Origin of the sequence: Roseovarius sp. D22-M7 (genome assembly GCF_037083785.1) — a bacterium.
GTDB lineage: Bacteria > Pseudomonadota > Alphaproteobacteria > Rhodobacterales > Rhodobacteraceae > Roseovarius.
In genome coordinates, this window is sequence record NZ_JBAPKY010000002.1 from 1 (window position 1) to 55,464 (window position 55,464).

The window sequence follows — 55,464 nt, forward strand, 5'->3', positions numbered from 1 at the left end:
ACCGTCATTTGGCGAGGCTTAGCCCGCCTCGCCGACCTCGTCGAAGGAGCATGTCTCGCAAACCCGCCCCCGGACACTTGTGGGTAACTGCAAGCCCAGCCGGATGCTTACGCAGGAACGCCACAGTTCCTGCCCCTTTTGGGTCGAAGACGTGTCGCGCGCAGCGGAGAAGCCCGAGGATGGCCGCGGCGACAGGCACCGAAACGATCCCTCGACTTGCTGACGTCAGTGACCCGGCTCTCGCCCAAGAACGGAGTTGGCCCGGCTCTCCATCATCTCACGCCGCCGATCCAACATGTCGGTGCGTCTGTAAGCACGCTCGACGTCCTTCCGACAGTATGCCGCGCGACAAACAAGGTGAGAATTTGTGTTGCCTCATCCAAGAAATGTTTCAAAAATGATACGCAAGTAGGTCATTTCAAAAATCTGCATCGTTCCAAACGCTCGCCGCTATAGCCATGGCATGACAGTTGATCTGAAATCCTTGCAATCGGCCTACGCCAAGGTCGCAGTCCTCGTGCTGCATGACCCGGTGTACCTGCCGATCTTTGAACGCATCGAGCGGGAGATTGCAGCATTGGAGGTCAAGGGCGACGCGATCAGTCGCGCACGCGCCGGCGCGGCCTGTCACAGGGCGGTCTCCTGAATCAGCGCTTGCAGGTTCAGCAGGCTTGCGCCCTTGCCGTAACGCTCACGGTTCAGCGCGTGGCCCATGAGATCGCGCCTGATCCGTTCGTCAACACCAGCAGCAAGCATCCGATCCTCGAAGCTGTGGCGCAGGCCATAGAGCGTGTGCTGTGGTGTTTCCAGGAGGCCAGACCCGCGGAGATACTTGTTGACCGTCGCGGACGGCTGGCGGTGCTTCTGCGATAGCGGGGGAAGCCGTCCGGAAATTCGCGCATGGCCTCGAGGCTGACACCGCATAGGGGAATGACGCGCCGCGCGTTTGCACTTTTCAGTTGGCGCCCGACCGGCTCGATCGACACATGCGGCACGTTGGCCGTCAGGTTGATCTGATCGGCGGTCAGTGCCGCCAACTCACTCGGACGCGCGCCGGTTTTGACCATGGCCAGAAGGATGCACCGTGCTTCATCGTTGAGGCGGTCAAGCGCGCCCGGTGCCATGATCCTGTCCCGGATCCAGCCATCGGAGAAGGGCGGGCGCTGTTTTGCCTCACCTTCCTTGAATTTCAGATCGCTCAACGGCAGCACCAACCCGAGGCGCTTCAATTTGTTCACGGTCTTCAGCACGTCGCCGATGTGGATCAGGTCCTTGTTGGCGCTGTTCGCGGTCAGATCCTCGATTTCCAGCCGTTCCAACCACCAGGATCGGAAATCGAGCATATCATCGCCGGTAATGTCCGACAGGGCCTTGTCACCGATGACGGCGACAAGGTTCTTGATTGCCTTGCGCCGTGGGTTTTTCCAGCGACGAAGTTGATCATCGCTTTTCCCGATAATCTTGTCGCCGGCCATGTGCCAATAGAGGTCCAGCGCCCGCGTGATCGTGATGGCGGGCTCAGTGGCGCCGCCCAAGAGGGCGGCCGCCTCTTTCAGGTCGGGCTTGTCATCAGGGCCTGACACGGCTTCTATGCGCTGCAACAGGTCCTCGGTCGGCACCTTGGCCACCTGATCGGCACGCATGTATCGAAACCCACGCGCCGCGGCCAGCTCACGCGCGGCAGCGAACCGCTGCTCGGCGTCGGAGGTGTCACCAGCCAGCTTTGCTTCCCAAGGCATCCATCATCTGTGACCAAGCCACGCCCGCCTTCTGGTCTGCGACGGACGGACTGTCAGTGTGCAGCGACAGCCATACGAACTTGCGCGGCTCAACGCTTTCATACCGTTTGGGCACCCTCTTGTAGAGAGACAGACCCTTCCCACGTTTCGTGATTGCCACGGCGACACCCCTCTTGCTGCAAGAGGCAGTGTAACGCGTTTTGTAAGGCAGATTGTATAGCAAAAATGACGTATAAGGCGGTCACAACACACAAATAGATCAAAGTTATCTATAAAATCAAGTGCTTAAGTAAGAGTAGAAAATTTGAAATGGCGGAGAGACAGGGATTCGAACCCTGGGACCCCGTAAAGGGTCAGCGGTTTTCGAGACCGCCCCGTTCGACCACTCCGGCACCTCTCCATCGAACTGCTTACTAAAGGTCTTAGCTGTTCTAGGCAAGGGTGATGAACTCAATTTGTGGCCCACTGCCGCCTACGAAGACGTCTTGCAACTGAGTCCGCTACAAACCTCCCTGGAAGACGCTCGCCGCGAGGCGTTTATTGTTGAAATATCGCTGTACGGTCTGGACACCAGCGTTTCCCCCAAAATCAGCGCCGTCACACGATCCGGCCACCGCCGGCTTCCGGTCCGCGAGGCCCCAACGCTCAAACGTGTGAGAAACTCGTTCGTAGCCTCCATTGTGAAACTCACCTCCTGTTACCCAACAGGGGATCAATCTTGAACCTCAGGTTTCAGATGAAAGTGCGCGCCAGATTCTGCATACTTTCAACACGACGTTGTCCAGCATCATATCGGCAGGAAAGCGTTTGAGTTTGGCGGTTTCACCGTCAAGTTCCTTCAGACCGGAGGCATTTGAGATAGTGTCCTAGGGCGTGGTGTAAGAACGCCGACCTTCGGAAAGGCTCAGGTCTGATCAGGCTGTCACGGCGGACAACCTGACATCTGGATTGTCGTTCACGCGCGCGAGAGTTTCAAGGCTCATGTATCGGTGCGCGACGGTCCACGCGTCGATGGTCTCGAGCATGATCGCGCCGACGAGCCTGATGAAGCGTCATCGTTGGGGAAGATCCCCACAATAACGGTGCGCCGCTTGATCTCGCGGTTCACCCTCTCCAGCGGATCCGTCGAGGCGATCTGGGCCCGGTGCTCGCGTGGGAGTTCGCGCCGGTCCGCGCCACGCGCGGCAAACCGTCCGGGGGACGGTTCGAGGCGAGAACGGGCGGAGCCCCCAATGCCGGCGAGAACGATGAGCCATGTCGCGCCATTGGTCCGAGCGACAATGGCCGATGCGCGAGGCGTTCATGAAGGTGCCGCGCTTGTCCTGCTTTTCGCGGAGGGCATCGGCGACCGTGTCCCATTGGGCTTCCGCGTCGGCCTTGCTTTCCGGGGCGAAGATCGTCTTGAGCATCGCCGCCGCCACGGTGCGCGACCCGGCCAGGGCATGGCCTTCACGAGATCGTTCACGGAGCGCGTCGAGACGCCATGGACGCATGCCTCCTGGAGCACCGCCACGAGAGCCTTCTCGGCCGTCCGCCGGGGCTCGAGCAAACCCGGCAGGTAGCTGCCCTTGCGCAGCTTCGGGATCTCCAGCGGGATGCGACCCGCACGCGTGTCACGGTCCCGGTAACCGTTTCGCTGAACGTCCCGCAGAGGCGAACGCGCACCCTTGGCCGCGCCCGTCTGCGTCTCGACCTCGGCTTCCATGATCCGGCCGGCCGCAAGGGCCAGGATCGCGCGCACGAGATCGCCATCGGTCGGCCGTTCAACCGGCTCGAGCAGTGCCATTCTCTCATCGGTCATCGTCATCTCGATCCTTGGTTTCGAGTGTCGCAACCCGAACCTTTGCCGAAGATCGACGGTGGCCGCCAAAGTCGCCACCGGCCGCGCGCCGCGCTACGCCGAGGGCCCCGCGCGCGGCCTCCTACACCAATCGTTGGGACACTGCCATTTGATGCCTCCATGATGCCAAATTCGGACTTCAGCTTGCAAAACGCCACAGGACAAATGCCGTGCCTACGCCGATCTCCATCCGTCGGCAGTCCAGCCTCGTGTTTCTTGATCATGTAGCAAAACGGACGATCGGCGCTGACGGACAACGCCATCGACGGATTGGCGGATAAGGGAAATGATCCGGGAACGAGGCGCCACCGATGTCATTCCTTCCAAGGCCGACCGCGATCTGCCAAAGGGCTTGGATGCCGAACTCTACAGGCAGCGCAATCGGGTCCAGCGACCCTTCGGTCGTCTCAAGGGGTCCAACCGGCACGTGTTTACCTTAATTCAAAGACGACCCGCAACGCGATGTCACGCCGATGACCGGACGCGCCGCTTTACAGGCCATGGTCCCGCTTTCCGAGTCCACATCCTGCCTCGCCGCCCTGCTCCTCGCCGGCTCAAGCCATCACGACTTCCCATGCCCTAGCGGGCGGCAACCACTGCGCGGCGCGTCATCACGCCGACAAGATGGGCACGGTAGGCGCCGCTGCCGTGCATGTCGTCGATCATGTCGTCGCCCGGCAGGGTCAGCCCCTCAACCGCGTCCTCCGCGAAATTCGACGACAGCGCCGCCTCAGCCTCGGACCAGCGAAAGACGCCGTCCTCGGATGCGCCGGTGACCGCGACGCGCACGCCCTCCGAATATTTCGCGACGAACACGCCGACGAGCGCGAAACGCGACGCGGGCTGCTCGAACTTCTGGTAATGCGCCTTTTGTGGCACCGGGAAGCGGATCTCGGTGACGATCTCGCCCTCTTCGAGGGCGGTCGCGAACATCCCCTCGAAGAAGTCGTCCGCGGCGATCTCTCGGGCCGAGGTAATGATCCGCGCCCCCGAGCCGAGTGCAGCGGCCGGGTAGCAGGCCGACGGGTCGTTATTGGCCAAGCTGCCACCTATGGTGCCGCGGTTGCGCACCGCCGGGTCGCCGATATTTGCGGCGAGTGCTGCGAGCGCGGGATAGGCGCCGGCGCCGGCGGCGACATCGGTATGCGTGGTGCCCGCACCGATGCACAGCGCACCGTCATCCGCGGTGCAGATGCCCTGCATCTCCTTGATGCCCGACAGGCAGATCAGCCGGTCCGGCGCGGCCAGACGCTGTTTCAGCGAGGGAATCAGCGTCTGCCCACCGCCGAGCACCGCGCCTTCGGTGCTGTCGGACAGAAGCTTGACCGCGTCGGCAAGGCGCGTGGGACGTTCGATATCGAATGCGTACATGATCGCTCTCCTTATGCCTGCATCGCCTGCCAGACGCGCGAGGGCGACAGCGGCATGTCGATATGGGTCACCTTGCTGCCGCCCGAGTGCAGCGCGTCGATCACCGCGTTGACGACCGCCGGCGGGCTACCGATGGCGCCGGCCTCGCCGCAGCCCTTCACGCCGAGCGGGTTATGCGTGCAGGGAGTCTGGCAGGAATGATCGACCTGGAAGAACGGCACATCATCGGCGCGCGGCATGGCGTAATCCATGTAAGAGCCGCTTTGCAGCTGGCCGTTCTCGTCATAGACGCAGGCCTCGAGCAGCGCCTGCCCGATGCCCTGCCCGATGCCGCCATGCACCTGGCCGTCGACGATCATCGGGTTGATCACGTTGCCGAAATCGTCGGCGGCGGCGAAGCGTTCGATGGTCACGCGGCCGGTATCGGGATCGACCTCGACCTCGCAGGCATAGGCGCCCGACGGGTAGGTGAAGTTCGCGGGATCGTAGAACGCGGTTTCCTCCAGCCCCGGCTCGATATCCTCGAGCGGGTAATTGTGCGGCACGTAGGCGGCCAGCGTGACATCGCCCCAGGCGACGGATTTGTCGGTGCCGGCGACAGTGAACTGGCCGTCCTTCAGCTCGATATCGGCCTCGGCGGCCTCCATCAGGTGCGCGGCGATCTTGCGCGCCTTGTTGATGATCTTCTCGGTGGCGCGGACCATGGCGCTACCGCCTACGGCGATGGAGCGGCTGCCATAGGTGCCCATGCCCATCGGCGAGTTGGCGGTGTCGCCGTGCACGATCTCGATCTGGTCGGCGTCGATGCCGATCATCTCGGCCACCACCTGCGCGAACGAGGTCTCGTGTCCCTGCCCGTGGCTGTGGCTGCCCGTCATAACGGTCAGCCCGCCGGTGGCGTTGACCCGGACCGTGGCGCTTTCATACAGTCCCGCGCGCGCGCCCAGTTGCCCGACGAGGTTCGAGGGCGCGATGCCGCAGGCCTCGATATAGCAGTTGACGCCAAGGCCGCGCAGAAGACCCTTGGACTCGCTTTCCTGGCGGCGGACGTCGAAGCCCTTGAGATCGGCGATCTCTTCCAGCTTGTCGACCGTCGCGTGGTAGTCGCCGGTGTCGTATTCCACCGCCACCGGGGTGGCATAGGGGAACTCGGTGATGAAGTTCTGGCGCCGCAATGCCAGCGGATCGACGCCCAGCTCGCGCGCCGCCTTGTCGATGACGCGTTCCAGTTGATACGTCGCCTCGGGGCGCCCGGCGCCGCGATAGGCATCGACCGGAACCGTGTTGGTGAAGACCGCCTTTACGTTGACGTAGATCAGCGGCGTCTTGTAATTGCCGGCCATCAACGTGCCGTGCAGCCACGTGGGGATCGAGGGCGCGAAGGTCGACAGATACGCGCCCATATTGGCATGCGTGTCGGTGCGCAGGGCGGTGAAATTGTTGTCGGCATCGAGCGCGAGTTCGATCTTCGTCACGTGATCGCGCCCATGCGCATCCGTCATGAACGCCTCGGAGCGCGAGCAGGTCCATTTCACGGGGCGATTCAGGGCCTTCGCGGCGAAGGTGCAGAACGCCTCCTCGGCATAGTGGAAGATCTTCGAGCCGAACCCGCCGCCCACGTCGGGGGCGACCACGCGCAGCTTGTGCTCGGGGATGCCCAGCACGAAGGCCCCCATCAGCAGCCGGATCACGTGCGGGTTCTGGCTCGTGGTGTAAAGCGTGTGATCCCCCGTCGACCGGTTGAAATCGGCCACCGCGACGCGCGGCTCCATCGGGTTGGCGACAAGGCGGTTGTTGACCAGTTCCAGCGTCGTGACATGCGCGGCTTTCTCGAAGGCTTCGTTGACCGCCGCCTTGTTCTCCTCGACGAAGCCCCAGTCGTAGCAGAGGTTCGAGGTCAGATCGTCATGCACCTTGGGCGCGCCGTCTTTCAGCGCCGCTTTCATGTCGACGACCGCGGGCAGTTCCTCGATATCGAGCTCGATCGCCTCGGCGGCGTCGCGCGCCTGTTCGCGGGTCTCGGCCACCACCGCGGCGATCGGGTCGCCCACGTGGCGCACCTTACCCTGCGCCAGCACGGGGTGGCCCGGCTCCTGCATGACCTCGCCGAAGCGGTCGGTGACCTGCCAGCCGCAGGGCAGCCCGCCGATCCCCTCGAAATCCTTGCCGGTGAAGACCCGCAGCACGCCCGGCATGCCCTCGGCGGCGCTGGTCTCGATCTTGTTCAGCCGTCCATGCGCCACGTCCGAGCGCAGGAAATGCACATAGGCCTGTCCGCGCAGGTTGATGTCATCGGTATAGTTGCCGGTGCCGGTCAGGAACCGCACATCCTCGCGCCGCTTGCTGCTGGCGCCGATGCCTCCATCCTTTGGCATGTCTCGATCCTCCCAAATGTTGCGGGGCTCCGCCCCTTGCGGCCCGCTGCGCCTTCATCTTTCCCGAAATACTCCGGGGGAGCGCCGCAGGCGCGGGGGCAGCGCCCCCGGATAAACGCTCATTCCGCCGCGATGCGGCTCACATCCTGCCCCGAGGCTGCCAGCACCGCCTTGACGATGTTGTGATAGCCGGTGCAGCGGCAGATATTGCCTTCGAGATAATCGCGCACCTCGGCCTCGGTGGGTGTCGGGTTTTCGGCCAGAAGGGCCGCTGCCGACATCACCATGCCAGGCGTGCAAAAACCGCATTGCAGCCCGTGATGCTCCTTGAAGGCGGCCTGCACGGTATGCAGCGTGCCATCCCCCTCGGCCATCCCTTCGACCGTCGTCACTCCGGCGCCTTCGGCTTCGGCGGCGAACATCGTGCAGGCCTTCACGGCCTTTCCGTCGACATGCACCACGCAGGCCCCGCACTGGCTGGTGTCGCAGCCCACATGGGTGCCGGTCAGGCCCATGTTCTCCCTCAGGAATTCGACAAGAAGCGTGCGGCCTTCGATGCGGCCCGACGCCGGCTTGCCATTCACGGTCATGGTGACCTCTGGCATTGGCTCCTCCCCTGTTGCCTCAAACCCTACCAAGGCGGTCCTCCACCGCCGCGATCGGGCCATTGCTGCTGACACCTAAGCACGCCTTCGCCGGCTTGAGAACCCGGTTTCTTTCGCCCTAGCGATGTGTCGCACGGCGCGGCTGCGGCCGGCTGGGGATCTCCTTGAGCAAGCCCCCCACCCCCATGCGCGCGATCTCGTCCGACCCGCAGGCCAGCCCACAGGCCAGCCGAGCCAGCACCCAGTCGGCACCATGCAGCACCGGGCTGCGCGCCGATCCCGGCAGGCCGACCACCGGCACCGCGCCGCGCCGACCGAAAAACAGCAGGTTGCCGGGATCGACCGGCATCCCGAACCGCGTCACCTCGCCGCCCGCCGCGCGCAATGCCGCGGGCGCCGTGTCGAGCGGATCGGAGGTGGCCGAGCCGGTGAGTATCAGCACGATCTCGCCGCGGGCGGCGGCGATGGCGCGCGCGAGCGCCTCCGTCTCGTGCGCGCAGGTCACCGTTTCGGCCATCTCCATCCCCATCCCGGTGACCCGAGCCGCGACCGCGTCGGCACCCTTGTCACCCGGCCCGCCCGGCGTATCGGTGACGATCAGGCTGGCGGTGCGGTACTGTGCCACCGCCAGCCGCAGCGCGCCGCGCGCGGCGTCCGCAGCCCGCGTCACCGCCATACCCGGCACGCCGTAGGCAATGATCTTGACCGTTGCCATCATCCCGCCCACGCGGATCTGGTGATGGTCCGGCACCGTCGCCACGGTGATCATCGGATCCACGGCATTTGCGGCATGAATGGCCTGCGCGTCGAGGCAGACCACGCCGGGCCGGTCGGCGATGAGGTTCACCCGCCCGGTGAAGGCCCGGCTGCGGCTGATCCCATCGGCGCCGTCGCGAAGCGCCTCGGCGAGGGTCCGGGCCGCGTCGTCCTCGTGCAGATCCCCCGCATCGAGGCGCGCGACGGTCACGCTGGCGTAACCCGCCGCGCGCAACGCCGCGATTTCCTCGGGGCCCAGCACAAGGCCCTTGCGCAGACGGCCACCGCTGACATGTTCGGAATGCGCGAGAATGCCGCCCTCGGCCTCATCCAACGGTACCGCTCCGAACCTCATGCGCCACGCCGCAGGACGCGGATCATCTCGGCAAGGATGCTGACCGCGATCTCGGACGGTCCCGCCGCGCCGATGTCAAGCCCGATTGGCGCGTGGATTCGCGCGATCTCGGCCTCGGACAAACCGGCATCCTGCAATCGTTCCACGCGCGCGGCATGCGTCCGGGTCGAGCCGAGCGCGCCGATATAGAACACGCCCGAGCGCAGCGCCTCGATCAGCGCGGGATCGTCCAGCTTGGGGTCATGCGTCAGCAGCACCACCGCCGTGCGCGCGTCGAGCCCGAGCGCCCGCAGCCCCTCGTCGGGCCAGTCATGAAGCACCGTCTCGCCGGGAAACCGCGTCTCGGACGCGAAGCTTTCGCGGGGATCCACGAGCAGCGGGTCGAACCCCGCGATCCGCGCCATCGGCACGAGGGCTTGGGCGATATGCACCGCGCCTACCAGGATCAGCCGCAACGGCGGGTTGTGGATGGCGACGAAGGTGGTGCCGTCGGCCTCGAACCCCGAGCGGTCCATGCGGAAGCGGTCAGCATGGCCCTCGCGCTCCAGCCTGCGGTCCACGTCGAGGCCGGTGACATAGGCCACGGGGATGCGCCCCTCGCGGGCCAGCACCAGATCGGCCAGCAGATCCTCGGGCAGGACCGATCCCACCGGTTCGACCAGCACGCGGATGGTACCGCCACAGGCAAGCCCCACTGCAAAGGCGTCGCCGTCGCTCACGCCGTATTCCAGCATCACGGGGCGGCCGGCCTCGATGGCATCGAGCGCCTCGGCGACCACCGCCCCCTCGACGCAGCCGCCCGAGACCGACCCCGCGATCTCGCCCTCGCCCGAGATCGCCAGTTGGCTGCCCACCCGGCGCGGCGCGCTGCCCCATGTCTCGACCACGGTGGCCAGCGCCGCGCCCTTGCCGGCGCGGTGCCAGCCGAGGGCCGTCTCGGGCGTGTCGTCGAATCGTTCCATCACCATGCTCCTTTCAGCCCTGCATCGCCGCCATCAGCCGCGCCTTTTCGCCGGTATCGCCCTGCCGCGAGATCGCGTCGGCCAGATCGTCGAGCGTGGCGATCGAGTGGCCGGCGCGGAACGCATCCACATGCGGCAGCATCGCGCGGATGCCTTGCGCCTTGGCCGCGAACCCCTCCCACCGCAAGAGCGGGTTGAGCCACAAGAGCCGCCGCGACGACAGGTGCAGGCGTTCCATCTCGCGGGCCAGATCCTCGGGGGCGTCGCGATCCAGCCCGTCGGTGATCAGCAGCACGACCGCCCCCTGCCCCATCACCCGGCGCGACCAGTCGCGGTTGAAGGCGTGCAGACAGGCGCCGATGCGCGTGCCGCCCTCCCAGTCCTGTGCCTGGCGGCCGGCGGCGGCAAGGGCGGCATCGACATCGCGGGTCGCCAGATGCCGGGTGATGTTGGTCAACCGCGTCCCGAAGGTGAAGGCATGCACCTGCGCCCATCCGGCGCCCTTCTGGTTGGCGACGGCATGCAGGAAATGCAGCACCATGCGGCTGTACTGGCTCATCGAGCCGGAAATGTCGCACAGCACCACCAGGTTCGGCCAGCGGTCGCGCGGCGCCTTGCGGTGGATGCGCCGCATCTCGCCGCCATGCCGCAGCGCGCCGCGCATCGACCGGCGCATGTCGATCCGGGCGCCCTGCGGGCTGGCGATGCCGCGGCGCGAGGCGAAGGGTTTCACGGGTAGACGCAGCCGCGCCAGCATGCGCTTGGCCTCGGCGATCTCGGCGGTGCTCATCTGCTCGAAATCCAGCTGGCGCAGGCGTTCCTCGGTCGACATGGTGGCCGAGGCGTCGATGTCGATCTGCATCTCGTCGCTGTCATCGGTCTCGATCCCGGGGGCGTCCTGCGCCACGCCGTCCAGCAGCGCCTCGGCAGCGCGTTTCTCTGCGGCCTGCGCACCGCGATCCTCCTGCACGCCGCGAATGGCCGGCAGCATCATCGCCATCATGTGCTCCATGTACCGCGGATCGCGCCAGTAGAGCCGGAAGATCTGCGCGAAGACCGTCAGATGCTCAGGCCGGGTGACCAGCGAGGCGCGCAGGGCGTAGAAGAAATCCTCGCGGCTGGTAAAGCCGGCGGCGGCCGCGGCGCGCACCGCGTCGATCACCTGCCCGGGCCCCACCGGCAGCCCGGCTGCCCGCAGCGCGCGCGCGAAATGGGTGATGTTGTGACCCAGCTTGGGGTCGTCCGGCAGGTCGATATCCGGGTATCGGGGCATTTTCAGGTCAGCCAGCCATCCGTTGCGCTTGGCCCGGATCTAACACCCGCGCGGAAAGAGGGATACAGCAAACGTGCCTCGCGCCGGAAGCGGCCATTATGACTGCGGCCGGTTTCCGGGGCGACACGGCGTACGGCGTGAACCCTTTGGAGTGATCAGGTTCCCGCAGGCCCGCATAAAAAACCGGGCAATCAGCTTTCTTCTCGCGGCGCGGTCGCCTATCTGTGAGCGGACAGAAACGCCGGAGACACGCATGACAGATCCCGTTCACACCAGATGCCTGATCATCGGGTCCGGCCCGGCCGGATACACTGCCGCGGTCTATGCCGCGCGGGCGATGCTCAATCCCGTGCTCGTGCAGGGGATCGAGCCGGGCGGGCAGTTGACTACCACCACCGAGGTCGAGAACTGGCCAGGCGACACCGAGGTGCAGGGCCCCGACCTGATGGTCCGGATGGAGGCGCATGCGAAGGCCATGGGCTGCGAGGTGATCGGTGACATCGTCAGCGATCTCGATGTCGATGCGCGGCCGTTCCGGGCCACAGGTGACAGCGGCCGCGTCTACACCGCCGATTCCGTGATCCTCGCCACCGGGGCGCGGGCGAAATGGCTGGGCCTGCCCTCGGAAGACGCGTTCAAGGGATTCGGCGTCTCGGCCTGCGCGACCTGCGACGGGTTCTTCTATCGAGGTCAGGAAATCGTGGTGGTCGGCGGCGGCAACACCGCCGTCGAGGAGGCGCTGTTCCTGACGAATTTCGCCTCGAAGGTCACGCTGATCCATCGCCGCGACAGCCTGCGCGCCGAGAAGATCCTGCAGGACCGGCTGTTCCGCCATCCCAAGATCGAGCCGCTATGGTTTCACACGCTCGACGAGGTGGTCGGCACCGACAACCCCAAGGGCGTCGAGGGGGTGCGGGTGAAGCATGTCGAGACCGGCGAGATCACCGAGATCCGGTGCAAGGGCGTGTTCATCGCCATCGGCCACGCGCCTGCGTCGGAGCTGGTGAAGGGCAAGGTCGAGATGCATCACGGCGATTACGTGCGGGTCGAGGCGGGCAGCACGCGGACCTCGATCCCCGGGCTTTTCGCCGCCGGCGATCTGACCGATCACCTCTACCGGCAGGCGGTGACCAGCGCCGGGATGGGCTGCATGGCCGCGCTCGATGCCGAGAAATTCCTCGCCGATCAGGACGGCTGAGCCGGGTCTGTTCCAGCGGAGTGGCTGCGCCACACGGTGTTCTTGGCAGACGCGCCGTGCGGCGCGTGCCGGGGGCCATTGGATGCACTCTGCCTCGCGCGAAAACCGAGATGCGCGAACATTACGCGCCGTCACGCGGCTCCGGCGTCGTCCTCTTGCTCTTGCAGGGTGATCTCCTCGGCCGCCTCGAGCCGTCGGATGGCGTTGATCACTTCGCGCATCGCCGTATCGGCGTCGCGTGCCCGCACGGTGCCGGTTTCGGTGATTTCCTCGCGCAACGCGTCGGCCATCCGCTCTCCCATGTTTTCGAGGATGTACTCCGCCGCAGAGGCGAGATCGCCCGCAAGCGCACCGGACAGCGCCTTGACCAGCACCGGCTGCTCGACCTCGCGCACGATGCGGGGAATGTCGGCGGGCCTGATCCGCGCGGGGATATGCTCGAACGTGAAGATCGCGCGGCGCACGAGGGCCGCGAAATCCTGATCCGTCTCTTCGAGCCCTTCCATCATCTCGTCTCGGGTGATGCTGGTGGAGGAGTTGAGGATCGCGCCCACGCGTTCCACGGCACCGGTGGTGAACGCGCTTTCGGGCACGTCGTGAAGCTGCGCGGCCAATGCCAGCCCGATGCGATCCACCGCGGTGGGGCTGACCGAACCGGTCTGCGAGATCGCGTAGGTGATGCGCCGTGCCACGGGCCCCGGCAGGCGCCCCAGCAGATCGGCGGCGCGCGCCACTTCAAGCTTCGACAGGACCACCGCGGAAACTTCGGGGCTTTCCCCCTCGAGAATCGGCAGGAGCGCGCCCGGCTCGGCGGTCTTCACCAGGGTCCACGGATCGCCATATTGGCGCACACCCGCCTCCTTGCGCAGGCGCATCGCGGTTTGCGGGCTGATCCGGCCGTCAAGAGCGGTGAGCGCCCCGGCCACGCCGCGCGGAAAGGTCAGGCCCATGCCTTCGAGTTCATGGGCGAATTCCGCGACGACATCGGCGAGCGTTCCACGATCGACATAGCGCATCGAGCCCATCTGCGTGGTCAGTCGGGCCTGCAGATCCTCGGGCAGATCGGTGAGGGGGACGTCCGTGCCCTCGTTCAGAAGGAAGCGGACGATGATCGCGGCCTTCTGGGCGCGGTTGAGATGCGCGGACGCCGAGCGTCGCGCGGGGGCGTCGATCCGTGCCGGTGGTGCACCCATGGGCAAGCCTTTTCGGTTCCGTGACAATCCACGCGATCATAGCGGGAAAGGCGTGAACAAAGGCTGAATGGGGACGCGTCGTGCATGCCGAATCCCCGCAGGCGCGGCAGTACTACAAGCGGTGACCGTGGCGGGACCGAATACAAGATGATGTGGGCCGAGGGGCAAATGGTGGTCCCAGCAGGATTCGAACCTGCGACCTTTCGCTTCGGAGGCGAACACTCTATCCAGCTGAGCTATGGGACCCTGTCATCTGCCTTTTCCGGCCGTTCCCGCCATGGCTGGGCAGGGTCGGCCCGATCTCGTCTGTCCGTCACGCGCCGCATCGGATGCGTACCGGATGTACGCCGTGTACGCGAAATCGGTACGCATGTGAAGCCGGGAATGCCGCGCCGCGGGGGCGCGGCCGGATATTTTTTCGCCGGCCCGCGCCATCACGATGCCCCGCGCCTTGCGATCAGCCGAAAAGGTCGTGCGCAAGCTCGAGCGCGTCGATCAGGGCGTCGACCTCGGCGCGGGTGTTGTACATCCCGAAGGACGCGCGGCAGGTGGCGGCGGTGCCCATATGCTCCATCAGCGGGCCGCAGCAATGCTGGCCGGCGCGCACCGCGACCCCCTTCTTGTCGAGGATCGTCGAGACGTCATGCGCATGCGCCGACCCGTCCATGGTGAACGAGAAGATCGCGGCCTTGTCGGGCACCGTGCCCTGCACGGTCAGCCAGTTCAGCCCGGCGAGGCGGTCCTGCGTGTAGCGGCTGAGATCGTCCTCATGCGCGGCGATCTCGGGCATGCCGATGCCCATCATGTAGTCGAGTGCCACGCCCAGCCCGATGATCTGCACGATGCCGGGGGTGCCGGCCTCGAACTTCATCGGCGCGTCGTTGTAGATCACCTCGTCCTTGGTGACCTCGCGGATCATGTCGCCGCCGCCGATGAAGGGCCGCATCTCGGCCAGCCGGTCGCGGTGCACGAAGATCGCGCCCGATCCCGAGGGCCCGTAAAGCTTGTGCCCGGTGACGGCGTAGAAATCGCAGCCGATATCGTCGATATCGACGGGCAGGTGCACCGCCGCCTGGCTGCCATCCACGAGCACCGGCACGCCGCGCGCGCGGGCGCCCTCGCAGATCGCCTTGACGTCGACCTTGGTGCCCAGAACGTTGGACAGGTGGGTGATCGCGATCAGTTTCGTGCGCGGGGTGATCGCGTCGAGGATCTTCTGCGGATCGAGATACCCGCGCGAATCGACATCCACCCATTTCAGCACGACGCCCTGCCGCTCGCGCAGGAAATGCCACGGCACGATATTCGCGTGATGCTCCATCACCGACAGCAGGATCTCGTCGCCGGCCTCCATCCGCGGCATGGCCCAGCCATGGGCGACCATATTGATGCCCTCGGTGGTGCCGGAATTGAGGATGATCTGGCGCTCGTCCGCGACCCCGAGGAAACGCGCCACGGTGCCGCGCACGCTCTCGTATTTCTCGGTCGCGATATTGCTGAGGTAATGCAGCCCGCGATGCACGTTGGCATATTCATGCGTATACGTGTGGGTGACCGCGTCGATCACCACCTGCGGTTTCTGCGCCGAGGCCCCGTTGTCGAGATAGACGAGAGGCTTGCCGTTCACCTCGCGCGACAGGATCGGGAAATCGGCACGTATCTTTTCGACGTCGAGCATTTCAGCCCCCTCTCATTGCGACCATTCCGACAAGACTGAGCAGCGTGCTGAGCCCGATCGCCATGGCCACGAAGGACAGCACGACCACCCCCGCCGCCTTGAACCGGCTCTCGAACCGGTGCGCGGCGTCGATGAAGCTGACCAGGATCCAGACCCCCCAGACCGCCGCGACGATCACCGCGATCGCCGCCAGCGCCGGCACCCCGAGCGCCAGCACCAGCACCGCGGCCTGTACCAGCAGGCGCAACACCTGCAGCCATGTCAGCAGGACGAGGATGTCGGCGAACGCCGCTTCACCCCCCAGCCCCTGCCCCACGTAATAAAGCGCGATCACCGTCAGCGCCAAGGCGCCGAACAGCAATATCGCAAACAGGATCGGCGCCTGGAAGGCCGCCGGCATCAGCGCCCCAGACGCGTCGCCCGACGGGCCGAGCTGGGCCGACATCGTGTAGACGATGGCGTTGAGGATCGCCAGCAGCGCCAGCCCCGTCCACAGGATGTCGGTCTGCAGGCGCATGCCGATCAGCACACGCGCCGCGTCGTGCGGCTGAAAGAGGGTCTGCCGCAGCAGCCCGATTACGTCGTCACGCGTCATTCTCGGCTCCATTCCGCCTCGTAAAGCCCCGATAGCCAGAACCAGCCGAAAACACCACACCAGATGAGGCCCACCAGTTGCAGGCCCGGACCCGGCCCGACGAACCCCGCCACCAGCCCGTGCAGCAGGATCAGCGGGCTGGCCGCGAGAAACGCCCAGAACAGCGCCAGCCGCGCGCCGTAGGCGCTGCCGCGCCCGCCGGTCAGCCGGGCGATCCCGTGGCTGAGAAGCGCCAGCGCATAGAGCAGCAGGGGTGCGATGAAAAGCCACGCCAGCAGCGCCGCGCCCAGAAGCGGGTTGAGCGCGTCGCCCGACAGATGCGCCTCGCGCGCGAGGCGCGGCCATTGCGCGACGAAGACCAGGATGCACGCGCCGATCAGGATCACCAGCGCGCGATCCTCGCGCACGCCCATCGACAACAGGCGCCGCACCACCCGGCGCGGCCCGCGATAGGTGGCGACGATATCGCGCGTGACCGGCATCAGCCGCGCTCGTGCTCCAGCCAGAGCGCGAGCCGCCCGGTGATCTCGTCGCGCAGGCCCTCGTCCTCGATCTCCTCGACCGCCTGGGCGAGGAACGACAGCGTCAGCAGGTTCTCCGCCAGCGGCCTCGGGATGCCGCGCGCGCGCATGTAGTAAAGCGCGTCCTCGTCGATCGCCCCCGAGGTGGAGCCGTGCGAACAGGCGACGTCGTCGGCGTAGATCTCGAGTTCCGGCTTGGCGAGGAACTGGCTGTCCTCGTCGAGCAGCAGCGACTGGCTGATCTGGTAGCCGTCGGTCTTCTGCGCGTCCGCCTTGACCAGGATCTTGCCCTGGAAGACGCCGGTCGCGCCGTTGTGCAGCACCTTCTTGAAGACCTGCCGACTTTCGCAGCGTTCGGCATCATGGGTGATGAACACCGTGTCGTCGTGATGCACGTCGCCATCGCCGAGGGCCGCCCCCGCGACATGCGCGGTGGCGTCGTCGCCGGTGAACTCGATCACGCATTCGTTGCGCGTCATCACGCCGTTGGCGGTCAGGGTGAAGGACTTGAACACGCTTTCGGACCCGAGCCGCGCGAAGACATGCGTCGCCGCGCGGCGCTCGTGGTCGCGGCCCTGCGCGCGGACGTGGTGGAAGGTGGCGCCGTCGGCGACGTCGACCTCCATCACCGTGTTGTAGCGCGCGCCGCCGGGGCCGTTTTCCAGCACGGTCAGGGACGCACCCGCATCGAGTTTCACGACATGGTGGAGCATCGCGTCCGACGTCTCGGAGCCCTGCAAGTTGACGATGTGGACGGGTTTGGCGGCCTTGCCGGTGACATGGATCAGCACGCCCTCCTCGGCCAGCGCGGTGTTGAGCGTGGCCAGCGGGCGCGGCACCGGCGTCTGCGCGCGTTCCTCGAGCGTGCCGTAGAGGTCGCGCGCCCAGTGGATGTCGGCGCGCCCGGCCTCGGACAGACGCTCGATCGTCACCGCGTCGAGCGCCGCGGCATCGCTTTGGCCCGCGTCGAACACGCCGTCCACGAAGACCAGCGTCAGCCGGTCCATGTCGCCGAAAAGCGTGGGCTCGGCCCCGGAATCGTGGATCGCGGCGCGGGTGGGCTCCGGCGTGGTCAGGCTCTCGGGACGGGTGAATTTCCAGTACTCGTCACGCCGGCCCGGCAGGCCCGCCGCGCGCACCCGCGCCAGCGCGGCCTCGCGCAGCGATGTGATCCACGCGGCGCCCGTCGGCAGCGTCACGCCGTCGAGCCGCGCCTCGGTCACGGTCGGTTTTGCTTGCGGGGCCGCCATCACGCCACCTCCGATTTCAGGTTCTCGTAGCCGTCACGCTCGACCTCCTGCGCCAGTTCCGGGCCGCCGGTCTTGATGATGCGGCCGTCGGACATGATGTGCACGACGTCCGGCACGATGTGGTCGAGCAGGCGCTGATAATGGGTGATCACCAGAAAGCCGCGGCCCTCTTCGCGCAGCGCGTTCACGCCTTTCGCCACCAGTTTCATCGCGTCCACGTCGAGGCCCGAATCGGTCTCGTCGAGGATGCACATCTTTGGCGCCAGCATCGCCATCTGCAGGATCTCGTTGCGCTTCTTCTCGCCGCCCGAAAAGCCGACATTGACCGGGCGTTTCAGCATATCGGCGTCGATGTTGAGGGTCTTGGCCTTCTCGCGCACGGCCTTGAGGAAGTCCGCGGCGCTCATCTCTTCCTGCCCGCGGGCCTTGCGCTGCGCGTTCACCGCGGTGCGCATGAAGGTCATGTTGCCGACGCCGGGGATTTCCACGGGATATTGAAACGCCAGGAACAACCCCGCCGCGGCGCGCTCCTCGGGCTCGAGCTCCAGCAGATCGACATCGCCGAGCGTCGCCGAGCCTTGCGTCACCTTGTAGCCCTCGCGCCCCGACAGCACGTAGCTGAGCGTCGACTTGCCCGAGCCGTTGGGCCCCATGATCGCGTGCACCTTGCCAGCCTCGACATTGAGGTCCACGCCCTTGAGGATCGCCAGCTCCTCGTCTTCAAGTTCGACGTGCAGGTTCTTGATATCCAACATGTTTCTTGTCCTTCCGTTAAACTTCGCACGGCCTCAGGGCCGCGTCATCATCTCTATGATCGTGAGCAGGGCCTCGGGCCGCAGGGTCACGGGCGTCACCCCGAATTCGGCCATCCGCCCGATCGTCTTGCGCGGCGGGCCGAGAAAGTCCTCGACCCGGTGATAGTGCCGGCGCGGCACGTAATCGTCGAACAGCAGCGTCACCGGCCGTGTCGTGCGCAGCGCGGTGGCCATCGCGCATCCTGTGCGGAACCGGCCATCGACCAGCACCACGTCGGGCTGCACGAAATCCGCGCGGCCCCAGACGGCCAACGGATAGCGCGCGTAGCGCTGCGCGCCGTGCTTGCCGCGCGGGAAGCCCCACTCTTTCACCGGCCCGATATCGGACCAGATCACCTCTGCCTGCGTGCCGGCGGCCGGCGGGTTCTGCGCGAACCAGTCGCGCATCATCGCCGCCCAGTCCGGATCGCTCTCGACCGAGAGGATCCGTTTGTCCGGCATCTCGGCGGCCAACACGGTCGACCCGCCGGCCCCGTATTCGAGGATCACGTCCGCCGCGCCGTACGCTTGGGCCAGATGCGCGGCCTCGGCGGCGGGCAGGGTCAGCTCCGGCCGCGTCAGGAGATCGCCTTCGGTCATGTCAGCCTGCGCGGGCCCGGGGCGGATGCGCCGGCATCACGCCGCACCGGCGCCGGAGCGGGCCGCGTCGACCATGCGCACGATGGCGACGGTCAGCGCGGTCCAGACGAGAAACAGCCCGAAAGCCACCACCATTTCAGCGGTCTCGGCATGGCGGGCCGCGATCAACTCTTCGGCGACGCATTCCGCCACGATCTCGTCATGGCCGATGGCCAGCGCGAACACCATGAAATGCCCGAGGATCAGCAGCCCCAGCCGCCGCCCCTCGCGCCAGAGGCGCGGGGGGAACCGCGTGAGCCACGCGATCGCCATGCGGGGCGAGCCGTTCGCGATCCCCTGCCCGCTCATCAGCCGACGCTGCCTTCCAGCGAGATCGCGACGAGCTGCTGTGCCTCCATCGCGAATTCCATCGGCAGCGCCTGCAGCACGTCCTTGCAGAAGCCATTGACCACCAGCGCCACGGCCTCTTCCTCGGACATGCCGCGCGAGCGGCAGTAGAACATCTGGTCGTCATCGACCTTGGACGTGGTCGCCTCGTGCTCGGCCTGCGAGGAATTGTTCTTGACCTCGATATAAGGAACGGTGTGCGCGCCGCAGGTCCCGCCGATCAGCAGGCTGTCGCATTGCGTGAAGTTGCGGCTGTTCTTGGCCTTCGGGTGCATCGACACCAGACCGCGATAGGTGTTCTGGGCGTGCCCCGCGCTGATCCCCTTCGAGACGATCCGCGAGCGGGTGTTCTTGCCCAGATGCGTCATCTTGGTGCCGGTATCGGCCTGCTGCCAGTTGTTGGCGATGGCGATCGAGTAGAACTCGCCCTGGCTGTCATCGCCGCGCAGGATGCAGCTGGGATATTTCCACGTCACCGCCGAGCCCGTCTCGACCTGCGTCCACATCACCTTCGAGCGGTCGCCGCGGCAATCCGCGCGCTTGGTCACGAAGTTGTAGATGCCGCCCTTGCCGTTCTCGTCGCCGGGATACCAGTTCTGCACGGTCGAATACTTGATCTCGGCATCGTCGAGCGCGATCAGCTCGACACAGGCCGCGTGCAGCTGGTGCGTGTCGCGCTGCGGCGCGGTGCAGCCTTCGAGGTAGCTGACGTAAGAGCCCTTGTCGGCGATGATCAGCGTCCGCTCGAACTGGCCCGTATTCTCGGCATTGATCCGGAAATAGGTGCTCAGCTCCATCGGGCAGCGCACGCCGGGCGGGATGTAGACGAACGACCCGTCGGTGAAGACCGCCGCGTTCAGCGTGGCGAAGATGTTGTCGGCATTGGGGATGACCGAGCCGAGGTATTTCTTCACCAGTTCGGGATGCTCCTGCACCGCCTCGGAGATCGAGCAGAAGATCACGCCCGCCTTGGCAAGCTCGTACTTGAAGGTGGTGCCCACGCTGACGCTGTCGAAGACCGCGTCCACGGCGACCTTGCGCTTCTCGGGCTCGGCATCGGCGGGCGCCGCATCGGCGCCCTCGACACCGGCCAGTACCATCTGCTCTTTCAGCGGAATGCCGAGCTTCGCGTAGGTTTCCAGCAGCTTGGGGTCGACATCGTCCAGCGACTTGGGCTTTTCGGACATCGACTTGGGCTTGGCGTAATAATACTGCTCCTGGTAGTCGATGGGCGGGTAGTTGACCATCGCCCAGTCGGGTTCGGTCATCTGCGTCCAGCGCCGATAGGCGGCCAGCCGCCATTCGGTCAGCCACTCGGGCTCGTTGTTCTTGGCCGAGATCAGGCGGACGATATCCTCGTTCAGCCCCTTCGGCGCGTAGTCCATCTCGATGTCGGTTTCCCAGCCGTGCTTGTAGGTGCCGCCCATCTTGCGCACCGCATCGACCGTTTCGGTATCGACACCTTCCTTGACCTGACCTTCGTCCAGAGCCGTCATGATCGTTCTCCCTTCCTTTCAGGCCGTGCGGGCCCGATATTTGCACCTGCGCGCGAGCCAGCCTTCGGCAAAGCGCATGATCTCGTCCTCGGTCACCTGCGGCCCCAGCGACACGCGCAGTGCCGCACCCGCCTGTGCCGGGTCATATCCCATCGCGCGCAGGACCCGGCTTTGCCGGATCTTGCCGCTGGAACAGGCGCTGCCGGCCGAGACGGCGAAGCCTGCGAGGTCCATCGCCATCACTTGCGTCTCGCCCTTCCAGCCTTCCGCGATGAAGCAGGAGGTGTTGGGCAGGCGCCGTGTTCCTTGCCCGACAAAATTAATCTCTTTTGCCCCCCCTGCAATGATATTTTCTAGAATGTTTCTAAGTTTTTCCACCCGGTCCCAGACGCCACCCGCCAGATCGCGCGACGCGGCCTCGGCCGCAGCACCGAATCCGGCGATGCCGATGACGTTCTCGGTGCCCGCGCGGCGGCCCATTTCCTGCCCGCCGCCGCGGATCTGCGCGGCGAGATCGGTGCCGCGCCGCACCACCAGCGCGCCGATGCCCTTCGGCCCGCCCAGCTTGTGCGCCGACACGAGCGCCATCTGTGCGCCCGACCAGTTGAAGGCGACGGGCAGCTTGCCGAACGCTTGCGTCATGTCGCTGACCGCCAGCCCGTCGGGCAGGTCCTGCACCACGCCGGTTTCCGAGTTCGCCAGTTGCAGCGCCGACCGGGCGGGATCGTCGATGCGCACGCGGCCATCCGCATCGACGGGCAGGTCCTCGTGGATCCACGACCGCACCGCGTCATGCTCGACGCCCGAACCCAGCAGGTCGCGCCCCGCACAGGCAAGTGCCGCGCTTTCGGTGGCCCCCGAGGTGAAGATCACGTCCGCCCCTTCGGCCCCGAGGGCGGCGGCGACCTGCGCGCGGGCCCGCTCGATCACGCCCTTGGCGGCGCGTCCCTCGGCATGCACGCTCGACGGGTTGCCGACGAGGTCCATCGCCGCGATCATCGCGTCCCGCGCCTGGGGGCGCAGCGGCGTCGTCGCGTTGTGATCAAGATAAATCCGTGTCATGCCTGCCGTGTCTTCCGGTCTGGACTATCCCTGCGGTGTGGGGTGCGGCCCCCGCTCAATCCTCGTCCACCACCGAGAAGAGATGCGGCACTGCCGGGCACGGGGCCAGCGAATTGCCCACCACGTCGCTCAGCCGGGTCTGGTGCAGGAACACGTAGACCTGCGCGCTGAGGCCTTCCCACAGCCGGTTGGTCATCGATTGCGCGCGCGAGCCGCTCGCCCCGCCCGAGGCGCCGGCGCCCTTGTGCAACGCGTCCACCGTCTCGTCGACCGCCGACAGCACGTCGGCGGCGCGGATCTCGGTGGCGGGGCGCGCCAGGCGGTAGCCGCCCCCCGGCCCGCGCACCGATGTCACCAGCCCGGCGCGGCGCAGCTTGACGAAAAGCTGCTCGAGATAGGGCAGCGAGATGTCCTGCCGCCGCGACACCTCGCCTAAGGTGACGACCTCGCCCTCGGGCTGCAGCGCGATATCCACCAGCGCCACCATTGCGTACCGGCCCTTGGTGCTGAGTTTCATCGCCTTCTCCCCGCGCGCACAGATTGACCTTGCCGGCACCAGCGCTTATCTCGCGTGGATCCGAACCGACACCGATCACGATTTAGAAGAGTTCTAAGGTGTTCGGGCAGCCCCGTCAACAACGATGCGCCTGCCCGGGACCATGCACAAAGGGAACACATGCCCGAGGTAATCTTTCCCGGCCCCGAGGGCCGTCTCGAAGGCCGCTACCATCCGCAGAAGGAAAAGGACGCGCCGATCGCCGTCGTGCTGCACCCGCATCCGCAATTCGGCGGCACGATGAACAACAAGGTCGTCTACAACCTGCATTACGCCTTCTACAACATGGGCTTTACGGTTCTGCGCTTCAATTTCCGCGGCGTCGGGCGCAGCCAGGGGGAATACGACCAGGGCGTCGGCGAGCTGAGCGATGCGGCCGCGGCGCTGGACTACCTGCAATCGATGAACAACAATTCAAAGCATTGCTGGGTCGCGGGGTTTTCCTTCGGCGCGTGGATCGGCATGCAGCTTCTGATGCGCCGGCCCGAGATCACCGGCTTCATCTCGGTCTCGCCGCCCGCGAACCTGTACGATTTCAGCTTTCTCGCGCCCTGCCCGGCCTCGGGGCTGGTGATCAACGGCACGCATGACCGCGTCGCCCCGCCCGCCGACACCGCCTCGCTGGTCGGCAAGCTGCACGAACAGCACGGCATCACCATCACACATGAAGAGGTGTCGGGCGCCGATCACTTCTTCCAGCCGCCCTACATGGACGGGCTGATCGAGACGGTGTCGTCCTATGTCAAGCGCCGCCTGACCGAGACCACGCGCTGAGCGGGCGGGCGTCCTGACGCCGCGTTCCGGGGTGACATCCGCCCCCGGACGCGGCATCAGTGCCTTTGACAGAGCCCGTCGAGGAAAGGTCCGCCCGCCATGTCCGCCTATCCGCATATGCTTTCCCCTATCGACCTGGGGCATGTCACGCTGAAGAACCGGGTGATCATGGGCTCCATGCATACCGGGCTGGAGGAAACCCGCGACTGGGACCGGGTGGCGGAATTCTACGCCGCGCGGGCCCGCGCCGATGTCGGGCTGATGATCACCGGCGGCATGGCTCCCAACCCCGAGGGCGGCGTGTTTCCCGGCGCGGCGGGGCTTTATACCCCCGAGGATATCGACAATCACCGGCATGTCACCGACCGTGTCCACGACGCGGGCGGACGCATCGCGATGCAGATCCTGCATGCCGGGCGCTACGCCTACGGCAAGGAATGCGTCGCGCCCTCGCCAATCAAGTCGCCGATCTCGCCCTTCACGCCCAAGGAACTCGACGAGGCCGGGATCGAGAAACAGATCGCCGATATCGTCACCGCCGCCACCCGCGCGCGCGAGGCGGGCTATGACGGGGTCGAGATCATGGGGTCCGAGGGATACCTGCTCAACCAGTTCCTGGTGACCCATACCAACAAGCGCAGCGACCGCTGGGGCGGGTCTTACGAGAACCGGATGCGCCTGCCCGTCGAGGTCGTGCGCCGGGTGCGCGACGCGGTGGGCCCCGATTTCATCCTGGTCTACCGCATCTCGATGATCGACCTGATCCCCGAGGGCAGCACCCATGACGAGGTGGTGCAACTGGCAAAGGCGGTCGAGGCCGCGGGTGCCACGATCCTCAATACCGGTATCGGCTGGCACGAGGCGCGGGTGCCCACCATCGTCACCAGCGTGCCGCGCGCGGGTTTCGCCTGGGTGACGGAAAAGCTGATGGGCAAGGTGGGCATCCCCGTGATCACCTCGAACCGGATCAACACGCCCGAGATGGCCGAGGATCTGCTGGCGCGCGGGGTGGCCGACATGGTGTCGATGGCGCGACCGTTCCTAGCCGATGCGGACTTCGTCAAGAAGGCCGCCGAGGGGCGCAGCGACACCATCGCGCCCTGCATCGCCTGCAACCAGGCCTGTCTCGATCACACCTTCTCGGGCAAGCTCAGCTCCTGCCTCGTCAACCCGCAGGCCTGCCACGAGACCGAGCTGGTGATCGCACCGGCCGCGCGGCCGCGCCGCATCGCGGTGGTGGGCGCCGGGCCGGCGGGGCTGTCGGCGGCGATCACCGCGGCCGGGCGCGGCCACCGCGTGACGCTTTACGACCGCGCCGACAGGATCGGCGGGCAGCTCAACATGGCGCGGGTGATCCCCGGCAAGGAGGAATTTCACGGGCTGGTCGACTGGTACGAGGTGATGCTGCGCGAGACCGGCGTCGCCGTCCGGCTGGGCCGCGAGGTGCGCGCAGGGGATCTGTCGGACCATGACGAGGTGATCGTCGCCACCGGCGTGATCCCGCGCGATCCCGGCATCCCGGGGCAGGACGGGCCCAATGTCCTCAGCTATATCGACGTGCTGCGCGGACATGCCCCGGTCGGGCGGCGGGTCGCTGTGGTGGGCGCCGGCGGGATCGGTTTCGACGTGTCGGAATTCCTCGTGCACGCGGGCGAAAGCCCGACCGAGGATATCGATCTGTGGCGCCGGGAATGGGGCGTCGGCGATCCCGCGCGCACTCGCGGCGGGCTGGCGACGGACGGCCCGCAGCCCAGCCCCCCCGCGCGGGCCGTCACGATGCTGCAGCGCAAGGCCGAGCGTCCGGGCAAGCGGCTGGGCAAGACTACCGGCTGGGTGCATCGCGCGGCGCTGCGGATGAAGGGCGTCGAGATGGTCAGCGGCGTCAATTACGAGCGCATTGATGCGGAGGGGCTGCACGTGACCTTCGGCGAGGCGCGCGACAACCCGACGCTGATCGCCGCCGACACGGTTGTCCTCTGCGCCGGGCAACTCAGCGAACGCAGCCTCGCCGACGCGCTGGAGGCGCGCGGCGTCTCGGTACACGTGATCGGCGGCGCGGATGTCGCCGCCGAGCTGGACGCGAAACGCGCCATCGATCAGGGTACGCGGCTGGCCGCGACGCTCTGAGCGGTCACTTCACCGCGATGCTGATCCGGTCCGACGTGACCGGCGGATCGTGCGGCACGTGATTGTGATCCGCAAGAACCAGTTGCAGCGTGTGCGGGCCCGGCTCCAGCTCGAGCGTGGTCTGCGTCTGACCACCGCCGAAATGGCGGTGGTGTTCGTCCGCCGGCAGGCTGGTGTTCAGTTCCTCTTCGCCGTTCGGCCCCTCGCCAAGCGGCGGCCGGTCGACAAGCAGGTGGTGATGGCCGGTCGCATTGACATCCGTGCCGGCGGGGGCGACGCCCATGCCCTTCAGCCCGAAGATCACGGTGACCGGGCTTTCGACGGTGTCGCCTTCCGACAGGTTGACGAAATGCACCTCGGCCCCCTCGGGCGCGGGCGTGTCGCCGGCCAGCACCGGCGCGGCGAGCGCCAGCAGGCCGGCGGCAAGGATTGCAGTGACTCGTTTCATGATGTGGTCCTCCCGGATTTGTTCAGCGTTTTTGCACCTATAGTTTGTACCATTCAACAAACGACAATCAAAAGTTTAACTCGGCAATCAGGGGTTTAACTACGCTCCTCTTATGGTTGCTAAATTACTGACAATCCACAAAAAATCGTGACATTGTCCCATCCTGACCCTAGTTTCGACACAATCACAAAGCAATCATAGATGCTGTTGAGTATACGGGGAAAGAGTTATGGATCGCCTGACGGAAATGGAAGCATTCGCGACGGTGGTGGACCAGGGTGGATTCACCGATGCGGCCCGCAAGATGGGGATCTCGAAATCCGCTGTATCCAAACACATTTCGGCGCTCGAGGCCCGGCTGGGCACGCGGCTGCTCAACCGCACGACACGACGCGTCAACCCGACCGAGATCGGCCTCGCCTATTACGACCGGGCGCTGAGGGTGCTCAACGACGCGGGCGAGGCGGATGCGCTGGTGAGTTCGCTGCGGTCGGATCCCGCGGGGCTGCTGCGCGTCTCGGTCGCCACGGATTTCGGCGTGCATCATCTCAGTTCGGTCATCGGGCCGTTCCTCGACGAGTTTCCCGACATCACGCTGAGCATCGTCCTGAACAACCGCTTCGTCGAGCTGGCCTCGGAAGGCTTCGACATGGCGATCCGCATCGGCGATGTCGATGATGCCACGCTCAACGCGCGCAAGCTGGCCGAGACCACCAAGCGGATGGTCGCCAGCCCCGCCTATTTCCAGAAATATGGTCGGCCCATGCGGATCGACGATCTCAACGAGCACCGCCTGCTGCATTATTCCAGCCAAGCCGGCAACGCCGTGTGGCGGCTGACCGCACCGTCGGGCGAAAAACGGCAGGTGCGCACCGCCGGCGGGCTCAGCGTGAATGACGGGCAATCGCTGCTCAACGCCGCGATCTCGGGACTGGGCATCGCCTACCTGCCATCGTTCCTTTACACGAATGCCATGGCCGAGGGGCTGGTCGAGGATGCGATCCCCGATCTGCCGATGGAGGTTCATGGGATCTACGCGGTCCATCCGCAGGGCCGGTTCACCCAGCCCAAGGTCCGCGCCTTCATGGATTTCCTGACCCAGCGCTTCGCCGGCAAGGGCCCCACGAACTGGTGACACCGAACGCGCGGCCCGACCGGGGCCGCGCGGCACAGTCCGGCAAGGCGCCCGTCAGCTCAGCGTGATCCCGTAATGGTCCGCGATGGCCTGCTCGATCGTGGCGCGAGTCGCGGATTGATCCGAGTTGTAGGCGATCAGCTCGGCAAAGCGGCCTCTGTATTTGCGGTCCGCGTTATTGGAATCCTTGAACAGCTGATACTCGGTCAGGAAGTTGCCGGTCCGCGGCGTGTAGCTTCCCGTCTCGGGCGTCGCGGCATTCACCCGCAGCGACCCCGACCCGTTCTGCGCCAGGGCGGTCAACAGGAACAGGGCGCCGTTTTCGGGAAAGGTGAACCCGATCGCGTTCGCGGTGGAACTGTTCTCGGGCATCTTGAAAATGACCGCACTGGCCCCGCCCCTCGAGACGCCCAGACCGTAACCGCGCCCGTTGGACTGGTAGACATCCTCTGTCCGCCCCGCGAGGATCGACCGATGGATGGATCCGCCGCTGGTCTGCGTCGCGTTTTCGGTGGCGGTGAAGATCGACGTGGTCTCTTCCAGCGACAGCCCCGACACGGTCAGCGCATTGCCGGCCGCGACATCCGTCGCAGGGCGCCCGTTCTTCGTGACCAGCGCACCGGAAATCACCACCCGCGGCTGTTCCGAGGCCGTGGCCTGCGTCGCGTGTCTTGCATTGCCGCTCTGATCGAAGAGGGTCACCACGAAGCCGTCATTGCCTGCCCCGACCCAAGCCGCGAGGGTGCCGCCGGCCACCTCTTCGGCGGTGAAATTCGCCTCGGCCCCGTCGCTGCCGCGGCGCACGCGCACCACGTCCGTCGTGGCGCCGGCCAGCTTGCGCAGCGACCACGCCCCGGCCGCCCCGGGATAGCTGTCGAGCAGCCCGGTCGCGGCGGCGACCACGCTGACGCTGACGCTCTGCTGCGCCTCGGGGGCGAAGCCATTGGAGGCGGTCTCGTCATAGGCCAGCACGGCGCCGGGCGCGGCGTCGTCGGGAAGGACGTAATCCAGACCCGACAGATCCGCCGTCACGTCCTCGCCGTCCAGCCTCAGCGTGCCGGTCAGCACTGGCGCGGGCGAGCCGGAATAGGAGCCCCGCGTCAAGGTCACGGTGCTGCCCGGCGCCGGGCTGCCGGCGATCGACGGGGCTCTCAGCGCGGCGGGGGCGAGGCCCTGCACGGTCCGCGTGCCCGCGCCGAAGATGCGGGCATTGCCCGCCACATCCGCCACCGTCACCGCGACCGAGACGACATCCGAAAAGACCACGCCGTCGGTCACCGCGCCGGCCGCACCGTTGATCGTGACATCGGCGTCAACCGTGGCGATCGCACCCGCCACCGACGCGTAATTGTCCGGATCGAGCGCGCCTTGTGACAGCGCGTCCTGCACGCTGTCGCCGTCGCGCAACGCGCCCAGCGCGGGCGGCACCGCGGCGGTGATCACCACCGGCGTGACCGGGCCGCGCGGGCCGAGAAACCGCGACGTCGTCGAGATATCCGCGACGATCTTCATGCCAGGACCAATGCGTGGATGCCGCTGGCGCTGGTCCCGGTCGCGTTCACGCGGCGCACGCCGATGGGCATCACCGAGAAATCGGCGACCGCGATGCTGCGCGTCGCCCCGGTCACGGTCTGGATGCTGACCGTGCCGCCGGTCTCGACGTAGAGGCCGATGGCGACATGCGGCAGATCGGCAGCGTCGTCGGGGATGACCGGCAGGGCATCGGAGGCCGGACCGGACAGCGCCTGGATACGGTTTTCGAAAGGATTCATGACAGCTCCTGTTTCTGAACGCCCCCGGCCGGGTCCGGCGAGGATCACGGGCCAGAGCATCGCGTCAGAAGGGTTGTCATGGCATGAACGCACCGTGCGGTGCCAAGGGATCCGCAATCGATGCTGTCAGCCGCGCTTGCCTTCCGCCAGCGCGCGATCCCACAGACGCTCGCGCATCAGGCGGCGGAAGGCGCGGGTCATCTCGCCGCCCGCATCGATGCCGTAGCACCGGCCATGCGTCAGGATCAGCCGCTCGGGGCCCCAGTCGAGAATCTGCTCGACCACGTCGCCCACAGCCTTGCGCCCGCCAAGCCGCGGCGAAAGCCCGATCGGCGGCTTGCCGTCGCTGTCGTCGAGCCCCGCGAGCCAGATCAGCGGCCGCGCCCAGGCCGGCAGCGGGCCGGTGTCGATCGCCATCATGAGCCGCGACAGAATGACCGAGCGGCTGGCCTGGTGCAAGAACACGGCCTCGGTCTGCACGCCTTCCAGGATCAGCGGCTTGATCTGGCGCGCCCATGACGCGCTGCGCATCTCGGCGCCGTGCCAGATCCGCGCGGCGGGGTACGCGGCGCGCCAGTCCTCCATCCATGCGAGATCGGGCGCGTGCGGCCGCACGATATGCGCGACCGTCCCATGCCCGTCCAGCCATGCGCGCAGGTCGGGCGTCAGCGGCCCCGGCGCATGCACCCATACCTGCCCCGAGGGCAGCACCGCCACCACCGTGCGCAGCGGCACCGGCACGCCCATGCGCCACGGCACGGTCGCGCCCGTCACCTCCCACAGCCCCTCGGCAAGCGGTGCGGGCACAAGATCCCCGGGATCGGCCACCGACACGATCAGTCGATCACCGCGACCTTTTCCATCACATCGGGCCGCCCCACGACCGCGCCGTTCTGGCCCTGCCCGCGCTTGATGGCGTCGACCACGTCCATGCCGTCCGTGACCTCGCCCACGACCGTGTACTGGCCGTTGAGGAAATCGCCGGGCGCGAACATGATGAAGAACTGCGAATTAGCTGAATCGGGATCCTGCGAGCGCGCCATCCCGACCGTGCCGCGCCGGAACGGCCTGTCGGAAAATTCCGCCTCGAGATCGGGGCGGTCGCTGCCGCCCATCCCGGCGCGACGCATGTCGCCCTCGTCGATCTTGCCGAACTGCACGTCGCCGGTCTGCGCCATGAAGCCGTCGATCACCCGGTGAAAGACCACGCCGTCATAGGCGCCTGTCTCGGCCAGCGTCGTGATCCGCTCCACGTGATCCGGCGCGATCTCCTCGAAGAGGTCGATGGTCACGGTGCCGTCGGCCTTGCCGGCCACCTCGATCTCGATCCCGGTGGCGTGGACGGGAACCGCGCCGAGGGCTGCAACCGTCGTCAGGGCAAGGACAAATTCACGCATCTGCTGCCACCTTCACGCTGATCATCCGGTCGGGGCTCGCCGGCGGCTCGCCGCGGGTGAGGGCATCGACATGCTCCATGCCTGCGATCACCCTTCCGTAGACGGTGTATTGCCCGTTGAGGAAATGGTTGTCCTTGAAGCTGATGAAGAACTGCGAATTGGCGCTGTTGGGGTTCTGGCTGCGGGCCGCGCCCAGCGTGCCGCGATCATGCGGGATCTTCGAGAACTCCGCCTTCAGATCGGGCAGGTCGCTGCTGCCGGTGCCGGCCATGCGCGGGTTGTAGCCGTCTTCCATGTTGGCGTGCTGCACGTCGCCGGTCTGCGCCATGAACCCCTCGATCACCCGGTGGAAGGCAACATTGTCGTACTGCCCGGCGCGGGCCAGCTCCTTCATCCGGGCGCAATGGTCGGGCGCGATGTCGGGCAGAAGCTCTATCGCGACGGTGCCGCCTTTCAGCTCCATCAGGATGGTGTTTTCGGGGTCCTTGATCTCGGCCATCTCCGGCTCCTTCGCGGTGGGATATATCCGTTAACTAAGCCGAACGCGCCCGCTTGCCAAGCGCAGCTTGACCGGCCGCGCCCCGCGCGCCACAACCCCCGCGACCGCAGATATCGAAAGGACCGCCCGGCATGAGTTGGAAAACCCTCGACGACATGGATCTCGCAGGCAAGCGCGTGCTGGTGCGCGTCGACATCAACGTGCCGGTCAGCGGCGGCCAGGTGACCGACGCCACCCGGATCGACCGCATCGTGCCGACCGTCGAGGATATCCTCGCCAAAGGCGGCAAGCCGATCCTGATCGCGCATTTCGACCGGCCGAAGGGCCGCGTGGTCCCCGAGATGTCGCTGCGCGTGACCGTGCCCGCGCTGGAACAGGCCCTCGGGCGCAAGGTGCAGTTCATCGAGACGCTGGAGGGCGCCGAACACCCCACCGAAGAGGCGCGCGCGGCCGAGGTGCTGCTGCTGGAGAACATCCGCTTCCACCCCGGCGAAGAGGCCGGCGACGAAGACTTCGCGCGGCGGCTGGCCAGCCTCGGCGACGTCTATTGCAACGACGCGTTTTCGGCGGCGCATCGCGCGCATGCCTCGACCACGGTGCTGGCGCATCTGCTGCCGGCCTGCGCGGGACGGTTGATGCAGGCCGAGTTGCAGGCGCTCGAGGCGGCCTTGGGCGACCCCGCGCGCCCGGTGATGGCCGTGGTGGGCGGCGCCAAGGTGTCGACCAAGCTCGACCTGCTGGGCAACCTCGTGACCCGCGTCGACAGCCTCGTGATCGGCGGCGGCATGGCCAACACGTTCATCGCCGCACTGGGTCTCGATGTCGGCAAGTCGCTCTGCGAGCACGAGATGACCCCCACCGCGCGCGAGATCATGATCAAGGCGGGTGCGGCGGGTTGCAAGATCCTGCTGCCCGCCGATGTGGTCGTCGCGCGCGAACTTGCCGAGGGTGCGGCGCACGAGACCGTGGGTGCGCATGCCTGTCCCGGCGATGCGATGATCCTCGATGCCGGCCCCCAAGCCATCGCGCGCATCAAGGCCCATATCGACGGCGCGAAGACGCTGCTCTGGAACGGCCCGCTGGGGGCGTTCGAGGTTGCGCCTTTTGATGCGGCCACCAACGCCGCCGCCCTTCATGCCGCGGCGCGCAGCCGCGCCGGACGGCTGGTATCGGTCGCCGGCGGCGGCGATACCGCCTCGGCGCTCAACAGGGCGGGGGCCGCCGAGGATTTCACCTATGTTTCCTCGGCCGGCGGCGCGTTCCTCGAATGGCTGGAAGGCAAGGATCTGCCGGGTGTCGCGGCACTGAAGGGATAGCGGCCCGCTGTTAGCGGTACCATGATTGCACGGCCTGCAACGCTCGCCTAAGAGATCGTGGAAACACATCACGCGGCGAAGGGGCACCCGATGACGACGGCTGAGCAGAGACGACACATCCGCGACGGTCAGGGCTTCATCGCAGCCCTCGACCAGTCCGGCGGCTCGACCCCCAAGGCGCTGCGCCTCTACGGGATCGACGGCGATCGGTATTCCAATGATGCCGAGATGTTCGACCTCGTCCACGCCATGCGCGCACGTATCGCGCGGGCCCCGGCCTTCAACGGCGACAAGGTGCTGGGCGCGATCCTCTTCGAGAAGACCATGGACCGCGAGATCGGCGGCCGCCCGTCGGCCGACTACCTGTGGGCCGAGCGCGGCGTGGTGCCCTTCCTGAAGGTCGATCGCGGGCTGGCCGAGGAACGCGACGGCGCCCGGTTGATGAAACCGATGCCCGATCTCGACGCGCTGCTGGAACGCGGCGCGAAGGCGGGCATGTTCGGCACCAAGATGCGCTCTGTCATCGACGCCGCCGACCGCACCGGCATCTCGGCCAATGTCGCCCAGCAATTCGAGATCGGCCGCCAGATCCTCGACCACGGCCTCGTGCCGATACTCGAGCCCGAGGTCACCATCTCGATCCCCGACAAGGCCGAGGCCGAGGAGATCCTGCGCGACACCATCGCCGCACATCTCGACGACCTTCCCGAGGGCTCGGAAGTGATGCTGAAACTGACCCTGCCCGAGACCGACGATCTTTACACGGCGCTGGTGGATCACCCGCGCGTGCTGCGCGTCGTGGCGCTGTCGGGGGGCTACAGCCGAGACGAGGCGACCGCCCGTCTGGCCCGCAACCGCGGCGTGATCGCCAGCTTCTCGCGCGCCCTGACCGAAGGGCTGACCGCGCAGCAATCCGAGGCCGAGTTCAACGCCACGCTCGCGAAGGCGATCGACGACATCTACACGGCCTCGACCGCGCGCTGAACCGGGTCACAGCGGCGCGATATCGCCCTCGGCGCGGCGGGCGAGAAACGCGGCCTCCCACGCGGCGAAGCGGCCGTCTGTGATGGCCGCGCGCATGCCCGCCATGATGTCCTGGAAATATTGCAGATTGTGCCAGGTCAGCAGCATCCCCGAGATCATCTCGTTCGAGCGGAAGACGTGGTGCAGGTAGGCACGCGAATAGCCCCGGCAGGCCGGACAGGTGCACGCCTCGTCCAGCGGGCGCGGATCGGCGGCGTGGCGGGCGTTCTTGATGTTGACCATGCCGCGCGCCGTCCAGGCCTGCCCGGTGCGCCCGGACCGCGTGGGCAGCACGCAATCCATCATGTCGATGCCGCGCTTCACCGCGCCGACAATATCGTCGGGCTTGCCCACCCCCATCAGGTAACGTGGGCGATCCTCGGGCAGGAAGCCGGCCGCGTAATCCAGAACGCCGAACATCGCCGCCTGCCCCTCGCCCACCGCGAGACCGCCCACCGCGTAGCCGTCGAACCCGATTTCGGTCAGCGCCTTCGCGCTTTCCTCGCGCAGTTCCGGCGTGACCCCGCCCTGCATGATCCCGAAGAGCGCATGCCCGGGGCGGTCGCCGAAAGCCTCGCGCGACCGCGCCGCCCAACGCATGCTCAGCCGCATGCTGTCGGCGACCGCCGCGTCGCTCGCCGGCAGCGCCGGACATTCGTCGAAACACATCACGATATCGCTACCCAGAAGCCTCTGGATCTCCATCGACCGCTCGGGCGTCAGGTGATGCGTGGACCCGTCGATATGGCTACGGAAGGTGACGCCCTGCTCGTCCAGCTTGCGCAGGCCGGCGAGGCTCATCACCTGGAAGCCGCCGGAATCGGTCAGGATGGGCCGGTGCCAGTTCATGAACCGGTGCAGACCGCCCAGTTGCGCCACCCGCTCGGCGCCGGGGCGCAGCATCAGGTGATAGGTGTTGCCCAGCACGATCTGCGCGCCGGTGGCGGCGACATTCTCGGGCAGCATCGCCTTGACGGTGCCGGCGGTGCCGACCGGCATGAAGGCCGGCGTTTCAACCGGCCCGCGGGGCGTGTCGATCACCCCCGCCCGCGCATCGCCATCCCGCGCCACCTGCCTGAATGCGAACCGCATGCCCGCGCCCCCGTTTTTCACCTTTTGCCGCCGTTTAAAGCCGTCTAAACGAAGTTGTAAGAGATTGCACAGCGACCCCATCGCAATACAGTCAATTTCAGGATCTCGACATGACCGAAGACCAGTTGCTTTCCCTTCTCGCCAACAACATCCTGTGGATCCTGCTCGCGGTCTTCGCGGTGCTGGTGATCTTTCGCGGCCTCAAGATCGTGCCGCAATCCGAACAATATGTCATCGAACGCTTTGGCCGGCTGCACAAGGTGCTCGGCCCCGGCATCAACCTGATCGTGCCGTTCCTCGACGTGGTGGCGCACCGGGTGTCGATCCTCGAACGGCAACTGCCCAGCGCCAACCAGGACGCGATCACCCGCGACAACGTGCTGGTCAAGGTCGAGACCTCGGTCTTCTACCGCATCCTGCAACCCGAAAAGACCGTCTACCGCATCCGCGACGTCGACGAGGCGATCGCCACCACAGTCGCCGGTATCGTCCGCGCCGAGATCGGCCGCATGGATCTCGACGAGGTGCAATCGAACCGGGACGAGCTGATCGGCACCATCAAGAAATGGGTCAAGGACGCGGTCGACGACTGGGGCATCGACGTCACCCGCGCCGAGATCCTCGATGTCGATCTCGATCAGGCCACCCGCGACGCGATGCTGCAACAGCTCAACGCCGAACGCGCCCGCCGCGCCTCGGTGACCGAGGCCGAGGGCCAGAAACGCGCCATCGAACTGCAGGCCGATGGCGAGCTTTACGCGGCCGAGCAGGCCGCCAAGGCCCGCCGGGTCGAGGCCGACGCCGAAGCCTACGCCACCGGCGTCGTGGCCCGCGCGATCGCCGATAACGGGCTCGAGGCGGCACAGTACCAGGTCGCGCTGAAACAGGTCGAGGCGCTTAACGCCCTCGGACAGGGCACCGGCAGCCAGACCGTGATCGTGCCCGCCCACGCCGTCGAGGCCTTCGGCAACGCCTTCAACATGCTCAAGGGCAGAAGCTGACGGGGGGATGATGGAAACCGCACTCTGGCAATTGTGGTGGATCTGGGCGGCCGCGGCGCTGGTGCTCGCCATGCTCGAGATCCTCGTGCCGGGCTTCATCTTCCTCGGCTTTGCCTGCGGCGCGGCCGCCGTGGCGATCGCGGTGCTGCTGCCGGTTGATCCGGGGCTGCCACTGCTGCTGGCGCTCTTCGCGGGGCTCTCGCTGCTGGCGTGGATCGCGATGCGCCGGCTTTTCCTCAAGAAGGACGACCAGACCCGGGTGATCGACGAGGACATCAACAAGTGATCGCGGCGCATGCTGGTCCGGCCCCGGCTTGCACCGGCAGGCCGATCCGTGCACATGTCCGGCCACGGCTGGCGGCATGCCCGCGACACGCCATCCGACGAAACGGCAGAAAGACACCCATGACCGATGACACCCAACCCAAGGCGCTGCAATTCGGCTGGGAGGAATGGATCGCCCTGCCCGATCTCGGCGTGCCCGCGCTGAAGGCCAAGGTCGATACCGGCGCGCGCACCTCTGCGCTGCACGCCTTCGACATAGAGACCTTCGGGCCCGCGTCGAAGCCCAAGGTCCGCTTCACCGTGCACCCGATCCCGGGACGGGACGACCTGGTGATCCCGTGCTCGGCGGTCATCATGGACCGCCGCGATGTCGCCTCGTCGAACGGCGACCGTGAATTGCGCTACGTGATCCAGAGCACGCTGGCCGTCGACGGCGACAGCTGGCCGATCGAGATCACGCTGACCAACCGCTCGACCATGGCCTCGCGCATGCTGCTGGGGCGGCAGGCGCTCAAGGATCACATCTCGATCGTCGCCACCGACCGCTTCCTGCAGCCCGAACTCAGCTACGACGTCTACCATTCGTCGCAGATGCGCGCGGCCCAGCCCAAGCGCGCCCTGCGGATCTGCGTGCTCAGCCGCGAGAACAACTTCTCCACCCGGCGGCTGGTCGAGGAAGGCGAGGCACGCGGCCACACCGTCGAGGTCGTCGACACCACGCGCTGCTACATGGCGATCAACGCGCTGGCCCCCGAAGTGCATTACGACGGCAAGCGCCTGCCGCGCTACGACGCGGTGATCCCGCGCGTCGGCGCCTCTGTCACCGCCTACGGCGCCGCCGTCATCCGCCAGTTCGAGACCATCGGCACCTTCTGCGCCAATTCCTCCGCCGGTATCATCGCCAGTCGCGACAAGCTTTACGCGCATCAGCTCATGGCGCGCGCGCAGGTCGGCATGCCCAACACCGCCTTCGCCAACTCGCCCAAGGACACCGGCAACCTGATCGGCCTCGTGGGCACCGCCCCGCTGATCGTCAAGCTGCTCGAGTCGACGCAAGGCAAGGGTGTAGTGCTGGCCGAAACCAAGAAGGCCGCCGAATCGGTGATCGACGCCTTTCGCGGGCTGAAAGCGAACTTTCTCGTGCAGGATTTCGTCAAGGAGGCGGCGGGCGAGGATATCCGCTGCCTGGTGATCGGCGGGCGGGTCGTGGCCTCGATGAAGCGCACCGGCGCCGACGGCGATTTCCGGTCGAACCTGCACCGCGGCGGCTCGGCCAAGGCGGTGCGTATCACCAAGGCCGAACGCGACACCGCGATCCGCGCGGCGCGGGTCTTCGATCTCAACATGGCCGGCGTCGATCTGCTGCGCTCGGAAACCGGCCCCAAGGTGCTCGAGGTCAACTCCTCGCCCGGCTTCGAGGGCATCGAGAAATCCACCGGCAAGAACATCACCGGCGCGCTTTACGACATGATCGAGACGCGGGTGCGCCCCGCCCCGGTCCGCCGCCGCAAGAGCGCCGAGGCGAAAACCGGCAAGGCGCGCGGCTGAGCGTCGGCGCCGGCCCGCGTTTGTGAAAAAACTCACGCAGTTTTGTACCACTTCGCCGGTCGCGCCGCGCCCTCTGGACGCGGGCGATGTTAAGTCTTATGTTTCAACTCGGGAATGACGCAGGATACCACCATGATGAACAGTTCCGAACCGCTCGAGGGGACGCCGCTGATCGCGCCGTCCAGTACGGATCACCCGCTTTACGACCAGATCGTCGAGGCGTGCCGCAGCGTCTACGACCCCGAGATCCCGGTCAACATCTACGATCTCGGCCTGATCTACACCATCGATATCGATCAGGAAAACGCGGTGGCGGTCAACATGACCCTGACCGCGCCCGGCTGCCCGGTAGCCGGCGAGATGCCCGGCTGGGTCGCCGACGCGATAGAGCCTGTGCCCGGCGTCAAGCAGGTCGATGTGCAACTCGTCTGGGAGCCGCCCTGGGGCATGGACATGATGACTGACGAGGCCCGGCTTGAACTGGGCTTCATGTAATGAAATCAAAGTATTGAAAGGGTAACCTGATGTTCGGTATCCCCGGAAAGCAGGCCGTCACGCTTACCCCGGCCGCGGCCAGCCGCATCGCGGGCCTGATGGATCGCGACCACCATGAGGGGCTGCGCATTGGCGTCAAGAAAGGCGGATGCGCGGGCATGGAATACACGATGGAGTATGTGACAGAGGTCGACCCCCACGATGAGGTGGTCGAACAGGACGGGGCGCGGATCATGATCGCGCCGATGGCGCAGATGTTCCTCTTCGGCACGCAGATCGATTACCAGACATCGCTGCTGGAATCGGGCTTCGTCTTCAACAATCCCAACGTTACCGAATCCTGCGGCTGCGGCGAGTCGATCAAGTTCGCCGAGACGTAATCCGTTTCGGATCAATTGGATAGACCACTCTTTTGAACCATTGGGCGGGCATTTGTGGCATAATTGGCCTCTGGGCGCCTCAGCCAAGACATTTTCAGGGTTATCAACGGCATGAGACGCAGACTTTGCGCGGGCAACTGGAAGATGAACGGTACCGCGGCCAGCCTCGCCGAGATCGAGACGCTGACCCGCACGCATCCCACCCCACAAGTTGATCTGCTGCTCTGCCCGCCCGCCACGCTGCTTGCGCAGGCTTCTGCCCTCGCCGTCGGTTACCCTTTGACGATTGGCGCACAGGATTGCCATCAGGCCGCGTCCGGCGCCCATACCGGCGACATTTCGGCCCCGATGATCGCGGATACCGGCGCCTCTGCGGTGCTTCTGGGGCATTCCGAGCGGCGCGAAAACCACCACGAAACCAGTGACTTGATCGCCGAAAAGGTCACGTCGGCGTGGGTTGCAGGCCTCACCGCCGTGGTCTGCCTCGGCGAGACGCTGGCACAGCGCGAGGCCGCGCAGGCGCTCGAGGTGATCGCCGATCAGCTCGACACATCGCTGCCCGACGGCGCGACCGGTGCCAATACCGTGATCGCCTACGAGCCGGTCTGGGCCATCGGCACCGGCCACACGCCCACCGACGCGCAGATCGCCGAAGTGCACGATTTCCTGCGCCGCCGCCTGACCGATCGCCTCGGCGGCGATACCGCCGACGCCATCCGCCTGCTCTATGGCGGCTCGGTCAAACCCGCCAACGCGGCCGAGATCTTCGCCATCTCCAATGTTGACGGCGCGCTTGTCGGCGGCGCCAGCCTCAAGGCGACAGAGTTTGCGGCGATCATGGAAGCGCTTGAAAACGCAAGCTGATTCGTGGCTGCCGGTACCAACCCGGCTGGGGCAGCGCTTGCACGACACGCACTCATAACGGCAGCATCGTCGTCGACTTGATCTCTTCCATCGACAGCAGCGCGGTGACGTTATGCACCCTCACCTCTGAAATCAGCGCCTGGTAGAACATGTCATAGGCGCGGGCATTGGCGACGCGCACCTTCAGGATATAGTCGATATCACCGGCCAGCCGGTGCGCCTCCATGACCTCGGGACGGTCCTGCAGCGCCTTCAAAAACCGCGCCTGCCAGTCGGTGTCATGCTCGGACGTGCGGATCAGCACGAAGAAGCACGCCTCGAAGCCGAGCGCCTCGGGGTCCAGCAGATAGGTCTGCTGGCGGATCACCCCGCCCTCGCGCATCTTGCGAATCCGATTCCACACCGGCGTCTTCGAACTGCTCACCGCCCCCGCGATCTCGTCGAGCGACTGGCCGCCGTCCGCCTGCAACTGCACGAGAATTTTCCGATCGAGATCGTCGAGACGGACAGCCATTCCAATTCCTTTACGTAGACGGGACGATCCGGTGATATTCGGCGCTTGACGGAACGTACGTTCTTATTGGCATGGATATCTAGCCATTTCAAAGGAATTTTTCCTATATTGCGAAGATCGAAGCACCACTCGCGAAAGGGGCGGCCATGCCCAGAATTCATCGAACGCACCCCGCTGCCGGGCATGTCGCCTTCGTCGGCGCGGGCCCGGGCGACCCCGAGCTTCTGACGCTAAAAGCGTGGCGCGCGCTGCAGACCGCCGACGTCGTGATCCATGACCGGCTGGTGTCGCGCGCGATCCTCGATCTCGCACATCCCGCGGCACGGCTCGTGAACGCCGGCAAGCAGGGCTTTGGCCCCGCCATGCCGCAGGCCGAGATCGACGCGCTGATCGTTCGCCATGCACGCGCCGGCGCGCAGGTGGTGCGGCTGAAGGGCGGCGATCCCACGGTCTTCGGCCGCCTCGACGAGGAGATCGACGCGGTCGCAGAGGCCGGGCTTGCATGGGAGGTGGTGCCGGGCATCACCGCCGCCTCGGCCTCGGTCGCGGCGATCGGGCAAAGCCTGACGAAGCGCGGGCGCAACACTGCGGTGCGGTTTCTGACCGGTCACGACATGCAGGGCTTTGCCGATCACGACTGGCGCGCGCTGGCGCGTCCCGGCGAGGTGGCGGCGATCTACATGGGCAAGAAATCCGCGCGGTTCATTCAAGGCAGGCTGATCATGCATGGCGCGGATCGCACGACGCCGGTGACGGTGATCGAGAACGCCTCGCTGCCCTCGCAGCGGGTGCTGTCGACCACGCTCGACCGTCTGCCGGCCGATCTCGACGCCGCGGCCCCGGCCGGCCCGGCGCTGACCTTTCTTGGCCTCGCGCCGCGCGCCGCCGAGGCCGCCCTCGTTCAATCCCGAGAGGAGCTTGCCTGACATGCCCCGAGAGTTCACCCCCAAGGTCGTCACAGCCAACGCCCTTCTCGAAGGTGACGTGGTCTATCTCACCGCGGATGACCTCTGGTCGCGGCACCTGACCGAGGCCGAGATCCTCACCGACGAGGCCGATGCCCAGTACCGTCTGCTGCAGGCGCAGGCCCGCTCGGCCGAGGTCGTGGGCGCCTATCTCGCGGATGTGCGGCAAGGCCCCGACAGGCCGATTCCTGCGCATTTCCGCGAGGAATTCCGCCGTACCGGACCCTCGAACCGCTTTCACGGCAAACAGGCCGACGGCCTGAAAAACGCCTGACCCACGCGATCCGCGCAGGAGCATATCATGTACCACTACAACGAATTCGACACCGCGTTTCTGGCAGAGCGCAACCGCCAGTTCCGCGCCCAGGTCGAGCGGCGCATCGACGGCAGCCTGACCGAGGACGAGTTCAAGCCGCTGCGCCTGATGAACGGGCTTTACCTGCAACTGCACGCCTACATGCTGCGGGTGGCGGTGCCTTACGGCTCGCTCGACCCGGCCAAGATGCGGCAACTGGCCTACCTGGCAGAGCGGTGGGACAAGGGGTATGGCCATTTCACCACCCGCACCAACATCCAGTACAACTGGCCGAAATTGCGCGACATTCCGGATATGCTGGATGCGTTGGCCGAGGTCGGCATGCACGCCATCCAGACCAGCGGCAACACCATCCGCAACGTCACCGCGGATCATTTCGCGGGGGCCGCACCCGACGAGATCGAGGATCCGCGCCCCGTGGCCGAGCTGATCCGGCAATGGTCGACCGACAACCCGGAATTCCAGTTCCTTCCCAGAAAGTTCAAGATCGCCGTGATCGCCAGCGAGTCCGACCGCGCGGTCATGAAAAGCCACGATATCGGCGTCAAGATCGTCGAGCGCAACGGCGAGCGGGGCTACGAGATCTGGATCGGCGGCGGCATGGGCCGCACACCGATGGTCGCCAAGCAGATCAGGGATTTCGTGCCGCGCGCCGATCTGCTGCCCTACCTGGAAGCCATCCTCGCGACGTATAACCGCCTCGGGCGGCGCGACAACAAGTACAAGGCGCGCGTCAAGATCACCGTGCACGAAACCGGGCTCGGCGAGATCCGCGAGATGGTCGAGGCCGAGTTTCCCAACCGCCGCGCGGCCTTCACCGGCGTCGATCAGGACTGGCTGGCGCGCATCGAGGCGGCCTTCGTCACCCCCGACCTGCCAGTGCGCGACCCTTCGCCCTACCATGCCGCCCGCGCCGCGGATCCGGTCCTTGCCGCCTGGGCCGACACCAACGTGACGCCGCACCGGCAGGCCGACCACGGCATAGTCACCATCAGCCTCAAGGCACATGGCGCGACACCGGGCGACGCGTCGGCGGAACAGATGCGCCTCGTCGCCGATCTGGCCGAACGCTACGGGCATGACGATATCCGCGTGACACACGCCCAGAACCTCGTTCTGCCGCATGTGGCGCTGGCCGACATCCCGGCGGTCCATGCCGCGCTGCGCGAGGCGGGTCTGGCGACGGGCAATATCGGCCTCGCCTCGGACATCATCGCCTGCCCCGGCATGGATTACTGCGCGCTGGCGACCGCGCGGTCGATCCCCGTCGCCCAAGGCATCGCCACCCGGCTGGCCGAGCTGAAGATCGAGCATGACGTGGGTCATCTGCAGATCAAGATCTCGGGCTGCATCAATGCCTGCGGGCATCACCATGTGGGCCATATCGGTATCCTCGGGCTCGACCGCGCGGGGGTCGAGAATTACCAGATCACGCTGGGCGGCGATCCGTCGGAAAGCACGGCGATCGGCGCCCGGACCGGCCCCGGCTTTGCCTATGACGAGATTGTGCCGGCGGTGGAACGCCTGATCCTTGCCTATCTCGACCTGCGCGAGGGCCCGGACGAGACCTTCCTGCAGGCCTATACCCGCCTCGGCATGGCACCGTTCAAATCGGCACTTTACGACGCAGAGGCGCGTGCCCATGCCGCGGAGTGATCTTCAGGCGCGCGTGCAGGCCCTGAACGACCGCTATCGCCACCATTCGGGGATCTCGGTACTGGAGCATGCGCTGCGCGACACGCAGGCCGGCCACCTCGCGCTGGTATCGAGTTTCGGCGCCGAGTCGGTGGTGTTGTTGCATATGGTTTCCGTCACTCGGCCGACGACACCGGTGATCTTCATCGACACCGAGATGCTCTTCGCCGAAACGCTGGTCTACCAGCAGGAACTGGCCGAAAGGCTGGCGTTGCGCGACCTGCGGATCATCCGCGCCGCGCAGGAGGATCTGACACAACACGATCCAGATGGCAGCCTGCACCGGCACGACACCGACGCCTGCTGCGCCTTGCGCAAGACGGTGCCGCTGCAACGCGCGCTGCAGGGCTTCGACGGCTGGATCACCGGGCGCAAGCGCTACCAGACCGGTCAGCGCACCACGCTCGACTTCTTCGAGATCGAGGACGGCACCGACCGGATCAAGGTCAATCCGCTCGCCCACTGGACGCGCGAGGACCTGCAGACCTATATGGAGGAGAACCGGCTGCCCCGGCACCCGCTGGTCGCCAGGGGCTACCCGTCGATCGGCTGCATCCCCTGCACCACGCCGGTCGCGCCGGGCGAAGATCCCAGGTCCGGCCGCTGGCGCGGTCAGGACAAGACAGAATGCGGCATCCATTTTGTGAACGGCAAGATGGTGCGAAAAGGAGTTTCCGCATGACCATCCTCGTCACCGATCAGGGCTTTGCGCCCGATGACTGGACCACCCCCGTCACGCCGCTCGAGGCGGCGGGCGACGGCGCCATCGCGCTCGACCTGCCCAACGACAGCGATCCCGCCACGCTGGCCGGGCGGCTGGACGGGATCGAGATGATCCGCGTCCACTTCCCGGGCCCTGCTGACGGGCGAGGGTTTTCCATCGCCCGGCGGTTGCGGCTGATGGGCTATGCCGGGCGGCTGCGCGCGCATGGCCATGTCATCGCCGATCACTACGCGATGGCGCGGCGCAGCGGCTTCGACGAGGTCGAGATCTCCGACGATCTGGCGGCGCGCCAGCCGGAGGATCAGTGGCTTTTCCGGGCCAACTGGCAAGCGCATGACTACCAGGCGCGGCTGCGCGGCTGAATACCGCCTTCACCTGACTTCGATCAAGGATTATGAAAGGGTGTCGGTCAAGGATGATCGGCAACAGACAGTATGGACGAGATGACACAACAGACCCAAGCAACCGCGAAAACGCCCCGGACCCCGACGCTGCCCGACGCGCAGACGGTGACGCAGGTGAACCATTACACCGACCGTCTGTTTTCATTTCGCGTGACGCGCCCGGCCTCTTTGCGGTTCCGCTCGGGCGAGTTCGTGATGATCGGCCTGATGTCCGAGGATGCCAAGACCGGCAAGGAAAAGCCGCTTCTGCGCGCCTATTCCATCGCCTCGCCGTCCTGGGACGACGAGCTGGAATTCTACTCGATCAAGGTGCAGGACGGCGCGTTGACCTCGCGGCTGCAACATATCGAGCCGGGCGACCAGATCATTCTGCGCCCCAAGCCGGTGGGCACGCTGGTGCATGACGCGCTTCTTCCCGGCAAGCGGCTGTGGCTGTTCGCCACCGGCACCGGCATCGCGCCCTTCGCCTCGCTGCTGCGCGATCCGCAGACCTTCGAGGATTACGACGAGGTCATCCTGACGCATACCTGCCGCGAGATCGGCGAACTTGACTATGGTCGCGACCTGATCGACAGCATCCGCGCCGACCCGCTACTGGCCGACTTGATGGGCGAAGGCTTTCACGACAAGCTGCGCTATTATCCGACGACCACGCGGGAAGAAAGCCCCAAGATGGGCCGCATCACCGACCTGATGCGCTCGGGCGAGGTCTATGCCGATCTCGACGTGGCACCGCTGGCCCCCGAGACCGATCGCGCGATGGTGTGCGGCAACCTTGCCTTCAACCTTGAGATCAAGGAGTTGCTCGAAGGCTACGGGCTGCGCGAAGGCGCCAACTCCGAACCGAAGGAATACGTCGTGGAAAAGGCATTCCTCGACTGATCCTGTCACAACCGACAAACGAAAACCGCGCAAGGCCAAGGCTTTGCGCGGTTTTCTTTGGTTGTGCCGATGTCCTGCGGATCAGTATCCGAGCGCGCGCTGAACCGATCCGAGGGAGTTTTCGAGCATTTCGGGATTGTCCTGTCCACGCTCCAGACTGTCGATCAGCAACTCCTGCGTCGTCGTGCCGAGGCTCGACTCTTCAAGCAGGGTCCGCGCTTCCTCCATATCGAAGCCGTCCACGGTCAAGACGTCGGGCACCTCGTTCCCGGTGCTGCTCGAAGCCTCGGGGATGCCTTCGACGGGCCCCGACCCCTCGGTGGTCTGCGCCGTCTCGTCAGCGCCGTTACCGGTTTCAGCGGTGCTTTCTCCGGTTGCGGCGTCGAACGCTTCGCGCGCTTGCTGGGCGGCTTCTTCCTCGGTGCCGCCAGCGGCTTGTTGGGCGCGCTCTATCGCGGCCTGCGCAGCCTCTTCGGCTTCCGCGGCAGCCTCTTCACCCATTTCCCGGACGCGGTTCACGGTTTCTTCGGCGGTTTCGGCCGCCGCGCCTTCGGTGTCACGCGCCGAATCCACCGCATCCTCGGCCGTTTGCTGCATGTCGTTCGTCGCCTCGTCGGCGGCACCATCACCCGCCTCGGCCTCATCCCCGCTTCCGTCAGAGGTACCCTGCTCGGGCGCGGCCTCATCCGCGGTATCGCCTGTCGTGGCGTCGTTCGTGGTGCCGTCGGTCATCGCCTCATCCGCCGTACCGTCGCCCGCGGATCCGTCCGTTGTATCTTCGGTCGCAGCTTCATCCGCGCTCTCCTCGGTCGCGGCGTCCTCCGACCCGCCCGTCACCTCGTCGGCGGCATCGCCCATGGCATCGGTCGCCTCTTCAGCGGCCTCGCGGGCGGCATCGGCGGTATCGCTGGCCGTATCCTCGACCATGTTCGCGGCGTCCCCCACGGCCTCATCGAGGGTGTCGAGCGTCTCGCTCGCGGTCTCCTCGGTCTCGGTGGTCTCTTCGGGCGCCGCCTCCGCGTCGGGCGCGGTTTCCTCGGCCGTGTCGGCCGGCTCGACCTCCTGCGTCGTGCCGGTCACATCCTCGACCAGTTCGTCGACCGATTTTCCGGTAAAGAGCATGTAGCCGCCGCCGAGCACGAGCACTGCCAGCACGATCCAAATCAGGTTTTTCATGACCGTCTCCAAAATTGGGGTGGGCCCCGCGATCATCGCGCCGACCCTGCATCTCACATGTGCCAAATGGTTCGGAGAAAGGAAACCCGCAAGGGCCAAATAGCACCTCTTTCGGCCCGTCCCAGCCGATTTTGCGGCTTGAAAGCCGTCCCGCCCGCGTCTAGATTGGCGCCTCGACAAAGACGACACCAGTCAACCATCAAAGGATCGATACCATAGCTCGCAGACCTCACAACGCGCCACCGTCGCGTGACACCGGCCCGCGGGTCAACGACAAGATCCGTGCCAACGAAATCCGCCTCATCGGGGCAGATGGTGAAAATGCCGGGGTGGTGACCCCGCGCGCGGCCCTCGAAATGGCGGAACAGGTCGGGCTCGATCTCGTCGAAATCTCTCCCAACGCCAATCCGCCGGTCTGCAAGATCATGGATTACGGCAAATACAAGTACGAACAGCAGAAACGCGAATCCGAGGCGCGCAAGAAGCAGAAGGTCATCGAGGTCAAGGAGGTGAAGTTTCGCCCCGGCACCGACACGCATGACTACGACGTCAAGATGCGGAACGTGCTGAAATTCCTCGAAGGCGGCGACAAGGTGAAGGTCACGCTGCGCTTCCGCGGCCGCGAGATGGCGCACCAGGATCTCGGGCGCGACCTGCTGGAACGGATCGCCGAGGACGTCAAGGATGTCGGTCGCGTCGAAAACATGCCCAAGATGGAGGGGCGGCAGATGGTCATGATCATCGGCCCCGCTCCGAAATAGGACAAGGGCCGCGGGGGCCGCGGGCGCGGGCACACATCCACAACCGGAGGCGCGCATGTCCCAGGCCGAGGACCGAGATCTCGAGTACAAGGTGATGCCGGCGCCGACACGCGGCCGCAAGGCCCCGGGCGCCAAGACGCCCGAGGCGCGATTCGCCCTTGGCCTCGAGGACGTGCTCAACGAGATGGCGCGCGATGGCTGGCAGTATCTGCGCAGCGACATCCTGCCCAGCGTCGAACGTCAGGGCCTGACATCGCACCAGACGGTCTATCGCTCGGTGCTGGTCTTCTGCCGCGCCCGGAGGCCCCGGGACCCCGTCGTGACGGATGCGCACCGCACCGATCCGGTCGCGGCGCCGCGCGTCGAGGGGCCGCGGCCGCCCGCGCCGCCCGAGTGATCGGGGCCTCTCCGTTTTAATGTCGAAAATCAACCGGTTGACGCATCGCAATCGGTGAGGATCCTTCGCGAATCGCAGCCTGACGGGGGAAGTTTTTTCCGATCCCCCCTTCAATTCATGGCGTTTTGCGATACACTCTGCGACCTGACTTGAAAAGGTATGTTCCATGTCCAAAACAGACCCCTTCGGTTTCGACATGTCGGTCTCGTCGGCCAAGAAGAAGAACCCGCGCGGCCGCAAGGGCATGTCCGGCGCCTCGGAAACCTCGACCCGGATCTGCGATCATCCCGGATGCGAGGAGGCCGGCAAGTACCGCGCCCCGAAGGCGCCCGACGTGCTGGATGATTACTACTGGTTCTGTCAGGCGCATGTGCGCGAATACAACCTGAAGTGGAACTTCTTCGACGGCACCACAGAGGCCGAGATGAACGCGCAGGCCTCAAAGGACAAGGTCTGGAACCGCGAGACGCGCCGCTTCAACGACCCCGAGGCGCGGGCTTGGGCGCGCCTTGGGATCGAGGACCCGCACCAGGTGCTGGGCGTGAACGCCACGCAGAACCCCGGCAAGGCGCGCACCGGCCGGCGCAAGCTGCCGCCCACCGAACGCCGCGCGGTCGAGATCCTCGAGGCCGAGGATCACTGGTCGAAGGCAGACGTGCGCAAGGCCTACAAGTCGCTGATCAAGGTGCTGCATCCCGACATCAACGGCGGTGACCGCAGCCAGGAAGAGCAGCTGCAACAGGTCGTCTGGGCGTGGGACCAGATCAAGGACAGTCGCAACTTCAAGTGATCGGCGCGGTCAACGTGGCGCGCGCCCGGAAGGGCCAGACAATAAATGGATGGCCCCTGCACGGAGTGACCCGCAGCCCGTCTATCCGTATAGCGTGCAAAACCATACTGGATTGATCGTGAAAAATGCGATGTGCTCCCGATCCGCGACGCGGACGCGGTTTTGGAGCCGTTGATCCTACTCCGCCGCGACGCGCCTGTTGGCCGACAGCATGTCTTTCAGATAGCGCCCCGTGTGACTGCGAGTTTCCTCGGCCACCTGCTCTGGCGTGCCTTGCGCAACAAGTTCCCCGCCGCCATCGCCGCCCTCCGGCCCGATATCGATGATGTGATCCGCGGTCTTGATGACGTCGAGATTGTGCTCGATCACGATCACCGTGTTGCCCGCGTCGACCAGTTCGTGCAGCACTTCGAGCAGCTTCTTGACGTCCTCGAAATGCAGCCCCGTCGTCGGTTCGTCGAGAATGTAGAGCGTCCGCCCGGTCGACCGTTTGGCCAGTTCGCGTGACAGTTTCACGCGCTGCGCCTCGCCGCCCGAGAGCGTCGTCGCCTGCTGGCCCACCCGGACATAGCCCAGACCCACGCGCATCAGCGCGTCCATCTTCTCGCGGATCGACGGCACTGCCTGGAAGAACGTCTGCGCCTCTTCAACCGTCATATCAAGAACGTCCGCTATGCTCTTGCCCTTGAACCGGATTTCCAAGGTTTCGCGGTTGTAGCGCGCGCCCTTGCAGGTCTCGCATTCCACGTAGACATCCGGCAGGAAATGCATCTCGATCTTGATGACGCCGTCGCCCTGGCAGGCCTCGCAGCGCCCGCCCTTGACGTTGAACGAGAACCGCCCCGGCTTGTAGCCGCGCGCCTTGGATTCGGGCAGCCCCGCGAACCAGTCGCGGATCGGGGTGAACGCGCCGGTATAGGTGGCGGGGTTCGAGCGTGGCGTGCGCCCGATCGGGCGCTGGTCGATGTCGATCACCTTGTCGAGATGCTCCAGCCCCTTGATCGTCTCGCAGGGCGCGGGCGCGTGGCGCGCCCCGTTCAATCGCATCGACGCGGTCTTGAACAGCGTCTCGATGGTCAGGGTGGACTTGCCGCCGCCCGAAACGCCGGTCACGCAGATGAACTTGCCGAGCGGGAACTCGGTCGTCAGCTCCTTGAGGTTGTTGCCGGTCGCCTTGACCACGGTCAGCTTCTTGCGATTGCCCTTGCGGCGCTTGGCCGGAACCGCGATCTCGCGCGCACCGGACAGGTATTGCCCGGTGACCGAGGCGGGATCGGCGGCGACCGCGTCCGGCGTGCCGTGGCTGACCACGCGGCCCCCGTGCACGCCCGCCCCGGGTCCGATATCGAAGACGTAATCGGCGGTGCGGATCGCCTCTTCGTCATGCTCGACGACGATCACCGTGTTGCCCTGATCGCGCAGGTTGCGCAACGTCTGCAACAGTCGCCCGTTATCGCGCTGGTGCAACCCGATGGACGGCTCGTCGAGCACGTAAAGCACCCCGGTCAGGCCCGACCCGATCTGGCTGGCCAGCCGGATGCGCTGGCTTTCGCCGCCCGAAAGCGTGCCCGCGTTGCGCGACAGCGTCAGGTATTCCAGCCCGACATTGTTGAGAAATCCCAGCCGTTCGCGGATCTCCTTGAGGATGGCGCGGGCGATCTCGTTCTTCTGCTGCGAGAGGCTCTCGGGCACGGTCCCGCACCAGTCATAGGCTTCGCGGATGCTCATCTGCACCACGTGCCCCACATGCAGCCCGGCAATACGGACCGCAAGCGCCTCTTCGCGCAAGCGGAAGCCGCCGCAGGTGCCGCAGGGGCGGTTGTTCTGGTAACGCTCGAATTCCTCGCGGATCCAGGCGCTGTCGGTCTCGTTATACCGGCGTTCCATGTTGGGGATGACCCCCTCGAAGACGCGGCTGACATTATAGACGCGCCCGCCCTCGTCATAGCGGAACGCGATCTCGTCGTCGCCTGACCCGTAGAGGAACACCTGTTTCACATGCGCCGGCAGATCCTTCCACGGGGCCTTCTTGTCGAACTCGTAATGCTTGGCGATGGCCTCGATGGTCTGGGTGAAATACGGGCTCTTGCCCTTGCGCCACGGCGCGATGGCGCCGTCGGTGACCTTCAGCGCGCCATCCGGCACGATCAGCTGTTCGTCGAAGAACCGCTCGACCCCCAGACCGTCGCAATCCGGACACGCCCCGAACGGCGCGTTGAACGAGAAAAGCCGCGGCTCGATCTCGGGGATGGTGAAGCCGCTGACCGGGCAGGCGAAGCGTTCGGAGAACGTCACGCGCTCCGGCTCGCCCTCGCGCGGGGCGGTTTCCAGCACGGCGATCCCGTCCGCCAGATCCAGCGCGGTGCGGAAACTGTCGGCAAGCCGCGTCTCCAGCCCCTCCTTCACCACGATCCGGTCGACCACCACGTCGACATCGTGGCGGAACTTCTTGTCGAGGGTCGGCGGATCGTCCAGTTCGTGGAATTCGCCGTCGACCTTGACCCGCTGGAACCCGGATTTGCGCAGCTCCAGGAATTCCTTGCGGTATTCGCCCTTGCGGTCGCGCACGATGGGCGCCAGCAGGTAGCCGCGCGTGCCCTCCTCCATGGCCATGACGCGATCGACCATGTCCTGCACCTGCTGCGCCTCGATGGGCAGGCCGGTGGCGGGGCTGTAGGGTGTGCCGGCGCGGGCGAAGAGAAGGCGCATGTAGTCGTAGATCTCGGTCACCGTGCCGACCGTGGAGCGCGGGTTCTTCGAGGTGGTCTTCTGCTCGATGGAGATTGCCGGGGACAGCCCGCTGATGTGATCGACATCCGGCTTCTGCATCATGTCGAGGAATTGGCGCGCATAGGCCGACAGCGATTCGACATAGCGGCGCTGACCCTCGGCATAGATCGTATCGAACGCGAGCGACGACTTGCCCGACCCCGACAGCCCGGTGATCACCACCACCTGGTCGCGCGGGATGTCGACATCGATGCTCTTGAGGTTGTGCTCGCGCGCGCCGCGGACTTCGATATGCTTCAGCTCAGCCATTCTGCCCCCCACGGGTGTGTTCCTGCATCAAATAGGCGAGACGCGCCCGCGGTCCAAGTCAATTTCCGGGACCGGGCCTCGGCCATGCCGGGCGGCGCAGCGTCCTGGTCACTTCTGCGCCAGCGCCCAGGCACAGATCGGGAACTTCGGATCGTTGCGCAGGTCGTCGGTTTCGGGATCGTGCACCGGCGGCCAGTCCGGTTCGAGATTGCGCAACGCCGCCGCGCGATTGCCCCATTGCCGCGCGGTAATCCGGCCGGCATCGAACCCGGCTTCGACCAGAAGGTTGCAAAGACCGCGCGCGGTCCAGCGCGAACAATCCACCGGATCGCCGTGCCAGGGGATGAAGAACGGCACCGCGAGCCAGAACCAGCCCTCGCGGCGCAGCATTTCGCGGACGTGGCGGGCCGCGGCATGGGGGCGGTCGAGATGCTCCCACACCTGGTTGGCGAGGATCAGGTCGAAGGTCCGCATATCACCTTCCGCATCCCGGAACGGCCCCGCGCAGATGTCGTGCGCGGGATAGCGAAAGCGCGCATAGCTGCGGAACGCGAAGCGACGGCCGAACTTGCCCGAGATCTCGGCGGCATCCAGTGTCTCGGGCGACAGCGCGTCCAGCCACCGGCGAGTGGATTTCTGCATCACCACGCGGTTGAGGCTGGTCACGTCACACCCACCCGCACCACTACGATGCTCACGGGCAGAAGATGTCGTTGAAGACCGCAAAAAGCATCAGCGACAGGATCAGCGTCAGCCCCAGCGTCATCAGGAAGCGCATCGCGCGGTCGCTCGGCGGGCGGCCGGTGACGCCCTCGTAGGCGTAGAACATCAGGTGTCCGCCATCCAGCACCGGCACCGGGAAGAGGTTGAGCAGGCCGACGGCAGTCGACAGCACCGCGATGAACCAGATGAAGCTTTGCGCGCCCTGGCTCGCCATCTCGCCCGAGACCTCGGCGATGCCGATCGGGCCGGACATGTTGCAGCTGCTGATCGCGCCGGTGATCATCGCGTAAAGCCCCGAAAGCGAGCTCACGATGATCTGCCAAGTCTGGGCAACGGCCCCGCCCACCGCCTCTATCGGGCCGCGCGCCTCTGTCGCGGGCTCGAAGGCCATGCCGGCCGCGATGCCGATGCGCCACTGCGTACGGAACCCACCGCCGGGCTGCGGCTCGTCCACGCGGCGCGGGGTCAGGGTGGTCGTGTAGGCACCGCTTTCCGGGCGCCACATCTCGAATTCCAGCGGCGCGCCGTTCGACCCCTCGACGATCTCGCGCAGTTCCGAAAACGCATGCACCGGCGTGCCGTTGACCGCGGTGATCACGTCACCCTGCTGCAGCCCGGCGTCGAGCGCGGCGGATTGCGGCGACAGCCCGCCGACAATTGGGGGCATCGGGTGCGGGCCTTGGGCTTCGGTGCGCCGGTCGTCGCGCCGCACCTCGTAGTCCAGAAGCGGCTGCGCCGGCAGTTCCTGCAGGAAGGCGTCGTCGATCCCGCCGGCGCCCATCTCGGGCACCGGCTGGCCCGCGATCTGCAGCACCTCGTCGCCGGGCTGCAGCGTCACGCCCTCGACCGGCAGCGGTTTCAGCGCACCCACGGTCAGCGGATCGGCGGTCTTGCCGCCGGCCATCAGAACGGCGGCGAAAATCAGGATCGACAGGATGAAGTTGAAGATCGGCCCCGCTGCCACCGTCGCCGTGCGCGCCCAGAGCGGCGCGCCGTGCATCGTCTCGCGCAGCCGCTCGGGCGGGGTCTGCGCCATCGCGGCGCTGTCCTTTCCGCTGGCCGCGTCCGAGTCGCCAAGGAACTTGACATAACCGCCGAAGGGCAGCGCCGCGACCTGCCAGCGCGTGCCGTGCCGGTCCATGCGCGAGAACAGGACCGGACCGAACCCGATCGAGAACACCTCGGCCTTGATGCCCGACCAGCGCCCGACGATGTAATGGCCGTATTCGTGGATTGCCACGATCACCGAAAGCGCGACGATGAAGGCCAGAATGGTCATCACGCCGCTTCCGAATTGCGGCAACAGGGTTTGCAGATCCACGAGGTTTCCTTAAAGCTTGCGCGTTTCGGTCGCCATGTCGGCGCGATGCCTTGCCAGATGGTCCATATGGGCCACCAGATCAAGGGTCGGCGCGTCGTTGCGCGCGTCGCTCGTCGCGGCGAGGTCCGACAGCACCTCGTCGACGACCGCGCTCATGTCGGTAAAGCGAAGGTGCCCGGCGATGAAATGATCCAGCGCGCGTTCCTTGGCCGCGTTGAAGATCGCGCCGGCCAGTCCGCCCTCGCCCATCACCTCGCGCGCCAGCCGCAGCGCGGGGTAGCGTGTCTCGTCAGGGGCGCGAAACTCCAGCACACCCGCCGCTGCGAGGTCGAGCGCGGGCACCGGCAGCGGACGCCGATGCGGCCAGTTGAGCGCGTAGCCGATGGCGTGGCGCATGTCCGGCGGGCCGACATGCGCCATCAGCGCGCCATCGCAGAACCCCACCAGCGCATGCACCAGCGATTGCGGATGGAGCAGAACCTCGATCTGGTCGGGGGCGAAGCCGAAGAACTCGTGCGCCTCGATCACCTCCAGCGCCTTGTTGAACATCGAGGCCGAATCGATGGTGATCCGCTGGCCCATGTCCCAGTTGGGATGCGACGATGCCTCGGCCACCGTGGCCTGCGCCAGACGCGCCAGCGGCCAGTCGCGGAACGCCCCGCCGGAGGCAGTGATGACCACCCGGGTCACCGCCGACGCGTCCTCGCCCACCAGCGCCTGGAAGATCGCCGAATGCTCGCTGTCCACCGGCAGGATGCGCGCGCCATGTGCGCGCGCCGTGCGCAGTAGCAACTGCCCGGCCGCAACCAGCGATTCCTTGTTGGCCAGCGCCAGCGTCGCGCCCTGCTGCAGCGCGGCGAGGCCGGGGGCCAGCCCCGCCACCCCGACGATTGCCGACATGACCCAGTCGGCGGGCCGGTGTGCGGCCTCGACCAGCGCCGCGGGGCCCGCCGCCGCCTCGGTCGCCGATCCGGCCAGCGCCCCGCGCAACTCGGGCAACAGATCCTCGTGCGCGGTCACGGCGATATCGGCACGCAACCTTCGCGCGTCACTTGCCAGTTGCGCGATGTTGCGCCCGCCGGTCAGCGCCACGAGGTCGTAAGCGGCCGGATCGCGCCCGATCAGGTCGATCGTGCTTTGCCCGATAGAGCCGGTGGCGCCAAGGATCGAGACGCGTTTCATGCCGCCCCCGGCAACAGGCCGAGCGCCCACAGGATCAGCGACAGAAGCGCCGCGCCCAGCATCGCGTCGAACCGGTCCAGCACCCCGCCATGACCGGGAATGAGGGTCGAGCTGTCCTTGACGTCGCAAAACCGCTTGGCCGCGCTTTCGGCGATATCGCCCATCTGCCCGGCAAAGCCGACGAGAATCGACAGGGGCACCAGCGCCAGCCCCGCACCGGTCGGCCCCGCGAAGATCACGCCGATCACGCCGGCCCCGAGCCAGCCCGCGACGGTGCCCGACCATGTCTTCTTGGGGCTGATGCTGGGCCAGAATTTCGGCCCGCCAAGGCTGCGCCCGGCGAAATAGCCCGCGAGGTCCGAGACGATCACGACAGAAACCAGCCAGAGGATCCAGACCGCTCCCGCCTCGGCGCGCAAAAGGCCCATGGCGTAGCAGCCCAGCAAGGCCCAGATCGCCAGCGCCAGAAACGGCGCGCGATCCCGCGCCGCCGGGCCGACCGCGACGAGTGCGGCGGCAAGCAGCAAGGGCAGCACGACCACCCCCGGCAACCACAGCGCCAGCCCGAGGACCACCGCCGCGACGATGCCGGACCGCACGGCGCTATCGGGGGTCGCGAACATCCGCGCCGCTTCCCAGACCATCAGCCCGGCCAATGCGCTGACCAGCGCGGCAAAAATCACGCCTCCTGCCCAGATGGCCCCGGCCCCGACCGCCGCCATGATCGCCCCCGACACCGCGCGCGGCGCAAGGTCGGACCACTGCGCGCCCCCGCTCATGCGGAGACTGCACCGAAGCGGCGATCACGCGCCCCGTATTGCTTCAGCACGTCGGCAAAGATCTCGCGGGTGAAATCCGGCCAGAGCGTGTCGATGAACTCGTATTCCGCGTAGGCCGACTGCCAGAGCAGGAAATTCGAGATCCGCGCCTCGCCCGAGGTGCGGATCACCAGGTCCGGATCGGGCACCACGCAGGTGTCGAGGTATCGCGGCAGCGTTTCCTCGTCGACATCCTCGGGGCGCAATTTCCCCGCGGCGACATCCCGCGCCAGCCGCTGCGTGGCGCGCGAGACCTCGTCGCGGCCGCCGTAATTGAGCGCGATGGTCAGGTTCATGCCCGTGCAATGCGCGGTCATCGCCTCGGCCTCGTCCATCAGCCCGTGCAGCTTGGCGTCGAGCCGCGGCCGGTCGCCGATGAAGCGCACGCGCACGTTCTCGCGCACGAAGGCCTGCATTTCCTTCATGATGTAGCGCCGGAACAGGGTCATCAGCCCGGCGACCTCGGTCTGCGTGCGCTTCCAGTTCTCGGTCGAGAAGGCGAAGATCGTCAGGTATTCGACACCCAGATCGGGACAGGCCTCGACGATCTCGCGCACCCGGCGCGCGCCGGCGTGATGCCCGAACAGCCGCGGCCGCCCGCGGGCCTGCGCCCAACGGCCGTTGCCGTCCATGATGATCGCGACATGGCGCGGGCCGGCCGGGTCGGGCTTTGTCTTCGCCATCTGCGCGCCCTTCGTCATCAGACCTGCATGATCTCGGCTTGCTTGTGCTCGAGCGCCTCGTCCACATTCTTGATGTAGGTGTCGGTCAGTTCCTGCACCTGGTCTTCCCAGAACTTCTGGTCGTCCTCGGACATGCCGTCGGCCTTGGCCTTCTTGATCTTGTCCATGCCGTCGCGGCGCACGTTGCGGATCGCCACTCGGGCATGTTCGGCGTATTGGGACGCGACCTTGGTCAGATCCTTGCGGCGCTCCTCGTTGAGTTCGGGGATGGGCAGCATGATGATGGTGCCGTTCATCTGCGGATTGATCCCG

The 55,464-nt window shown here is 66.3% G+C and carries 56 protein-coding genes, 2 tRNA genes and 2 pseudogenes (1 of these 60 only partly in view); 22 read left to right on the forward strand and 38 right to left on the reverse strand.

Going from position 1 to position 55,464, the window contains the following annotated elements; genetic code table 11:
* The first annotated feature begins 463 nt into the window (after positions 1-463).
* Entirely contained in the window at positions 464-646 is a 183-nt protein-coding gene (locus tag V8324_RS01005; protein WP_336418047.1) for a hypothetical protein, read from the forward strand.
* Between the two features lie 52 nt (positions 647-698).
* Here the strand turns inward: V8324_RS01005 and V8324_RS01010 are convergent, their stop codons facing one another.
* From V8324_RS01010 to V8324_RS01055, 10 genes and pseudogenes are all read right to left on the reverse strand, one after another.
* Complete coding sequence (locus V8324_RS01010; protein ID WP_336418048.1) at positions 699-1,739, reverse strand: integrase; 1,041 nt, start codon at positions 1,737-1,739, stop codon at positions 699-701.
* A gap of 310 nt (positions 1,740-2,049) precedes the next feature.
* Positions 2,050-2,139: transfer RNA gene (locus tag V8324_RS01015), tRNA-Ser, on the reverse strand.
* Between the two features lie 514 nt (positions 2,140-2,653).
* Positions 2,654-2,898 (reverse strand): annotated as a pseudogene (locus tag V8324_RS01020) (transposase); the annotation flags it as partial.
* A 282-nt stretch (positions 2,899-3,180) separates the two neighbouring features.
* A pseudogene (locus V8324_RS01025) lies at positions 3,181-3,540 on the reverse strand (transposase); the annotation flags it as partial.
* A gap of 618 nt (positions 3,541-4,158) precedes the next feature.
* A complete protein-coding gene (locus tag V8324_RS01030; protein WP_336418049.1) occupies positions 4,159-4,950 on the reverse strand; it encodes an FAD binding domain-containing protein in 792 nt (263 codons plus the stop codon).
* 11 nt (positions 4,951-4,961) lie between these two features.
* Positions 4,962-7,325: a xanthine dehydrogenase family protein molybdopterin-binding subunit gene (locus V8324_RS01035; RefSeq protein WP_336418050.1), complete on the reverse strand. Its 2,364-nt coding sequence runs from the start codon at positions 7,323-7,325 to the stop codon at positions 4,962-4,964.
* A gap of 119 nt (positions 7,326-7,444) precedes the next feature.
* The gene (locus V8324_RS01040; protein ID WP_336418051.1) at positions 7,445-7,930 is read right to left on the reverse strand and encodes a (2Fe-2S)-binding protein; all 486 of its coding nucleotides are present in this window, start codon (positions 7,928-7,930) and stop codon (positions 7,445-7,447) included.
* A 118-nt stretch (positions 7,931-8,048) separates the two neighbouring features.
* Complete coding sequence (locus V8324_RS01045) at positions 8,049-9,041, reverse strand: molybdopterin-binding protein (RefSeq protein WP_336418052.1); 993 nt, start codon at positions 9,039-9,041, stop codon at positions 8,049-8,051.
* Positions 9,038-10,003, reverse strand: coding sequence for an XdhC family protein (locus V8324_RS01050; protein WP_336418053.1), 966 nt, complete (start codon positions 10,001-10,003; stop codon positions 9,038-9,040). The genes V8324_RS01045 and V8324_RS01050 overlap by 4 nt, the downstream gene beginning before the upstream one ends.
* A 13-nt stretch (positions 10,004-10,016) precedes the next feature.
* Entirely contained in the window at positions 10,017-11,276 is a 1,260-nt protein-coding gene (locus V8324_RS01055) for a vWA domain-containing protein (protein WP_336418054.1), read from the reverse strand.
* Positions 11,277-11,529: 253 nt separating this feature from the next.
* Here V8324_RS01055 and trxB point away from each other — a divergent pair, with 253 nt between their 5' ends.
* On the forward strand, positions 11,530-12,474 hold the full coding sequence (gene trxB / locus V8324_RS01060) for a thioredoxin-disulfide reductase (protein ID WP_336418055.1): 945 nt from the start codon (positions 11,530-11,532) through the stop codon (positions 12,472-12,474).
* 131 nt (positions 12,475-12,605) lie between these two features.
* On the opposite strand, the gene V8324_RS01065 is transcribed toward trxB, so the two are convergent.
* The 12 genes from V8324_RS01065 to V8324_RS01120 all read right to left on the reverse strand — a co-directional run bounded on the left by V8324_RS01065 (position 12,606) and on the right by V8324_RS01120 (position 22,567).
* Positions 12,606-13,667, reverse strand: a complete 1,062-nt coding sequence (locus V8324_RS01065; RefSeq protein ID WP_336418056.1) for a flagellar motor switch protein FliG — start codon at positions 13,665-13,667, stop codon at positions 12,606-12,608.
* A gap of 169 nt (positions 13,668-13,836) precedes the next feature.
* A tRNA-Arg gene (locus tag V8324_RS01070) sits at positions 13,837-13,913 on the reverse strand.
* A gap of 211 nt (positions 13,914-14,124) precedes the next feature.
* A complete protein-coding gene (locus V8324_RS01075; protein WP_336418057.1) occupies positions 14,125-15,345 on the reverse strand; it encodes a cysteine desulfurase in 1,221 nt (406 codons plus the stop codon).
* A 1-nt stretch (position 15,346) separates the two neighbouring features.
* Positions 15,347-15,940, reverse strand: a complete 594-nt coding sequence (locus tag V8324_RS01080; protein WP_336418058.1) for a YIP1 family protein — start codon at positions 15,938-15,940, stop codon at positions 15,347-15,349.
* Positions 15,937-16,422: a YIP1 family protein gene (locus tag V8324_RS01085; RefSeq protein ID WP_336418059.1), complete on the reverse strand. Its 486-nt coding sequence runs from the start codon at positions 16,420-16,422 to the stop codon at positions 15,937-15,939. The genes V8324_RS01080 and V8324_RS01085 overlap by 4 nt, the downstream gene beginning before the upstream one ends.
* Positions 16,422-17,711 (reverse strand): Fe-S cluster assembly protein SufD, encoded by a 1,290-nt coding sequence (gene sufD, locus V8324_RS01090; protein WP_336418060.1) that lies wholly within the window; start codon positions 17,709-17,711, stop codon positions 16,422-16,424. Before sufD ends, V8324_RS01085 begins: the two co-directional genes overlap by 1 nt.
* On the reverse strand, positions 17,711-18,466 hold the full coding sequence (gene sufC / locus V8324_RS01095) for a Fe-S cluster assembly ATPase SufC (RefSeq protein ID WP_336418061.1): 756 nt from the start codon (positions 18,464-18,466) through the stop codon (positions 17,711-17,713). The genes sufD and sufC overlap by 1 nt, the downstream gene beginning before the upstream one ends.
* Positions 18,467-18,499: 33 nt before the next feature.
* The gene (locus tag V8324_RS01100; RefSeq protein ID WP_336418062.1) at positions 18,500-19,105 is read right to left on the reverse strand and encodes a hypothetical protein; all 606 of its coding nucleotides are present in this window, start codon (positions 19,103-19,105) and stop codon (positions 18,500-18,502) included.
* A gap of 36 nt (positions 19,106-19,141) precedes the next feature.
* Positions 19,142-19,453 carry a hypothetical protein gene (locus V8324_RS01105; RefSeq protein ID WP_336418063.1) on the reverse strand — a complete coding sequence of 104 codons (312 nt, stop codon included), beginning with the start codon at positions 19,451-19,453 and terminating at the stop codon, positions 19,142-19,144.
* Positions 19,453-20,988, reverse strand: a complete 1,536-nt coding sequence (gene sufB / locus V8324_RS01110) for a Fe-S cluster assembly protein SufB (RefSeq protein WP_336418064.1) — start codon at positions 20,986-20,988, stop codon at positions 19,453-19,455. The genes V8324_RS01105 and sufB overlap by 1 nt, the downstream gene beginning before the upstream one ends.
* An 18-nt stretch (positions 20,989-21,006) precedes the next feature.
* Positions 21,007-22,050 carry a cysteine desulfurase family protein gene (locus V8324_RS01115; protein ID WP_336418065.1) on the reverse strand — a complete coding sequence of 348 codons (1,044 nt, stop codon included), beginning with the start codon at positions 22,048-22,050 and terminating at the stop codon, positions 21,007-21,009.
* A gap of 55 nt (positions 22,051-22,105) precedes the next feature.
* Positions 22,106-22,567, reverse strand: a complete 462-nt coding sequence (locus tag V8324_RS01120; RefSeq protein ID WP_336418066.1) for an Rrf2 family transcriptional regulator — start codon at positions 22,565-22,567, stop codon at positions 22,106-22,108.
* 159 nt (positions 22,568-22,726) lie between these two features.
* Here V8324_RS01120 and V8324_RS01125 point away from each other — a divergent pair, with 159 nt between their 5' ends.
* Positions 22,727-23,380, forward strand: a complete 654-nt coding sequence (locus tag V8324_RS01125) for an alpha/beta hydrolase (protein ID WP_336418067.1) — start codon at positions 22,727-22,729, stop codon at positions 23,378-23,380.
* Between the two features lie 99 nt (positions 23,381-23,479).
* Complete coding sequence (locus V8324_RS01130) at positions 23,480-25,507, forward strand: NADPH-dependent 2,4-dienoyl-CoA reductase (protein ID WP_336418068.1); 2,028 nt, start codon at positions 23,480-23,482, stop codon at positions 25,505-25,507.
* 4 nt (positions 25,508-25,511) lie between these two features.
* On the opposite strand, the gene V8324_RS01135 is transcribed toward V8324_RS01130, so the two are convergent.
* On the reverse strand, positions 25,512-25,955 hold the full coding sequence (locus V8324_RS01135; RefSeq protein WP_336418069.1) for a DUF4399 domain-containing protein: 444 nt from the start codon (positions 25,953-25,955) through the stop codon (positions 25,512-25,514).
* A gap of 229 nt (positions 25,956-26,184) precedes the next feature.
* Here V8324_RS01135 and V8324_RS01140 point away from each other — a divergent pair, with 229 nt between their 5' ends.
* A complete protein-coding gene (locus V8324_RS01140) occupies positions 26,185-27,090 on the forward strand; it encodes a LysR family transcriptional regulator (RefSeq protein ID WP_336418070.1) in 906 nt (301 codons plus the stop codon).
* Positions 27,091-27,144: 54 nt separating this feature from the next.
* On the opposite strand, the gene V8324_RS01145 is transcribed toward V8324_RS01140, so the two are convergent.
* The 5 genes from V8324_RS01145 to V8324_RS01165 form a co-directional block, all read right to left on the reverse strand.
* Positions 27,145-28,602: a hypothetical protein gene (locus V8324_RS01145; RefSeq protein WP_336418071.1), complete on the reverse strand. Its 1,458-nt coding sequence runs from the start codon at positions 28,600-28,602 to the stop codon at positions 27,145-27,147.
* On the reverse strand, positions 28,599-28,862 hold the full coding sequence (locus tag V8324_RS01150) for a spike base protein, RCAP_Rcc01079 family (protein WP_336418072.1): 264 nt from the start codon (positions 28,860-28,862) through the stop codon (positions 28,599-28,601). Before V8324_RS01150 ends, V8324_RS01145 begins: the two co-directional genes overlap by 4 nt.
* A gap of 126 nt (positions 28,863-28,988) precedes the next feature.
* Positions 28,989-29,690, reverse strand: a complete 702-nt coding sequence (locus V8324_RS01155; protein WP_336418073.1) for a hypothetical protein — start codon at positions 29,688-29,690, stop codon at positions 28,989-28,991.
* An 8-nt stretch (positions 29,691-29,698) separates the two neighbouring features.
* Complete coding sequence (locus V8324_RS01160; protein ID WP_336418074.1) at positions 29,699-30,259, reverse strand: peptidylprolyl isomerase; 561 nt, start codon at positions 30,257-30,259, stop codon at positions 29,699-29,701.
* A complete protein-coding gene (locus V8324_RS01165; RefSeq protein ID WP_336418075.1) occupies positions 30,252-30,758 on the reverse strand; it encodes a peptidylprolyl isomerase in 507 nt (168 codons plus the stop codon). The genes V8324_RS01160 and V8324_RS01165 overlap by 8 nt, the downstream gene beginning before the upstream one ends.
* 131 nt (positions 30,759-30,889) lie before the next feature.
* Here V8324_RS01165 and V8324_RS01170 point away from each other — a divergent pair, with 131 nt between their 5' ends.
* Together V8324_RS01170 and V8324_RS01175 are read left to right on the forward strand one after the other, a co-directional pair.
* Positions 30,890-32,074: a phosphoglycerate kinase gene (locus V8324_RS01170; protein WP_336418076.1), complete on the forward strand. Its 1,185-nt coding sequence runs from the start codon at positions 30,890-30,892 to the stop codon at positions 32,072-32,074.
* Positions 32,075-32,164: 90 nt separating this feature from the next.
* Positions 32,165-33,058: a fructose bisphosphate aldolase gene (locus V8324_RS01175; protein ID WP_336418077.1), complete on the forward strand. Its 894-nt coding sequence runs from the start codon at positions 32,165-32,167 to the stop codon at positions 33,056-33,058.
* Positions 33,059-33,064: 6 nt separating this feature from the next.
* On the opposite strand, the gene tgt is transcribed toward V8324_RS01175, so the two are convergent.
* The gene (gene tgt / locus V8324_RS01180) at positions 33,065-34,189 is read right to left on the reverse strand and encodes a tRNA guanosine(34) transglycosylase Tgt (RefSeq protein WP_336418078.1); all 1,125 of its coding nucleotides are present in this window, start codon (positions 34,187-34,189) and stop codon (positions 33,065-33,067) included.
* Between the two features lie 110 nt (positions 34,190-34,299).
* On the opposite strand from tgt, the gene V8324_RS01185 reads away from it, so the two are divergent.
* The 6 genes from V8324_RS01185 (at position 34,300) to tpiA (ending at position 38,762) form a co-directional block, all read left to right on the forward strand.
* Positions 34,300-35,190: an SPFH domain-containing protein gene (locus tag V8324_RS01185; RefSeq protein ID WP_336418079.1), complete on the forward strand. Its 891-nt coding sequence runs from the start codon at positions 34,300-34,302 to the stop codon at positions 35,188-35,190.
* A gap of 10 nt (positions 35,191-35,200) precedes the next feature.
* Positions 35,201-35,476 carry a hypothetical protein gene (locus V8324_RS01190; protein ID WP_442970438.1) on the forward strand — a complete coding sequence of 92 codons (276 nt, stop codon included), beginning with the start codon at positions 35,201-35,203 and terminating at the stop codon, positions 35,474-35,476.
* A gap of 119 nt (positions 35,477-35,595) precedes the next feature.
* Positions 35,596-37,023, forward strand: coding sequence for a 30S ribosomal protein S6--L-glutamate ligase (gene rimK, locus V8324_RS01195; protein ID WP_336418081.1), 1,428 nt, complete (start codon positions 35,596-35,598; stop codon positions 37,021-37,023).
* A gap of 132 nt (positions 37,024-37,155) precedes the next feature.
* Positions 37,156-37,518, forward strand: coding sequence for an SUF system Fe-S cluster assembly protein (locus V8324_RS01200; protein WP_336418082.1), 363 nt, complete (start codon positions 37,156-37,158; stop codon positions 37,516-37,518).
* Between the two features lie 29 nt (positions 37,519-37,547).
* Positions 37,548-37,898: a HesB/IscA family protein gene (locus V8324_RS01205; protein ID WP_336418083.1), complete on the forward strand. Its 351-nt coding sequence runs from the start codon at positions 37,548-37,550 to the stop codon at positions 37,896-37,898.
* Positions 37,899-38,009: 111 nt separating this feature from the next.
* Entirely contained in the window at positions 38,010-38,762 is a 753-nt protein-coding gene (tpiA, locus tag V8324_RS01210; RefSeq protein WP_336418084.1) for a triose-phosphate isomerase, read from the forward strand.
* A gap of 52 nt (positions 38,763-38,814) precedes the next feature.
* On the opposite strand, the gene V8324_RS01215 is transcribed toward tpiA, so the two are convergent.
* Positions 38,815-39,276, reverse strand: a complete 462-nt coding sequence (locus V8324_RS01215) for an Lrp/AsnC family transcriptional regulator (protein WP_336418085.1) — start codon at positions 39,274-39,276, stop codon at positions 38,815-38,817.
* Between the two features lie 146 nt (positions 39,277-39,422).
* Here V8324_RS01215 and cobA point away from each other — a divergent pair, with 146 nt between their 5' ends.
* From cobA to V8324_RS01245, 6 genes are all read left to right on the forward strand, one after another.
* Complete coding sequence (gene cobA, locus V8324_RS01220) at positions 39,423-40,202, forward strand: uroporphyrinogen-III C-methyltransferase (protein ID WP_336418086.1); 780 nt, start codon at positions 39,423-39,425, stop codon at positions 40,200-40,202.
* A 1-nt stretch (position 40,203) separates the two neighbouring features.
* Positions 40,204-40,515: a DUF2849 domain-containing protein gene (locus V8324_RS01225; RefSeq protein ID WP_336418087.1), complete on the forward strand. Its 312-nt coding sequence runs from the start codon at positions 40,204-40,206 to the stop codon at positions 40,513-40,515.
* A 27-nt stretch (positions 40,516-40,542) separates the two neighbouring features.
* The gene (locus V8324_RS01230; protein WP_336418088.1) at positions 40,543-42,213 is read left to right on the forward strand and encodes a nitrite/sulfite reductase; all 1,671 of its coding nucleotides are present in this window, start codon (positions 40,543-40,545) and stop codon (positions 42,211-42,213) included.
* Complete coding sequence (locus tag V8324_RS01235) at positions 42,200-42,934, forward strand: phosphoadenylyl-sulfate reductase (protein WP_336418089.1); 735 nt, start codon at positions 42,200-42,202, stop codon at positions 42,932-42,934. The genes V8324_RS01230 and V8324_RS01235 overlap by 14 nt, the downstream gene beginning before the upstream one ends.
* A complete protein-coding gene (locus V8324_RS01240; protein WP_336418090.1) occupies positions 42,931-43,338 on the forward strand; it encodes a DUF934 domain-containing protein in 408 nt (135 codons plus the stop codon). The genes V8324_RS01235 and V8324_RS01240 overlap by 4 nt, the downstream gene beginning before the upstream one ends.
* A gap of 72 nt (positions 43,339-43,410) precedes the next feature.
* Positions 43,411-44,262 carry a ferredoxin--NADP reductase gene (locus tag V8324_RS01245; protein ID WP_336418091.1) on the forward strand — a complete coding sequence of 284 codons (852 nt, stop codon included), beginning with the start codon at positions 43,411-43,413 and terminating at the stop codon, positions 44,260-44,262.
* An 81-nt stretch (positions 44,263-44,343) separates the two neighbouring features.
* On the opposite strand, the gene V8324_RS01250 is transcribed toward V8324_RS01245, so the two are convergent.
* On the reverse strand, positions 44,344-45,438 hold the full coding sequence (locus V8324_RS01250; RefSeq protein WP_336418092.1) for a hypothetical protein: 1,095 nt from the start codon (positions 45,436-45,438) through the stop codon (positions 44,344-44,346).
* Positions 45,439-45,740: 302 nt separating this feature from the next.
* Here V8324_RS01250 and infC point away from each other — a divergent pair, with 302 nt between their 5' ends.
* From infC to V8324_RS01265, 3 genes are all read left to right on the forward strand, one after another.
* Positions 45,741-46,199 carry a translation initiation factor IF-3 gene (infC, locus tag V8324_RS01255; RefSeq protein ID WP_336418219.1) on the forward strand — a complete coding sequence of 153 codons (459 nt, stop codon included), beginning with the start codon at positions 45,741-45,743 and terminating at the stop codon, positions 46,197-46,199.
* A gap of 55 nt (positions 46,200-46,254) precedes the next feature.
* On the forward strand, positions 46,255-46,596 hold the full coding sequence (locus V8324_RS01260; RefSeq protein ID WP_336418093.1) for a hypothetical protein: 342 nt from the start codon (positions 46,255-46,257) through the stop codon (positions 46,594-46,596).
* Positions 46,597-46,762: 166 nt separating this feature from the next.
* Positions 46,763-47,386 (forward strand): J domain-containing protein, encoded by a 624-nt coding sequence (locus V8324_RS01265; protein ID WP_336418094.1) that lies wholly within the window; start codon positions 46,763-46,765, stop codon positions 47,384-47,386.
* Between the two features lie 177 nt (positions 47,387-47,563).
* Here the strand turns inward: V8324_RS01265 and uvrA are convergent, their stop codons facing one another.
* The 7 genes from uvrA to frr form a co-directional block, all read right to left on the reverse strand.
* The gene (gene uvrA, locus V8324_RS01270; protein ID WP_336418095.1) at positions 47,564-50,425 is read right to left on the reverse strand and encodes an excinuclease ABC subunit UvrA; all 2,862 of its coding nucleotides are present in this window, start codon (positions 50,423-50,425) and stop codon (positions 47,564-47,566) included.
* Positions 50,426-50,533: 108 nt separating this feature from the next.
* The gene (locus V8324_RS01275; RefSeq protein WP_336418096.1) at positions 50,534-51,091 is read right to left on the reverse strand and encodes a class I SAM-dependent methyltransferase; all 558 of its coding nucleotides are present in this window, start codon (positions 51,089-51,091) and stop codon (positions 50,534-50,536) included.
* Positions 51,092-51,119: 28 nt separating this feature from the next.
* Entirely contained in the window at positions 51,120-52,469 is a 1,350-nt protein-coding gene (gene rseP / locus V8324_RS01280; RefSeq protein WP_336418097.1) for an RIP metalloprotease RseP, read from the reverse strand.
* Between the two features lie 9 nt (positions 52,470-52,478).
* Positions 52,479-53,651, reverse strand: coding sequence for a 1-deoxy-D-xylulose-5-phosphate reductoisomerase (dxr, locus tag V8324_RS01285; protein WP_336418098.1), 1,173 nt, complete (start codon positions 53,649-53,651; stop codon positions 52,479-52,481).
* Positions 53,648-54,430, reverse strand: coding sequence for a phosphatidate cytidylyltransferase (locus tag V8324_RS01290; protein WP_336418099.1), 783 nt, complete (start codon positions 54,428-54,430; stop codon positions 53,648-53,650). Before V8324_RS01290 ends, dxr begins: the two co-directional genes overlap by 4 nt.
* A complete protein-coding gene (locus V8324_RS01295; RefSeq protein ID WP_336418100.1) occupies positions 54,427-55,152 on the reverse strand; it encodes an isoprenyl transferase in 726 nt (241 codons plus the stop codon). The genes V8324_RS01290 and V8324_RS01295 overlap by 4 nt, the downstream gene beginning before the upstream one ends.
* A gap of 17 nt (positions 55,153-55,169) precedes the next feature.
* Positions 55,170-55,464, reverse strand: the 3' portion of a protein-coding gene (gene frr, locus V8324_RS01300) for a ribosome recycling factor (RefSeq protein ID WP_336418101.1). Its footprint extends 269 nt past the window's final position; the window shows 295 of its 564 coding nt (coding positions 270-564); its start codon lies off the right edge, out of view — the gene reads right to left on this strand; its stop codon occupies positions 55,170-55,172.

Bases quoted from the DNA above. Each gene is read 5' to 3' on its own strand.
- V8324_RS01005 (WP_336418047.1), top strand. From the start codon at position 464: ATGACAGTTGATCTGAAATCCTTGCAATCGGCCTACGCCAAGGTCGCA.
- V8324_RS01010 (WP_336418048.1), bottom strand. From the start codon at position 1,739: ATGCCTTGGGAAGCAAAGCTGGCTGGTGACACCTCCGACGCCGAGCAG.
- V8324_RS01030 (WP_336418049.1), bottom strand. From the start codon at position 4,950: ATGTACGCATTCGATATCGAACGTCCCACGCGCCTTGCCGACGCGGTC.
- V8324_RS01035 (WP_336418050.1), bottom strand. From the start codon at position 7,325: ATGCCAAAGGATGGAGGCATCGGCGCCAGCAGCAAGCGGCGCGAGGAT.
- V8324_RS01040 (WP_336418051.1), bottom strand. From the start codon at position 7,930: ATGCCAGAGGTCACCATGACCGTGAATGGCAAGCCGGCGTCGGGCCGC.
- V8324_RS01045 (WP_336418052.1), bottom strand. From the start codon at position 9,041: ATGAGGTTCGGAGCGGTACCGTTGGATGAGGCCGAGGGCGGCATTCTC.
- V8324_RS01050 (WP_336418053.1), bottom strand. From the start codon at position 10,003: ATGGAACGATTCGACGACACGCCCGAGACGGCCCTCGGCTGGCACCGC.
- V8324_RS01055 (WP_336418054.1), bottom strand. From the start codon at position 11,276: ATGCCCCGATACCCGGATATCGACCTGCCGGACGACCCCAAGCTGGGT.
- trxB (WP_336418055.1), top strand. From the start codon at position 11,530: ATGACAGATCCCGTTCACACCAGATGCCTGATCATCGGGTCCGGCCCG.
- V8324_RS01065 (WP_336418056.1), bottom strand. From the start codon at position 13,667: ATGGGTGCACCACCGGCACGGATCGACGCCCCCGCGCGACGCTCGGCG.
- V8324_RS01075 (WP_336418057.1), bottom strand. From the start codon at position 15,345: ATGCTCGACGTCGAAAAGATACGTGCCGATTTCCCGATCCTGTCGCGC.
- V8324_RS01080 (WP_336418058.1), bottom strand. From the start codon at position 15,940: ATGACGCGTGACGACGTAATCGGGCTGCTGCGGCAGACCCTCTTTCAG.
- V8324_RS01085 (WP_336418059.1), bottom strand. From the start codon at position 16,422: ATGCCGGTCACGCGCGATATCGTCGCCACCTATCGCGGGCCGCGCCGG.
- sufD (WP_336418060.1), bottom strand. From the start codon at position 17,711: ATGGCGGCCCCGCAAGCAAAACCGACCGTGACCGAGGCGCGGCTCGAC.
- sufC (WP_336418061.1), bottom strand. From the start codon at position 18,466: ATGTTGGATATCAAGAACCTGCACGTCGAACTTGAAGACGAGGAGCTG.
- V8324_RS01100 (WP_336418062.1), bottom strand. From the start codon at position 19,105: ATGACCGAAGGCGATCTCCTGACGCGGCCGGAGCTGACCCTGCCCGCC.
- V8324_RS01105 (WP_336418063.1), bottom strand. From the start codon at position 19,453: ATGAGCGGGCAGGGGATCGCGAACGGCTCGCCCCGCATGGCGATCGCG.
- sufB (WP_336418064.1), bottom strand. From the start codon at position 20,988: ATGACGGCTCTGGACGAAGGTCAGGTCAAGGAAGGTGTCGATACCGAA.
- V8324_RS01115 (WP_336418065.1), bottom strand. From the start codon at position 22,050: ATGACACGGATTTATCTTGATCACAACGCGACGACGCCGCTGCGCCCC.
- V8324_RS01120 (WP_336418066.1), bottom strand. From the start codon at position 22,567: ATGAAACTCAGCACCAAGGGCCGGTACGCAATGGTGGCGCTGGTGGAT.
- V8324_RS01125 (WP_336418067.1), top strand. From the start codon at position 22,727: ATGCCCGAGGTAATCTTTCCCGGCCCCGAGGGCCGTCTCGAAGGCCGC.
- V8324_RS01130 (WP_336418068.1), top strand. From the start codon at position 23,480: ATGTCCGCCTATCCGCATATGCTTTCCCCTATCGACCTGGGGCATGTC.
- V8324_RS01135 (WP_336418069.1), bottom strand. From the start codon at position 25,955: ATGAAACGAGTCACTGCAATCCTTGCCGCCGGCCTGCTGGCGCTCGCC.
- V8324_RS01140 (WP_336418070.1), top strand. From the start codon at position 26,185: ATGGATCGCCTGACGGAAATGGAAGCATTCGCGACGGTGGTGGACCAG.
- V8324_RS01145 (WP_336418071.1), bottom strand. From the start codon at position 28,602: ATGAAGATCGTCGCGGATATCTCGACGACGTCGCGGTTTCTCGGCCCG.
- V8324_RS01150 (WP_336418072.1), bottom strand. From the start codon at position 28,862: ATGAATCCTTTCGAAAACCGTATCCAGGCGCTGTCCGGTCCGGCCTCC.
- V8324_RS01160 (WP_336418074.1), bottom strand. From the start codon at position 30,259: ATGCGTGAATTTGTCCTTGCCCTGACGACGGTTGCAGCCCTCGGCGCG.
- V8324_RS01165 (WP_336418075.1), bottom strand. From the start codon at position 30,758: ATGGCCGAGATCAAGGACCCCGAAAACACCATCCTGATGGAGCTGAAA.
- V8324_RS01170 (WP_336418076.1), top strand. From the start codon at position 30,890: ATGAGTTGGAAAACCCTCGACGACATGGATCTCGCAGGCAAGCGCGTG.
- V8324_RS01175 (WP_336418077.1), top strand. From the start codon at position 32,165: ATGACGACGGCTGAGCAGAGACGACACATCCGCGACGGTCAGGGCTTC.
- tgt (WP_336418078.1), bottom strand. From the start codon at position 34,189: ATGCGGTTCGCATTCAGGCAGGTGGCGCGGGATGGCGATGCGCGGGCG.
- V8324_RS01185 (WP_336418079.1), top strand. From the start codon at position 34,300: ATGACCGAAGACCAGTTGCTTTCCCTTCTCGCCAACAACATCCTGTGG.
- V8324_RS01190 (WP_442970438.1), top strand. From the start codon at position 35,201: ATGGAAACCGCACTCTGGCAATTGTGGTGGATCTGGGCGGCCGCGGCG.
- rimK (WP_336418081.1), top strand. From the start codon at position 35,596: ATGACCGATGACACCCAACCCAAGGCGCTGCAATTCGGCTGGGAGGAA.
- V8324_RS01200 (WP_336418082.1), top strand. From the start codon at position 37,156: ATGATGAACAGTTCCGAACCGCTCGAGGGGACGCCGCTGATCGCGCCG.
- V8324_RS01205 (WP_336418083.1), top strand. From the start codon at position 37,548: ATGTTCGGTATCCCCGGAAAGCAGGCCGTCACGCTTACCCCGGCCGCG.
- tpiA (WP_336418084.1), top strand. From the start codon at position 38,010: ATGAGACGCAGACTTTGCGCGGGCAACTGGAAGATGAACGGTACCGCG.
- V8324_RS01215 (WP_336418085.1), bottom strand. From the start codon at position 39,276: ATGGCTGTCCGTCTCGACGATCTCGATCGGAAAATTCTCGTGCAGTTG.
- cobA (WP_336418086.1), top strand. From the start codon at position 39,423: ATGCCCAGAATTCATCGAACGCACCCCGCTGCCGGGCATGTCGCCTTC.
- V8324_RS01225 (WP_336418087.1), top strand. From the start codon at position 40,204: ATGCCCCGAGAGTTCACCCCCAAGGTCGTCACAGCCAACGCCCTTCTC.
- V8324_RS01230 (WP_336418088.1), top strand. From the start codon at position 40,543: ATGTACCACTACAACGAATTCGACACCGCGTTTCTGGCAGAGCGCAAC.
- V8324_RS01235 (WP_336418089.1), top strand. From the start codon at position 42,200: ATGCCGCGGAGTGATCTTCAGGCGCGCGTGCAGGCCCTGAACGACCGC.
- V8324_RS01240 (WP_336418090.1), top strand. From the start codon at position 42,931: ATGACCATCCTCGTCACCGATCAGGGCTTTGCGCCCGATGACTGGACC.
- V8324_RS01245 (WP_336418091.1), top strand. From the start codon at position 43,411: ATGGACGAGATGACACAACAGACCCAAGCAACCGCGAAAACGCCCCGG.
- V8324_RS01250 (WP_336418092.1), bottom strand. From the start codon at position 45,438: ATGAAAAACCTGATTTGGATCGTGCTGGCAGTGCTCGTGCTCGGCGGC.
- V8324_RS01260 (WP_336418093.1), top strand. From the start codon at position 46,255: ATGTCCCAGGCCGAGGACCGAGATCTCGAGTACAAGGTGATGCCGGCG.
- V8324_RS01265 (WP_336418094.1), top strand. From the start codon at position 46,763: ATGTCCAAAACAGACCCCTTCGGTTTCGACATGTCGGTCTCGTCGGCC.
- uvrA (WP_336418095.1), bottom strand. From the start codon at position 50,425: ATGGCTGAGCTGAAGCATATCGAAGTCCGCGGCGCGCGCGAGCACAAC.
- dxr (WP_336418098.1), bottom strand. From the start codon at position 53,651: ATGAAACGCGTCTCGATCCTTGGCGCCACCGGCTCTATCGGGCAAAGC.
- V8324_RS01290 (WP_336418099.1), bottom strand. From the start codon at position 54,430: ATGAGCGGGGGCGCGCAGTGGTCCGACCTTGCGCCGCGCGCGGTGTCG.
- V8324_RS01295 (WP_336418100.1), bottom strand. From the start codon at position 55,152: ATGGCGAAGACAAAGCCCGACCCGGCCGGCCCGCGCCATGTCGCGATC.